The sequence below is a fragment of the Phormidesmis sp. 146-12 genome, assembly GCF_052939495.1.
The window spans coordinates 1-57,671 of the sequence record NZ_JBJPHS010000012.1 but is presented as its reverse complement, the minus strand read 5'-3'; the positions used below and the strand labels follow the sequence as shown (position 1 = coordinate 57,671).

The 57,671-nt window shown below is 46.7% G+C and carries 57 protein-coding genes (1 of these 57 running past the window's edge); 31 read left to right on the top strand and 26 right to left on the bottom strand.

Going from position 1 to position 57,671, the window contains the following annotated elements:
- From ACKFKF_RS07945 to ACKFKF_RS07915, 7 genes are all read right to left on the bottom strand, one after another.
- A protein-coding gene (locus ACKFKF_RS07945) for a glycosyltransferase family 4 protein (protein WP_446867242.1) crosses the window boundary here: on the bottom strand, positions 1–399 show its start. 765 nt of this gene lie to the left of the window's left edge; 399 of the gene's 1,164 nt are visible here — the first part of the coding sequence; the start codon lies at positions 397–399; its stop codon lies beyond the left edge, outside the window.
- A 24-nt stretch (positions 400–423) separates the two neighbouring features.
- The gene (locus ACKFKF_RS07940; protein WP_446867240.1) at positions 424–1,611 is read right to left on the bottom strand and encodes a glycosyltransferase family 4 protein; all 1,188 of its coding nucleotides are present in this window, start codon (positions 1,609–1,611) and stop codon (positions 424–426) included.
- A 56-nt stretch (positions 1,612–1,667) separates the two neighbouring features.
- Positions 1,668–2,849, bottom strand: coding sequence for a glycosyltransferase family 4 protein (locus ACKFKF_RS07935; protein ID WP_446867238.1), 1,182 nt, complete (start codon positions 2,847–2,849; stop codon positions 1,668–1,670).
- A gap of 55 nt (positions 2,850–2,904) precedes the next feature.
- On the bottom strand, positions 2,905–4,755 hold the full coding sequence (hepA, locus tag ACKFKF_RS07930) for a heterocyst formation ABC transporter subunit HepA (protein ID WP_446867236.1): 1,851 nt from the start codon (positions 4,753–4,755) through the stop codon (positions 2,905–2,907).
- A gap of 405 nt (positions 4,756–5,160) precedes the next feature.
- Positions 5,161–6,090 carry a heterocyst development glycosyltransferase HepC gene (gene hepC, locus ACKFKF_RS07925; protein ID WP_446867234.1) on the bottom strand — a complete coding sequence of 310 codons (930 nt, stop codon included), beginning with the start codon at positions 6,088–6,090 and terminating at the stop codon, positions 5,161–5,163.
- Positions 6,091–6,721: 631 nt separating this feature from the next.
- Positions 6,722–7,918: a chromate efflux transporter gene (chrA, locus tag ACKFKF_RS07920; RefSeq protein WP_446867232.1), complete on the bottom strand. Its 1,197-nt coding sequence runs from the start codon at positions 7,916–7,918 to the stop codon at positions 6,722–6,724.
- Between the two features lie 472 nt (positions 7,919–8,390).
- Positions 8,391–8,663 carry a GlsB/YeaQ/YmgE family stress response membrane protein gene (locus tag ACKFKF_RS07915; RefSeq protein ID WP_446857683.1) on the bottom strand — a complete coding sequence of 91 codons (273 nt, stop codon included), beginning with the start codon at positions 8,661–8,663 and terminating at the stop codon, positions 8,391–8,393.
- A 409-nt stretch (positions 8,664–9,072) separates the two neighbouring features.
- On the opposite strand from ACKFKF_RS07915, the gene ACKFKF_RS07910 reads away from it, so the two are divergent.
- Together ACKFKF_RS07910 and bioA are read left to right on the top strand one after the other, a co-directional pair.
- Positions 9,073–9,927 carry a biotin--[acetyl-CoA-carboxylase] ligase gene (locus tag ACKFKF_RS07910; protein ID WP_446867231.1) on the top strand — a complete coding sequence of 285 codons (855 nt, stop codon included), beginning with the start codon at positions 9,073–9,075 and terminating at the stop codon, positions 9,925–9,927.
- Between the two features lie 41 nt (positions 9,928–9,968).
- Complete coding sequence (bioA, locus tag ACKFKF_RS07905) at positions 9,969–11,252, top strand: adenosylmethionine--8-amino-7-oxononanoate transaminase (RefSeq protein WP_446867229.1); 1,284 nt, start codon at positions 9,969–9,971, stop codon at positions 11,250–11,252.
- 1 nt (position 11,253) lies between these two features.
- Here the strand turns inward: bioA and ACKFKF_RS07900 are convergent, their stop codons facing one another.
- From ACKFKF_RS07900 to ACKFKF_RS07860, 9 genes are all read right to left on the bottom strand, one after another.
- Positions 11,254–11,463 carry a hypothetical protein gene (locus ACKFKF_RS07900; RefSeq protein WP_446857686.1) on the bottom strand — a complete coding sequence of 70 codons (210 nt, stop codon included), beginning with the start codon at positions 11,461–11,463 and terminating at the stop codon, positions 11,254–11,256.
- 82 nt (positions 11,464–11,545) lie between these two features.
- Positions 11,546–11,704 carry a DUF6760 family protein gene (locus tag ACKFKF_RS07895; RefSeq protein WP_446867227.1) on the bottom strand — a complete coding sequence of 53 codons (159 nt, stop codon included), beginning with the start codon at positions 11,702–11,704 and terminating at the stop codon, positions 11,546–11,548.
- Positions 11,668–11,997 (bottom strand): phage tail assembly protein, encoded by a 330-nt coding sequence (locus tag ACKFKF_RS07890; protein ID WP_446867225.1) that lies wholly within the window; start codon positions 11,995–11,997, stop codon positions 11,668–11,670. Before ACKFKF_RS07890 ends, ACKFKF_RS07895 begins: the two co-directional genes overlap by 37 nt.
- A gap of 13 nt (positions 11,998–12,010) precedes the next feature.
- Positions 12,011–12,361, bottom strand: a complete 351-nt coding sequence (locus ACKFKF_RS07885; protein ID WP_446857689.1) for a hypothetical protein — start codon at positions 12,359–12,361, stop codon at positions 12,011–12,013.
- Positions 12,362–12,385: 24 nt separating this feature from the next.
- A complete protein-coding gene (locus ACKFKF_RS07880; protein WP_446857690.1) occupies positions 12,386–12,880 on the bottom strand; it encodes a phage tail protein in 495 nt (164 codons plus the stop codon).
- Entirely contained in the window at positions 12,881–13,384 is a 504-nt protein-coding gene (locus ACKFKF_RS07875) for a phage tail protein (protein ID WP_446857691.1), read from the bottom strand.
- A gap of 235 nt (positions 13,385–13,619) precedes the next feature.
- Positions 13,620–14,087 carry a phage tail protein gene (locus ACKFKF_RS07870; protein WP_446857692.1) on the bottom strand — a complete coding sequence of 156 codons (468 nt, stop codon included), beginning with the start codon at positions 14,085–14,087 and terminating at the stop codon, positions 13,620–13,622.
- Positions 14,088–14,126: 39 nt separating this feature from the next.
- A complete protein-coding gene (locus ACKFKF_RS07865; protein ID WP_446867223.1) occupies positions 14,127–15,968 on the bottom strand; it encodes a phage tail sheath family protein in 1,842 nt (613 codons plus the stop codon).
- Positions 15,969–15,999: 31 nt separating this feature from the next.
- Entirely contained in the window at positions 16,000–16,515 is a 516-nt protein-coding gene (locus tag ACKFKF_RS07860) for a Pvc16 family protein (RefSeq protein ID WP_446867221.1), read from the bottom strand.
- Positions 16,516–16,853: 338 nt separating this feature from the next.
- Between ACKFKF_RS07860 and ACKFKF_RS07855 the strand changes: the two genes are divergently transcribed.
- The 5 genes from ACKFKF_RS07855 (at position 16,854) to ACKFKF_RS07835 (ending at position 24,013) form a co-directional block, all read left to right on the top strand.
- A complete protein-coding gene (locus ACKFKF_RS07855; protein WP_446867219.1) occupies positions 16,854–17,942 on the top strand; it encodes a sensor histidine kinase in 1,089 nt (362 codons plus the stop codon).
- Between the two features lie 30 nt (positions 17,943–17,972).
- Positions 17,973–18,647 carry a response regulator gene (locus tag ACKFKF_RS07850; protein ID WP_446857696.1) on the top strand — a complete coding sequence of 225 codons (675 nt, stop codon included), beginning with the start codon at positions 17,973–17,975 and terminating at the stop codon, positions 18,645–18,647.
- 103 nt (positions 18,648–18,750) lie between these two features.
- On the top strand, positions 18,751–19,977 hold the full coding sequence (locus tag ACKFKF_RS07845; RefSeq protein WP_446867218.1) for a DUF4255 domain-containing protein: 1,227 nt from the start codon (positions 18,751–18,753) through the stop codon (positions 19,975–19,977).
- The gene (locus ACKFKF_RS07840) at positions 19,974–21,884 is read left to right on the top strand and encodes an ATP-binding protein (protein WP_446867217.1); all 1,911 of its coding nucleotides are present in this window, start codon (positions 19,974–19,976) and stop codon (positions 21,882–21,884) included. Before ACKFKF_RS07845 ends, ACKFKF_RS07840 begins: the two co-directional genes overlap by 4 nt.
- 71 nt (positions 21,885–21,955) lie before the next feature.
- Positions 21,956–24,013, top strand: a complete 2,058-nt coding sequence (locus ACKFKF_RS07835) for an eCIS core domain-containing protein (protein WP_446867215.1) — start codon at positions 21,956–21,958, stop codon at positions 24,011–24,013.
- A 225-nt stretch (positions 24,014–24,238) separates the two neighbouring features.
- Here the strand turns inward: ACKFKF_RS07835 and ACKFKF_RS07830 are convergent, their stop codons facing one another.
- A complete protein-coding gene (locus tag ACKFKF_RS07830) occupies positions 24,239–24,853 on the bottom strand; it encodes a Uma2 family endonuclease (protein WP_446867213.1) in 615 nt (204 codons plus the stop codon).
- Between the two features lie 200 nt (positions 24,854–25,053).
- On the opposite strand from ACKFKF_RS07830, the gene brnA reads away from it, so the two are divergent.
- The 8 genes from brnA to ACKFKF_RS07790 all read left to right on the top strand — a co-directional run bounded on the left by brnA (position 25,054) and on the right by ACKFKF_RS07790 (position 33,360).
- Entirely contained in the window at positions 25,054–25,236 is a 183-nt protein-coding gene (brnA, locus tag ACKFKF_RS07825; protein WP_446867211.1) for a type II toxin-antitoxin system BrnA family antitoxin, read from the top strand.
- Positions 25,237–25,457: 221 nt separating this feature from the next.
- On the top strand, positions 25,458–25,652 hold the full coding sequence (locus ACKFKF_RS07820; RefSeq protein ID WP_446867210.1) for a hypothetical protein: 195 nt from the start codon (positions 25,458–25,460) through the stop codon (positions 25,650–25,652).
- Positions 25,649–26,218, top strand: a complete 570-nt coding sequence (locus ACKFKF_RS07815) for a phage tail protein (RefSeq protein WP_446867209.1) — start codon at positions 25,649–25,651, stop codon at positions 26,216–26,218. The genes ACKFKF_RS07820 and ACKFKF_RS07815 overlap by 4 nt, the downstream gene beginning before the upstream one ends.
- A 3-nt stretch (positions 26,219–26,221) precedes the next feature.
- The gene (locus ACKFKF_RS07810) at positions 26,222–30,148 is read left to right on the top strand and encodes a hypothetical protein (protein ID WP_446867208.1); all 3,927 of its coding nucleotides are present in this window, start codon (positions 26,222–26,224) and stop codon (positions 30,146–30,148) included.
- Between the two features lie 22 nt (positions 30,149–30,170).
- Positions 30,171–30,722 carry a CIS tube protein gene (locus ACKFKF_RS07805; protein WP_446867207.1) on the top strand — a complete coding sequence of 184 codons (552 nt, stop codon included), beginning with the start codon at positions 30,171–30,173 and terminating at the stop codon, positions 30,720–30,722.
- Positions 30,723–30,792: 70 nt separating this feature from the next.
- Positions 30,793–32,661: a VgrG-related protein gene (locus ACKFKF_RS07800; protein ID WP_446867205.1), complete on the top strand. Its 1,869-nt coding sequence runs from the start codon at positions 30,793–30,795 to the stop codon at positions 32,659–32,661.
- A gap of 24 nt (positions 32,662–32,685) precedes the next feature.
- Positions 32,686–32,991 (top strand): PAAR domain-containing protein, encoded by a 306-nt coding sequence (locus tag ACKFKF_RS07795; protein WP_446867203.1) that lies wholly within the window; start codon positions 32,686–32,688, stop codon positions 32,989–32,991.
- A 225-nt stretch (positions 32,992–33,216) separates the two neighbouring features.
- Positions 33,217–33,360 (top strand): hypothetical protein, encoded by a 144-nt coding sequence (locus ACKFKF_RS07790; protein ID WP_446867202.1) that lies wholly within the window; start codon positions 33,217–33,219, stop codon positions 33,358–33,360.
- Positions 33,361–33,422: 62 nt separating this feature from the next.
- On the opposite strand, the gene ACKFKF_RS07785 is transcribed toward ACKFKF_RS07790, so the two are convergent.
- Positions 33,423–33,701, bottom strand: a complete 279-nt coding sequence (locus ACKFKF_RS07785) for a hypothetical protein (RefSeq protein WP_446867200.1) — start codon at positions 33,699–33,701, stop codon at positions 33,423–33,425.
- A 34-nt stretch (positions 33,702–33,735) separates the two neighbouring features.
- Positions 33,736–34,311: a hypothetical protein gene (locus ACKFKF_RS07780; protein WP_446857712.1), complete on the bottom strand. Its 576-nt coding sequence runs from the start codon at positions 34,309–34,311 to the stop codon at positions 33,736–33,738.
- A 306-nt stretch (positions 34,312–34,617) separates the two neighbouring features.
- On the opposite strand from ACKFKF_RS07780, the gene ACKFKF_RS07775 reads away from it, so the two are divergent.
- The 10 genes from ACKFKF_RS07775 to ACKFKF_RS07730 all read left to right on the top strand — a co-directional run bounded on the left by ACKFKF_RS07775 (position 34,618) and on the right by ACKFKF_RS07730 (position 46,810).
- Positions 34,618–35,214: a Uma2 family endonuclease gene (locus tag ACKFKF_RS07775; protein ID WP_446867199.1), complete on the top strand. Its 597-nt coding sequence runs from the start codon at positions 34,618–34,620 to the stop codon at positions 35,212–35,214.
- Between the two features lie 77 nt (positions 35,215–35,291).
- The gene (locus ACKFKF_RS07770) at positions 35,292–35,552 is read left to right on the top strand and encodes a type II toxin-antitoxin system HicB family antitoxin (protein ID WP_446857714.1); all 261 of its coding nucleotides are present in this window, start codon (positions 35,292–35,294) and stop codon (positions 35,550–35,552) included.
- Entirely contained in the window at positions 35,530–35,784 is a 255-nt protein-coding gene (locus ACKFKF_RS07765; RefSeq protein ID WP_446867198.1) for a type II toxin-antitoxin system HicA family toxin, read from the top strand. Before ACKFKF_RS07770 ends, ACKFKF_RS07765 begins: the two co-directional genes overlap by 23 nt.
- Positions 35,785–36,050: 266 nt before the next feature.
- Positions 36,051–36,491, top strand: coding sequence for a GPW/gp25 family protein (locus ACKFKF_RS07760; protein ID WP_446867197.1), 441 nt, complete (start codon positions 36,051–36,053; stop codon positions 36,489–36,491).
- 12 nt (positions 36,492–36,503) lie between these two features.
- A complete protein-coding gene (locus tag ACKFKF_RS07755) occupies positions 36,504–38,831 on the top strand; it encodes a putative baseplate assembly protein (protein WP_446867195.1) in 2,328 nt (775 codons plus the stop codon).
- A gap of 37 nt (positions 38,832–38,868) precedes the next feature.
- On the top strand, positions 38,869–39,561 hold the full coding sequence (locus tag ACKFKF_RS07750) for a phage tail protein (protein ID WP_446867193.1): 693 nt from the start codon (positions 38,869–38,871) through the stop codon (positions 39,559–39,561).
- Entirely contained in the window at positions 39,558–41,258 is a 1,701-nt protein-coding gene (locus tag ACKFKF_RS07745; RefSeq protein ID WP_446867191.1) for a hypothetical protein, read from the top strand. The genes ACKFKF_RS07750 and ACKFKF_RS07745 overlap by 4 nt, the downstream gene beginning before the upstream one ends.
- Positions 41,259–41,260: 2 nt before the next feature.
- A complete protein-coding gene (locus ACKFKF_RS07740; protein WP_446867189.1) occupies positions 41,261–42,844 on the top strand; it encodes a hypothetical protein in 1,584 nt (527 codons plus the stop codon).
- A gap of 46 nt (positions 42,845–42,890) precedes the next feature.
- Positions 42,891–45,416, top strand: coding sequence for a hypothetical protein (locus ACKFKF_RS07735; protein WP_446867187.1), 2,526 nt, complete (start codon positions 42,891–42,893; stop codon positions 45,414–45,416).
- Positions 45,417–45,433: 17 nt separating this feature from the next.
- Positions 45,434–46,810, top strand: coding sequence for a COG1470 family protein (locus ACKFKF_RS07730; protein ID WP_446857722.1), 1,377 nt, complete (start codon positions 45,434–45,436; stop codon positions 46,808–46,810).
- A gap of 7 nt (positions 46,811–46,817) precedes the next feature.
- Here ACKFKF_RS07730 and ACKFKF_RS07725 read toward each other — a convergent pair whose 3' ends face one another.
- A complete protein-coding gene (locus ACKFKF_RS07725) occupies positions 46,818–48,524 on the bottom strand; it encodes a mechanosensitive ion channel family protein (protein ID WP_446867185.1) in 1,707 nt (568 codons plus the stop codon).
- Between the two features lie 99 nt (positions 48,525–48,623).
- Complete coding sequence (locus ACKFKF_RS07720) at positions 48,624–49,100, bottom strand: TspO/MBR family protein (RefSeq protein ID WP_446867184.1); 477 nt, start codon at positions 49,098–49,100, stop codon at positions 48,624–48,626.
- A gap of 205 nt (positions 49,101–49,305) precedes the next feature.
- On the opposite strand from ACKFKF_RS07720, the gene ACKFKF_RS07715 reads away from it, so the two are divergent.
- From ACKFKF_RS07715 to ACKFKF_RS07705, 3 genes are all read left to right on the top strand, one after another.
- Positions 49,306–49,845 (top strand): GAF domain-containing protein, encoded by a 540-nt coding sequence (locus ACKFKF_RS07715; RefSeq protein ID WP_446867182.1) that lies wholly within the window; start codon positions 49,306–49,308, stop codon positions 49,843–49,845.
- Positions 49,846–49,920: 75 nt separating this feature from the next.
- Positions 49,921–50,391, top strand: coding sequence for a hypothetical protein (locus ACKFKF_RS07710; protein WP_446867180.1), 471 nt, complete (start codon positions 49,921–49,923; stop codon positions 50,389–50,391).
- The gene (locus ACKFKF_RS07705) at positions 50,388–50,813 is read left to right on the top strand and encodes a PIN domain-containing protein (RefSeq protein WP_446867178.1); all 426 of its coding nucleotides are present in this window, start codon (positions 50,388–50,390) and stop codon (positions 50,811–50,813) included. The genes ACKFKF_RS07710 and ACKFKF_RS07705 overlap by 4 nt, the downstream gene beginning before the upstream one ends.
- A gap of 735 nt (positions 50,814–51,548) precedes the next feature.
- On the opposite strand, the gene ACKFKF_RS07700 is transcribed toward ACKFKF_RS07705, so the two are convergent.
- Positions 51,549–52,496 (bottom strand): hypothetical protein, encoded by a 948-nt coding sequence (locus tag ACKFKF_RS07700; RefSeq protein ID WP_446867177.1) that lies wholly within the window; start codon positions 52,494–52,496, stop codon positions 51,549–51,551.
- A gap of 129 nt (positions 52,497–52,625) precedes the next feature.
- Complete coding sequence (locus ACKFKF_RS07695) at positions 52,626–52,823, bottom strand: hypothetical protein (protein ID WP_446867176.1); 198 nt, start codon at positions 52,821–52,823, stop codon at positions 52,626–52,628.
- A 590-nt stretch (positions 52,824–53,413) separates the two neighbouring features.
- On the opposite strand from ACKFKF_RS07695, the gene ACKFKF_RS07690 reads away from it, so the two are divergent.
- Positions 53,414–54,538 carry a geranylgeranyl reductase family protein gene (locus tag ACKFKF_RS07690; protein WP_446857728.1) on the top strand — a complete coding sequence of 375 codons (1,125 nt, stop codon included), beginning with the start codon at positions 53,414–53,416 and terminating at the stop codon, positions 54,536–54,538.
- A 29-nt stretch (positions 54,539–54,567) separates the two neighbouring features.
- On the opposite strand, the gene ACKFKF_RS07685 is transcribed toward ACKFKF_RS07690, so the two are convergent.
- On the bottom strand, positions 54,568–55,434 hold the full coding sequence (locus tag ACKFKF_RS07685) for a lipid kinase (RefSeq protein ID WP_446867175.1): 867 nt from the start codon (positions 55,432–55,434) through the stop codon (positions 54,568–54,570).
- Between the two features lie 72 nt (positions 55,435–55,506).
- Here ACKFKF_RS07685 and ACKFKF_RS07680 point away from each other — a divergent pair, with 72 nt between their 5' ends.
- Positions 55,507–55,650, top strand: a complete 144-nt coding sequence (locus ACKFKF_RS07680) for a hypothetical protein (RefSeq protein WP_446867174.1) — start codon at positions 55,507–55,509, stop codon at positions 55,648–55,650.
- A gap of 139 nt (positions 55,651–55,789) precedes the next feature.
- A complete protein-coding gene (locus ACKFKF_RS07675) occupies positions 55,790–56,125 on the top strand; it encodes an STAS domain-containing protein (RefSeq protein WP_446867173.1) in 336 nt (111 codons plus the stop codon).
- A 122-nt stretch (positions 56,126–56,247) separates the two neighbouring features.
- Here ACKFKF_RS07675 and ACKFKF_RS07670 read toward each other — a convergent pair whose 3' ends face one another.
- Complete coding sequence (locus tag ACKFKF_RS07670; RefSeq protein ID WP_446867171.1) at positions 56,248–57,102, bottom strand: alpha/beta fold hydrolase; 855 nt, start codon at positions 57,100–57,102, stop codon at positions 56,248–56,250.
- Between the two features lie 63 nt (positions 57,103–57,165).
- Entirely contained in the window at positions 57,166–57,519 is a 354-nt protein-coding gene (locus ACKFKF_RS07665; RefSeq protein WP_446867169.1) for a hypothetical protein, read from the bottom strand.
- Positions 57,520–57,671 lie beyond the last annotated feature (152 nt).

The window sequence follows — 57,671 nt, the reverse complement described above, 5'->3', positions numbered from 1 at the left end:
GCCGCGATAAAGGGGATATTTCCAACTCAACTGTAGATTGCCGCGTCGAGCTTCTTCGAGATATTCCAGGTGTTCAATGTGTTCAAGTCCGTGGCAACGTGCGACTAATAGAGGACGACGTTTGTGGAGTTTGCTCATTAAAGTTGCCCAGAGCCAGGCATCTCCTGTTGAAGCGTCTATGACATCGATTTCGTCCGCTAATTGTGAGATTTGATGGGCGACAAATGCCGGAAAAGTTGCAAATCTCAGGAGCCGATGGATCTGTTTAGGAACTTCGTTTAATGAGTAATATTGAACTTCATGCCCCAGTTTTTGATATTCCTGACCAAGCCGCCACGTCACACCCGCAGCCCCTGCATTTGGATTAAAGGGATAGTGACAAGTGAAGAGAGTTTTCATAAGTAATTCTTTGAACTGTAGGGTTCAGGCTTTTGTTTTAGACAAGGAAGATTGGACGAGTTCGGTTGTGAGATTGGGAGCGGCGATCGCGGCTTGAAAAAGCGCTTCTAACTTTGAGAAATGAGCTTTAGCATTAAACTTTTGCTCAACCAACTGACGACCTTTTGCCCCCATTCTTTGCCCCAGTTCTCTATTTTCGAACAAGTGCTGAATGCTTTGAGCTAAGGCAGAAAGATCACCCGGTTCGATCAGTAATCCATTTTCGCCAGATGTTACCATTTCAGGAATTGCTGTGATATTGGTGGCCACGATCGGTAACCCTGCCGCCATTGCTTCTAAAAACACCCAACCAAACGGTTCTGCATACGTTGGCATCACGAATACATCAGCTTGATGGTAAAGATTGAGCCACTCAGACGTGTAGGCTTTAATATTTTTGTAGATATGAATATTGGGATGGCTGACCTCAATTGGAGTTTGAGTAACCAGGTGAAGTTCGGCACGATCGCTAAACTTTTCTAAAAATACCTTGACCAGATCGTAGCCACCTTTCCGCTCAAAATCGCCGCCCACAAATAGGATGCTAAAAGTCTCACTAGAGCAACTTCTAACGTCAGCAACGGGAATTTTATCGACATCAACCCCTGGATAAATTACTGTGACTTTTTCGGGTGAAATGTTGTAGTCTTCGATCACCGATCGTCGGGCTGCTTCTGAGAAACTGACGATACTTTTTGCGGCTTCAAAGACTTGCTTGTCGAGACGAAAATTGGGGGCAAATGTCCATCTCAAACTCGGCTTAGTATATTCTCTGGAAGCTTGAGCAGCCGTGCGATCGAGACTAATGACCGTCGGCATTTCTTTCATCAAATCGAGGCATAAATACGCAAGGGGCTGGGTATGAAAATGGAGAGCAGTATAGTGAGTTTCTGCCATTTTTCTTAACACCAACCGTCGCGCAAAATAGCCAAGACACATTTGAAATCGAAAGAGAAAAAAATCGGTATTCTGTTCTAATGTCCAGCGAGTTGGGGGAATGCGATAATGTCCGATTGCTCGGCTCATCAGACGGGTTCTCAGTTCTCGTTCGTCGTTGTGCCAATAGAAGTCGATCGGGCAAGATTGGCTTAGAGATTCTCGCATCAAGCGCCCGTAGGTGAGATGTCCGATAAAGCCTTCTACGATCGAGAGCATACGAGGGGATTGAGGCATTTTGGAGGGATGAGGGATGAGGGATGAGGGATGAGGGATGAAATAATCTGTTGAAATTAGGCGGCGATCTTGGATTTTTGGGCGACTTTGAGCAGGGTGGTCTCGAAGTTTTCGACGAGTTTTTCTAGACCAAAATGTTTGAGTACATGGTCTCGATATCGCACGCCTAGTTCGGGTTCTTGTGATCGCCAATCCAATATTTTGGTCAGACACCTTGCGAGATCTTTTTCATCATTGGGTGTGAATAATCCGCGCTCAAATTCACCTGTTAAGGCTTCGATCGTGCCTCCGATGCGGCTACCTACGATCGGCGTTCCACAGGACATTGATTCTAGAATGACTCTGGCAAAAGGTTCTGGCCAGATGCTGCATAAAACATTGACATCGCTGATTTGATAAAGAGGTACGGGATTTTTTAATAATCCTAAAAACTTCACCTGCTCTCCAACCCCTGAATCGATCGCTAATTGTTCTAATGACTGTTGATATTTTGCACCCGCTTCGGGACATTCTCTGCCTTTTTCGGGATCATAGTGAACGACGGGTTTTCCGGCAAGCAAAAGGTGAGGGGTGATTCCTTGCTGGTGCAATATACCTAATGCTTTGATGAGTGATTCGATGCCTTTTGATTCGTCAATTCTGCCGACGTAGGAGATAACGCGATCGTTTTCAGATAATTCCCATTCTTTTCTTAGGGCAGCGAAGTCTTCAGCAGGTTTGAATTTGTTGGGATCGGTGCCATTTTGAATGACCTCAATCTTCTCTTCTGCTAACCCAAACTTGACCCATTCCAGCTTAGTTTGGTGAGAAACTGCAATGAATTGATCAACGCCATTGAGTGCAACGCGACGTTGACGATTGAAATCACAGGGAGGAATCTGAAAGTAGCAGATAAAGGGAAGATGTTTTAACGATGACAATGCATAACCAAACACAGCAGAATGATATGCATTACAAAAAACTAGACTGTCTTGATCAGCAGGAATTGTACCAATCCTGATCAAACTGCGAACAAACTTGAGAATATCGTCTACCTTACGGCGATCGAATCCAAATGTATCAATCTTGATCACATCCTGACAAAACTTGCGATACTCATCGACCAAGTTGCCGTCGCGCTCATAAAGCAGGCTGACTCGATGCCCTCGTTTGACCAATCCCCGCGTAATTTCAAATAGGTTTAACTCCTGTCCGCCCCTGAGTGATGTGGGTTCCTGTTCTAGCGCAATTAAGTGCATAACCTTCCTCTCTTCTAGTAAATGCGTTTAAGTCTGGTTTGAAGCCTTTTCAGGGTTACTCTGCGCTGACTTGATGCTGCATCTGGTGGTAGTTCCAGAGTTTGCCGCGTTGGTTAAGCAGTTCTTGATACGTGCCTTGTTCGATGATTTGTCCTTGTTCCAAAACGACAACTTTATCAGCTCGGACAATGGTGGATAATCTATGTGCGATCGCAATCACCGTTCTTCCTTTTGACAGTTGCTCTAGTGATTGTTGAATCAATCGTTCAGAAACTGAATCCAGAGCGCTAGTTGCTTCGTCTAAGATCAAAATTTCGGGATCACGCAGCAAGGCACGAGCGATCGCTAACCGCTGACGTTGACCGCCAGAAAGCCGCACCCCTCGATCGCCTAACTGTGTCTCAAATTGGTCGGGCATTTCGAGAATAAAGTCGAGCGCGTTGGCTTGTTCGGCGGCTCTCAAAATGGCCTCGTCGCTGGCATCTTCTAAACCGTAAGCGATATTGTATCTGACCGAAGCGTTAAAAATAAAGGTGTCCTGGCTGACGATCGCCATCCTCTGTCGTAGAGAATTAATGGCAAACGATCGCAAATCTCGACCATCGATCAGAATTTGTCCGCCAGTCGGATCATAAAAGCGAGGAATCAAATCTACCAACGTTGTTTTGCCGGCTCCCGAACCCCCGACCAGGGCTGTCATTTTGCCGCGTTCGATAGTGAGCGTAATGTCTCTGAGAACGGGCTGACGCGGATTGTAGCCAAACTCAACCGCCACAAAATCAATCGATCGCCGCAGTTCGCTAAACGGATAGGTTCCATCTTGCAAATAGGGCTTGTTGTCACTTCTAAGGATCTCTTGAATGTTGGCGATCGACCCGCCAAAACCACTGAGTTGAGCGCGATTGCCGTTAATTTCGTGGAGAGCAGGCACCAGCCGAAACAGAATAAACAGAAAAGTTAAGAGAGAGGCGGTTTGCAGGGTTCCGTTTGCGACAAATACGGTGATGGCCAGAATGATCATGCTAATCAAAACCGTCGTGGCCAACCCTTCTGCTACCGGCCGCACCAGTGCCCACCGGGAGGCCGCTTTCATGCTGGCCTTTTGTAAAGTACCACTGGCTTGATAAAAGCGTTTTCGCTCATAGTCCTGGGTGGCAAAGGCTTGTACAGTGCGGATTCCGTTGATGAACTCTAATGCGATCGCTGTGAATTTTCCATTCGCTGTGGAAACTGCAAAACTACTTTCGCGCACTCGTGCATTCAGTTTGGTTAATCCTGCGATTAATAAACCGAACAATACGATAGACACTAGCGTTAACTGCCAGGAGATCGAAAACATCAACGTCACGTAGACCAGCAAAGTTAATCCTTTGGTGATTATATAAGCCAACAGTCCAAAGGCAATTTGTAGGCGACCGATTTCACCTGTGATCGAGTTGATCAGTTCTCCTGAATTGGTTTTGCCAAAGTAGCTGAGACTGACTGCTTGTAGTTGCTCAAAGATGCGTTTTCTCAAGCGATCGACTAATTTTTGTTGACAGAGTTCGGTATAAAACTGCGTCAAATAATTAAAGCCTGCTCGAATCCAGGTTGACACCAAAATCAAGCCAGAAACTCGGTACAGTCGATTGGTAGCCGAAGAATTGATATCTAGAACCCAAAGATCAAACCATTGAATTCCCGTTTGAAAAGGTTGTGCATCGGGACTCACCAAACTTTGGAGAAATGCAAGCAGGAATCCGAAGCCAAATCCCTCAAATGCTGCCGAACACAATGCAAACGTGATTGCAGCGATCGCTATCCACGGGAAATATTGAAACTCACGTAAGATCAAAGAATTTTCTTGCCAAAGGTTGCTTCCTCTAACAAGATTACGCACTGGATTAGGAAACTTCTTAGCTCGCATAAATAATTAGACTAGAGGGGCCGAAACTCAGGTTAAAGTCGGCGGTTTGCAATGAGTGTATGAGTTGTACCTGTAAACTTTGGGGCATTGCTGATTGGAGGGATGAATCTGTGAGAAGCGTCAAGCTTTTCGCCCCCTAAATCCCCCATTCTGGGGGACTTTGAACATTTGGTTCCCCTTCACATTGGGGCAATTCATCCCATGATTCAGCAACGCCAACTTTGGCTAAGATTTGGACTCTAAACTTTAGACTCTGGACTTTAGACTCCGTGCAAAGCAGCTTTTGAGTTTGAAGTCTGAGGTCAAATGTCACCAATTTAGGGAATTCCGTGGCGTTTGTCTAAAGTCTAAGGTCTAAAGTCTAAGGTCTAAAGCATGAGTACTCGCAAACCGCTCACCATTCTCTCAACAAGCCCCAAATCCAGAGAGTACCTTGGGCACCGTTCGTAATAGGATCTTGAAATCGCCTGATAGCGACCAATCGCGGAGATATTGTAAATCCCGATCGTTCACCATATCAAGGTCTAATAACGTCGATCGCGCTTCAACCTGCCACGCTCCGGTGATTCCTGGTAAGGCATTCAGTCGCTCTTGGAGTTCTGGGCGAATCCGAACAGCATCATACAGGGCCCAGGGTCGCGGGCCGACAAGGCTCATTTCACCGCGCAACACGTTAAAAATTTGGGGCAGTTCGTCCAGGCTGTATTTGCGTAACCACCTGCCCAGAGGTGTGATGCGAGGGTCGTCTTCGCGCTTATGAAGGCTCGATTGTGACTGATTGGACATCACAGCATGGTGATTTTTTTCGGCATCCACGCTCATCGTGCGAAACTTGAGCACTCGAAACAGCTTGCCCCGTTCACCAACACGCCATTGACGAAACAAAATTGGGCCAGGAGTAAAAATCTGTATCGCCAGCACGATCGCCAACATCACCGGACTCAACACCAGCAGCATCAAGGTGGCCAGACTCCAATCAAAGGCTCGTTTGCACCACCAGAGTCCTCTGCGCTTTTGGGGCAGGCGGGAGGCGGCAGGCAGACGCAAGTAGAGTGTCTTCCCCGCTTTTTCGCAAGCATCTGCCCAAAATTTGAGGGCGGCTTCGCTGAAACTAGCATCGACGCGAACCAGGCGGATAGGAGAACGCTTGAGACATTCGATTAGCCATTCCTGGTCGGCCAAAGGCGGTAGTGAGTTGCCTTGTGGCGATTGGGTAGGGTAAACGATCAATTGTTTGCGCCGCCATTTGAGAACGCATTCTGGAAAGCCAACCGTCGATCGCTGCCAGGTAGGAGTGTCGAGGGTTTTCAGGATTGCGGGATTAAACGTTGTCATAGGTATCCGACTTGTTTCAGGGTTAAGCGTCAAAAAAGAGTAGTCAGGTTGACCACATCCAGACTGTTAAAGGCATTAGCTGTGGGATGGAAGTCCCCGAACCGATTTGGACTTAGGCGGATAATAAATAACTCAAATGTTAATCAGCAGTCCGACGAATAAATCAGCTAGAAGTTAGAGATGTAAATTTTGGTTACTTTTGAGAAGCAAATTTTTTCGGATGGTCTAGTTCGTCCAATCCATGCCGTTTTTCAGGGATCAGGGCGCAACGATTCGTTTGGTAAAGCGGACATCGTAAGTGTCAGGAGCGTTGGATCAGGCGGGTCTCGATCGCTCCCTTCTGCAATTTCAGTCAATCGGATGCTCACTATATAGATAGATGTGCTAATAGATGTGCCAAATCACCTATTCCTTTGTGCCCGTACCCTTTGGCGAGAAGCTGGGTTCAAAGAAGTCATGCAGACTTTGGTGTACTGGCTTGATTTGGTGCAGCGTGAATTTTTCCCTCATCTGACCTTTTTTAGACATCAGAAGAACGAGAGATACCCCGCTTTCTTCCCGAATCGGTAGGGCTGGGGATCACGGAATTTGTGTGTGAATTTGGTGACAATTTACACTTATGACGATCGCTTTACTGAGCGTAGCCTAGCGAAAAGGCCAGCCACCCGATCGCTGCTCCCCCGATTACCAACCACGCCGCATTTACCTGAAATCGAATCGCTAAAACAGCACTGACTAGCGCGATCGCGACTGCCAAAAAATCAAGATAAGGAGCCGTCGGTTTTCCTAGAGTTGCGATTGCTAACTGTAATGTGACGACAGCCATCAACGCCAACGCACTCGCATTCACTGCGTCCAAAAATGCGGATGCCCATTTTGATCGACGAAAGAATGGAATAAAAGGATTTAACGCAACGACAAAAATAAAGGATGGTAAGAAAATTCCAACCGTTGCGACAATGGCTCCCGGAATACCTGCGATTACATATCCAATAAAGGCGGCTGTCGAAAGAATCGGGCCAGGCGTAAATTGACCAATGGCGATCGCGTCCAACAATTGTTGTTGAGTCAGCCAGCCATATCCCTCAACAAATTCGCCCTGAATAAATGACAGCAAGACGTAGCCTCCCCCAAACAAAATGCTGCCAATCTTGAGAAACGACCATCCCAACTGCCACAGCGAAACTTGAGAAGTCGCCACAGTCGCCGCACTTGCCTGCAAAACTGTGCCCGTCACAAGACCAGCGATAAGTAGATTCGCCTCTTCTGTAGAATTGCCGCGATCGGGAAACTGAAGCCAAATCATTCCCAACAATCCGCCGCTTAAGAGGGCAACAATTTCGTTGACGCGACCAAACCAGACGAGGAGCGAGACGGCGATCGCAATTACCCAAAGCTTACGAGTTTTGACGGCTTTTTTGCCCAAGCGCCAGAGCGCATCTAAGACGATCGCCAGCACAGCAGGTTTGATCCCATAAAGCAGGAATGCAATTTGAGGAATCGTACCAAATGTAACGTAGACCCAGGCGAATGCAACCGTGATGACGATCGCAGGCAAAATGAATCCAACGCCCGACACAATCAAACCCAGCCATCCTCCATAGACATAGCCAATATGAATCGCCATTTCTGTCGAGTTGGGCCCAGGAATCAGGTTAGTCGCGCCCAGCAAATCGAGAAACTGCTCCCGTGTCAGCCATTGTCGCTTTTTGACGACCTCATCTTCCATCATGGCAATGTGCACAGCGGGGCCGCCGAAACCGATGATGCCCAATCTAAAAAATAGGGTGGCGAGTTCTTTGAGCCGAAGTGAGGATGAGCGTTCCATAACCTTACTGTGGAAGAATCCTCTCTTAATTGAAGCGTAAAACACCCAAAAAGCCTGTGTGCAAGTAGACTTGATTTTCTCTACGTTTGTATGCTAGACCGCTGCAAGTTTAATAAACAAACCTGAGCAAGTATTTCTCTGATCATTAGGTAGAAATGATATGCAAAAGGGGATCTCCTAAATCAAGCAGTCTCGGATTCTCAAAGTCCTCCAGACTGGGAGATTTAGGGGGCGAAGGATCTGTAGCATTAACAAATTGATTGGGTATTATACGATCGACTGATGCGAGAAAGTACTCTAAATCGGCTCAAGTTTTAGCCCCAAGTGATTAGAAACCTGAGCGATAAAAAACCCCGGCCTCTTTAAGAAGTCGGGGGTTCTTGTTCATTCCGCAGAATGGCTTGTAGAGTTTGGTGACGAAGCGATCGCTTTACGACGATCTATTATGATCACCTTCAATCACCCTAGCAATCTAATAGGCATTGCGACCTGCAACGGCGTAGTAGATAAACAGCGCCAAAATTGCACCCAACACAGCGACTACAATACCGCCAAAGCTCAGACCAACCGAGCCTAGAGCGAGCGTCCCAGTTGTCAAAACCGTGTACAGCGTACCGCCCAAGAAGGCCCCTACAATACCCAAAATCATCGTTCCCAAAATGCCGCCGCCTTGGTGACCGGGATAGATAGCTTTAGCGATCGCGCCTGCAATTAAACCTAAAACAATCCAAGCTAGAATACCCATTGTGTTTTCCCTCTGCTAATGTTCTCTAAATTCAAGATGTACTTACATGATCAATCACTAACGTTCACAAGCTCAGACCGCACTGAGTAAAGGCTTAACCCTTTGATGTGACCTGGTAAAGATGCAATTTAACCTTTACACCGCTCTGATTTCTGTCCTATAAACACTCCTGTTGTTCTAGATTAGAACTTCAGTAAGAAACCGTTGCGGCTCGTGTTCCCTGGTGCGTTTTCCATGAGTTAAGATTAGCAATCTCAAATCTAAATCTCTGCCTACCTTGAGATAGGGAAGCGACCAACGAAAGTAGTAACTAATACTAAGATTCCATCTACCTTTGGAGTGATAAGGCTCGTCTAGATTGGGTTCCATAAACAATTTAAGAATTTAAGCGAAATGGTAGGCTCTTTTAATGGTTGGACAAGAAATAGGAGTGCGATATATGAGTGCGATCGTTCCAGACGCTCCTAGTTGGCTGCATTGGTTAGAAAGCTGTCCGAGTACTAATCGATGGGTGATCGAGCATTTAACTCAGTTAGAATCTGGAGCCGTCGTCTTTACTCAACAACAGACTCAGGGGCGGGGGCAACATGGGCGAACTTGGTACGCACCACCGGGAGTTTTGACGTTGAGTGTTGTGCTACACATTCCTACCTCACAGCTATCGGGACTTAGTTTGATCGCAGGTTTAGCGGTGATTTATGCGGTTGAAGAATTGATTCCCGATTTAGACCATCAGTTGCGCCTAAAGTGGCCGAATGATATATGGCTAAATCAAAGAAAATTGGCAGGTCTTCTCTGTGAGGGCGTTACTCAGGGAGACTATACAAAGCTAGTTGTAGGCGTTGGACTGAATCGTTGTGCTGATTTCTCTAAGTTAAAAGAGATGATCAATCCGATTAGTCTCCATGAAGTGGTTGCGGTTCCTGATGAATTTGCTTTTCTCGATCGCATTCGTGCTCATCTTTTAAAGATTACTACGCCTTGGCAATCATTACAGTATTCTCAAAACCAATCTGTTTTGCAGTCTCTATTATCTGATTTGCGCGATCGTGATGCTCTCTTGGGTCATACCGTTACGATTGAACTGCATGGGGAAACTGTGACAGGTAAGGCGGTTGGGATTAGCGATCGGGGCTGTTTGCTGGTGCGGTTAGCTGATCAGAGCATTCGCAGCTTCACCTCTGGGCATGTCAGCCAAATTGAAGAATGGGCGATGAAGGATAAAAGAATTGATTCAATTAGTCGGGATGGACTGGTACATTGAGTTTAGAAATTTAGGCGGATTGTTTTGCGATCGCTCATTCTATGAACTCCTCTGATTCTCCGATTTGGCGACCTTTTACGCAGATGAAAACCGCTCCTCCAGCGCTCAAAGTCGTGAGAGGAGATGGCATCTGGCTAGAATTGGAAGACGGGCGACGGGTGATGGATTGCATCTCAAGCTGGTGGGTGACAATTCATGGACATGCCCATCCTGTACTTGCTGAAGCGCTCTATTACCAGGCAAAACAGCTAGAACAGGTCATATTTGCCAACTTTACCCACGAGCCAGCCGAGCAGTTAGCCCGCAGACTGCTGACGCATTTACCAAACGCTTTGACGCGGGTGTTTTTCTCAGATAATGGGTCTACTTCCGTCGAGGTGGCGCTCAAAATGGCGTGTCAATATTGGCGCAATCAAGGCGAACCTCGCACACGCTTTTTGGGCTTTGAGGGGGGCTATCACGGCGATACGATCGGAGCCATGTCGATCGGCGGAAGTTGTGACTGGTGGCAGCCGTTTCGGGCGTTGATGTTTGAGATGGATGTGGTGCCATTTCCAGCGACGTTTGATGAAGATTCTGAAGTTGAGAATCGTGAAAATCAGGTGTTAGAGAAGATTGAATCTTATTTAAGTCGCGATCGCTATGCAGGCATTTTTATCGAACCGCTGATTCAAGGGGCGGGGGGAATGCGGATTTGTCGATCGCAGTTTCTCCGATCGCTGCAAGATTTGGCTCATCAGTTTGGCGTGCTGCTAATTTATGACGAAGTGATGACGGGCTTTGGGCGAACGGGCGAGTTGTTTGCGTGTCTCAAATCCCAGACGGCTCCTGATATTCTCTGTTTGTCGAAAGGATTGTCAGGGGGCTGTTTGCCGCTGGCGGTGACATTGGCGAGTGAGGAAATCTATCGATCGTTCTACAGTGACGACGCGAGTAAAGCGTTTCTGCACGGCCATTCCTTTACTGGGAATCCCTTAGCTTGTGCCACAGGATTGGCTTCCCTCACACTTTTAGAACAGTCTCCACAACGGTTTCGAGAGCTGGAATCTCAGCATCGTCAATACTTAAATCAATATCTAAAGGAACATTCTAGAGTCGAAAAAATCCGAGTTTGTGGAACGATCGCAGCAATGGAAATCACAACGCAGGAGCAATCAGGTTATTTCAACACGATCGGGTCTGATTTGCGCGATCGCTTTCTCGATCTGGGATTCTTTCTGCGTCCACTTGGTAATACGCTTTATCTAATGCCACCTTACTGCATCACCGATCACGAATTGGAATCAATTTATCAAACAATTCATAAAGTTTTAGATACGATATAACTCACGAACCAATCAGCTTCTTTAAATACAAGTAAGCCTCTTCGGGAGAACGCATCGCTGATTCTTTTTCGTTAGGAATGTAGAACTCCCAACTGTCTGGAAAATGACGCACCACAAAACTGGGAATTAACCCTAGTTTCAGTGCTTTTCGACCTAGCGCTTCGGCTTGTTCTGCTAGTGTAATTTCGTCGTTGAATGGAGCATTACTCATGGTTAAAATTTCTCGATCACGCTAATTTCCCAATCCTAGATCATCCCCGTCCTATTCCATCCTTCTTTCGGTTTCTTTTTCCTCAAATCAGCCGCTTGATTTCCTCAACCCAGCGTCGCCGCTCTGCGTGTTCCAGGTTCAAAATCTCGTCGCGTGACCAGTGAAAGTGCAGCGCAATAAAGGCTACCTCCTCGTATAGCTGCTCTAAGGGGTAGCCAAAAATTCCCCCGATGGGCAACACTCGACGTAGGGCTGGTTGAGATGATTGAATAAGGTTTGCAGGTCGGTGAGGTCAGTCAGAAACAGAGATTCGAGGTCGGAGGGCGCGATCGTCTCCCAGGTTCCCAATTGAGTAATCACCTGTGATAAGAGTATTAGCGTTCCATAGTTGGGGTCGTCTTGCAGATGGCGATCGTTCTGGATCAAAAGTTCATCGTTGCCAGTCACCCGCCGCATCGTTCCTTGTTGCTGCAATTTTCCGGTAGCGTCGATCAATCCTTTGGAAAGTGTGAAATTGAATGCGATCGGTTTCATGTTCTAACGTGTTTTAAGAAGCGTTCAGTTGCAATACATTTGGTGAGGGCGAAGTATTCGTTGACACGTTGCCAGGATCTTCTAATTCATTAATTTGACGGTAAAACTTCTGTAAATAACTCAGATCACAAGCGAACAATCCCTCAATCACAGTTGGGGTAATTTCCTGTAAGATTCCCAGTTGCGTAATGACTCTCGTTAAGATGATCACCGTTGCATAAGCAGGATTGGTTTTGACACGCGGATCGCGCATCGGAACGATTTCATCGATCGCTCTCGACAATCGCATTACGCCCTGACGGTGCAGATTTCCTTCGCCATCAAGATAGCCTTTGGGTAACGTAAACTCAAATTCAGTTTGCATGTCGCCTCCTTAATTCTCCGCTCCTTAATTCACTGCAACCCGCTTCAATCCTTCTACTGCCACTTCCAACTCTTCGACGACAAATCCACCTTCGGCTGCACTCAAATCTGTAATGCTGTAGCGCATAGGCACGCCGGACTGAAACTCCAACCGAAATTGCGCCTCGGCTGCCTGGTTATACACGACTAGCGAACCGTCTCGACGCTGTTTTGACCAGTTGCCCTGCCCCACCGTTTCCATCCAATTCCACAACGTTGCTGAGACGGTCAGACCTCGCCGCAAAATCAGATTGGTGTAGGTGACATTCCCCGGAATTTTGGTGCGAACCACTCGACCGATCGACGTGCCCGCTTTGCCCCAGGTTTGAGGGGTGACTTCGCAAGCCTCGATTACCGCTTGGCTCACCTGAAAGCCCTGACATTCGCTAAAGTAGCCGTCTACAGAATCGTCGCTGCCGTCGAGTTTGAGTTCCAAATAAAAGCGACAAGCGGTGAGAATTTCGGGAAAAGCAGTAGGCATTTAAGGATCTTTGAGCGAGAATTTCATGCGTTCAAATTGCAACTCGAATGTCCAGGTTTCCAAATCGCTGCTAGTTGCGGTTCGAGCCGGGACTTCAAAACTGCTGGGGAGAACTCCGCTAAAGTCGTATTTGATGCCCACTTTGCCGTCGGTGCCTGAATAGTAGACGTTGACGGTCATATCTTTGCGGAGCGATCGCGCCTTAGCTGCTTCTCCCAAGTTGGCTTTTGAGGAGCAGTCTGAATACCACTGATAGAGTTTGGTGTCGTCACCCTGCTGGTGTTTGCCGGGAATGAGAACGATTTTGACACTGCCATATTTAGGCTGACTGGGGACGCTGAGAATCAGGGCTTTGCCTTTGGGCCCAGAGCCGATCGAGTTCTCGGCCTGAGCGGGCGACATATCGACTTGCCAACCGCTGACTTCTTTGACAATTAGATTCTTCAAATCGGTCAATTCGACATCAAAACTGTCTTTAGATAAATACTCTGGAACGTCTGCCATATTGGGTTCTCCAATTTGAAGGGATGAGGGAATTCAGGAAGAGATGAGGGATGAGGGGATTCCAGAAGGGATGAGGGACTCCTTCGCTGCGGTACAAATCCGGGCAGCCCCCTAAATCCCCCACGAGTGAGGGACTTTGAAAGAAGAATATAATCTGAAAGTCCCCCAGATTGGGGGGTTGGGGGGCAAAAGCGCTAAACAACGAAGCGGAAAAATTCACCGAATTCACACCGTTTTAAGAAGCGCGTTCAAATTGATCGACTTGGAGGGTGAAGGTTTCTTCAAAAAGTCCGCCGTCGATCGTCAGGGAGTCGATCGTGTATTTGCAAATCCAGGCGTTGTCGAGTCGCCAGGAACTGATTTTGGTGCCTTCTGAGTTGTAGGCATCGATCGAGCCTTTTTTGCGGGCCGAATCGGGAAAGCCTTTGCCGTTTTCAGACTTGGGCATACATTCTTGCAGCCAGGTACGCATTTTGGAACTGGTGCTTTTTTGATCGCCGCTGGCTAGTGTTTTTAAGGTAATTTGAGCAGATTGTTCTCGCTTTTTGGTTAAGGTTTGGCGCACGCCTCCTCGTTTGCCTGACATCTGCACATCTCCCCCTTGAACATCGGTTTTGTAGGGCGGAATATCCACACTCATAAACAACAAACTGTCCAATCCGTCGATCACTAATTCAAAATTTTCAACCGTTACGATCGCCATTTCAATTCTCCTTCAGCTATCAAAATCCACAACTCAAACTTACTGATTGGGCGACCACTGACTAATCTGGAAGATCACAAATTCCGCAGGTCGAACCGGGGCAACGCCAATTTCGATATACAAACGACCTTTCATAATCGTGTCGGGCGTGTTGATCGTGGCATCACATTTGACATAAAACGCTTCTGCGGGAGAACCGCCAAACAAAGCGCCCTGTCGCCATAATCCTTCTAAGAAATTGCTGACGGTGCGGTTGACTCTCGCCCACAAATCTTGATCGTTAGGCTCAAATACGACCCATTGCGTACCCATCTCGATCGACTTGGCAATATAACTCATCAACCGTCGCACACTAATGTAACGCCATTGAATATTGTCAGGTTCGACTAAGGTACGAGCGCCCCAAACTTTATAACCGCGGGTGTAGGTCGAGAAGTTGCGAATACAGTTGATGCCTTTGGGATTGAGCAATTCTTGTTCTCGAATATTGACTTCATAAGCCAAGCCCAACACTCCCCGCGGCGTTTCATTGGCGGGAGCTTTAAATACCCCACGCTCCTGATCTACCCGCGCCCAAATGCCCATCATGTGACCTGAAGGCGGTACGAAAATTGGCTTGCCGTTGTCTCCAGGATTTGCCACTTCAATCCAGGGATAGTAAAGGGCAGCAAACTGCGATCGGCGATTCAAATCGCTGCTTAACCATTGATCCACATCCTGGGGCGTGTGTTCTTTTGGAGAAACGATTTCCTCGCCTTTCATCGGAGGAGCATCAATCACCGCCATGCGAAAAGCTGGACTGGGAAACGCATTTTCACAGTTGCCGATCATCAGTTCCATAAAGCCTTTGACCTGATCCCAACCGAGCCAGCTTTGTTGCAGCGCCAGCATCAAATCAGGACAGGAAATCATCGCCACTTCGTCAACTTCAAAAATTCCCTGAACGCCTGTCTTCTTCTTCCGCACCCCTTGCAACTCTTGAGTCCAAGTGGCTGGATCGAGACTTTCGGGCGGAGGAACTAGTTCATGAGTGCCGCTAGTGGGGCGTTGAGCGATCGCCGCCGTGATCGCCTTAGCCGGATTTGCAGTATCTGTCGTCAAAGCGGTTACGTCTGTGGGCAATTCTACCGTAATTAGTTTTGACCCATTGGTTGCATCAGCAAGCTTCGTAATGACATAGCTTCCTACCTTTGCATCAACCCCTTGCCGCATGGTTAAGCCACTGTGTTCTTCTAGAACTTCTTCGTCATCTCGGACAACGATTTTGAAGAATTCGCCCGTATCAAAACTACCATCTAGCGGTTCATCAGGTTGAATCGAAATCAACAGAGGACGAGGCGCGGGAGCGGGAGGCAATTGAGGAGTTGCGGGAGTTTCCGCATTTGGGTCAGCAGGCGTTGCAGGCGTTGAGTCAGCAGCAGGGGCAGGCGTTGCAGGTGCTTTGAATTTAAAGACTAAAGAAGGCTTTTTGCTGGCGTTGTGGAGCAGTAGTTTAATGCCATTGGGGGACGGCTCCTCGTAGCCCTTGATGGGGGGTTTACGACCGATACTCACCACCCAACACCGACCGCCTCCATTCTTAAACCAGCCGTCCACCGCGAATGGGAGATAAAAGAAAAAATCCTTTTTAGCTTTGGGGTCATCAACCTTTGCGGGGTCTCCAGGAAATCCTGCGAATCCCGTAGACCCTGGTTTGCCAAAGTACTGCAAATATTGATCCCAACTCGTCACCAACATCGGTTTGAACTGTTCTGCCCCGCCGCGAATGTCTTCGGTAAAACCAACAAACCCGGCAACGCTTAGGCTCACACCCTCGATCGGACGACTGCCGCGATCGACCTCTTCAACATATACGCCAGGAGCAAAGTAATCTAAGGCCATGAGCAGAAGTCCTCCAAGTTAAGTAAAAAAGTTAATTGTGTTGACTGACTACGCAAGGTGAGCCATGTGAGCAAAAAGGCACTGTGACAACTACCTGCACTGAGGGCCGCAACGGCACGCCTAACGCTCGCCAGAGTTGTGCCGTTTCACTCAGGTCTTGACCCGAAACCCTCATAGGCAATAGCCCCTGGTGTCGCAAAACGGGAGCGAGAGACGCTTCGGGTAGAAAATGATGTCGTAATAGCAGAGTCAACACCTCCGATATCAAATGCTGTTCGCTCAGGGCGGTTGAGTCCCAAACGCTGATCAAAAACGAAACATCGACCCTTTTAGCAAGTGAATTTTCTGATGAAATTGACTCGGAAGCGTCTGGATCGCTAACCGCGTGGGCAAAACAATGTTCGCGTAAGTCGTAGCAGTAGAGATTGAGGCGCAGTCCTGGAATGGATTTTGTGCCAGGGTGATTAAAGTAAATCTGCTCTTTACGAATGAACGAAATTTCACTAGACAGAATTTCCGCCAAGGTTTGGGCGATCGCAGAAATCATAGAACTCAGGTCGATAGACCGTACAGGTTATAGATTAGGGATTTGATCACCCAAACGTTATTAGACCTTTGTCGAAATTTTAAAAAATATGTGGGAATGGATAAATTCTCCCTCATTGCGATTAATCTAGGCGATGAGTAACTTTTAGTACCATTTCCTCTTTTTAGGGAATCAGGGGGCATTAAAATGAGGTAATACCGCTAGATGTCTTTTTGATCTATCAGTTAATCTTCGGTCTGGTTTGTGTGGTTCCTAGTTTTATCCAACGCTTCTAGGCAAGTCTTTTCGACTCTATTCAACTTTTTCCAAAGAATTCGTTGCGTTAGACACTACTTAATATGTGTTCACTTAGCCTGCTGGACACGAGAGATGTTTATCATCTCCACCTCAAGCAGTTAGCAGCCCAATTGCCCCTGGTTGCAGCTTGTCTTGTATTCCGATCGCTCAATTCTGATCGTCAAGTGATCACTTATTGCGATCGCGATTCCTCCAAGTTGGATTCTGATTTGAATTCTGATTTGGATATAGAAGCGATCGCCGTTAAAGTCGAAGCCTGCCAGGAACAAATTCTGTCTATTCTACAGGTCGTAGAACTTAAGTCAGCAGTTCATTACAAATCCTATGTTTGTTTATTATCGCTGCGACCTGATTGTGAGTACTTGCTAGTATGCTGTGATGAATGGCTCTCTGATCACCAGCAAGCTATTATCCAACAACAAGCCCACGTTATCAGGCAGTCACTACTCTTACACGAGGAGTATTCCCGTCAAGAAGCCAAGATACAGCTTTTAGAACAGGTCGTACAACGAGTTGAACATCAGCTACGAAATCCCTTATCGCTGATTAGTCTCCATGCAGATCTGCTTCATTTACAACTGCCAGAAGGACGGCTCAGACAAGAAGTTGAAACGATTCAAGAAACCGCTAAAGATCTGAGTGTAAACCTGAAGAACTTACTCTATTGTGGCTCGCAAGCAGGACTCAATATCACAGCCTGCGACCTGCGATCGCTCTTTCAAGCCAGCGTGACCCAACTCAAGGAAGCGATCGCTGACAAACAGCTAGAGATTCACTATTCAAATTCCTCGGCGATGCTGACGGTAGACGGTTGGCAGATTCGACAGGTGTTTGACAATCTCTTGAGTAATGCAATTCATTTCAGCCCACCGGGAAGCACAATTTCCTGTCACTGGCAAGTTTTTCACTCCGAAGTTTTGATCGAGTTCTCTGACCAGGGATCAGGCTTATCGCCCACCGATCTCACCCAGGCATTCGTCCCTTTCTACTCTCGACGCTCCGGCGGCACAGGACTAGGACTGGCGATCGCTCAGAAGATTATTCTCGACCATCAAGGCAGTCTCTGGGCCGAAAATTTGCCCCAGGGCGGAGCGCAGTTTTCGATTGTCCTTCCCCGACTTAGCTCATAAAGTTCACCTCCCCACTCAGGTTTCTCTACCATGTCACTCCTTACTATTTCTGTTTTGTTAGTGGACGATCGCCCCAGTTTTCGTCAAGGATTACGAACGCTACTCGACTTTTATAGCGTCACTGGATCGATGCAGTTTCAAGTGGTGGGTGAAGCGGCGACTGTCGATCAAGCCATTCACCTCACGGCAGAACAACATCCCACGTTAGTCTTATTAGATTTAGAACTGTCACAGAGCAGTGGCATTGATTTCCTGCTGCATCAAAAAGCCCAAAATGCGACGACTAAAGTTCTTGCGCTCTCGGCTCATCAAGAGGATGAATGGGTGTTTCGAGCAATGCAAGCAGGTGCCTGTGGATACGTATTCAAAGAAGGGTTAGCGGCTCATTTGTGTGAAGCGATCGCGACCGTTTTGCAAGATCAAGTCTATTTGCCTCCCGATGTCGCGACGAGTTTTTTCCGGCTGTTCCATTTCTACGCAGGTCGATCGATTCAGGCGCGTCAGGCTTGTCGGCTCACCGATCGCGAACAGGAAGTGTTGAAGTGGCTCGTACAAGGTGCCTCTAACGAAGAAATCGCTAAACATCTCTACATCACCGTTGCCACCGTCAAAGCTCACCTCACCGCCATTTTCGAGAAAGTCGGAGTCAGCAGCCGAACGCAAGCGATCGTCAAAGTTCTCAAACTAGGACTGGTATCAGCATAAGAGTGAGGAGTGAATTGATATTGATCTTGATATTCATACAACACCCAGCGCTTTTCCTCCGTCCTCCGTCCTCCCTCCTCCCTCCTCCCTCCTCCCTTTATCCATGAGCAATCATCTCGCGATCGCGACCGTCACCGCTGTTCTCCGCAAAATCCTGCAAGATCAAGTGGCAGAAGAAGGATTTCAAGTGACGACCGATCGCCCAGATACGCTGCTGCGAGGGGCGTTAGAGCGACGGGTAAATGTGTATTTGTATCAGACCGCATTGAATCCAGTTTGGCATCAGAAGTCTGATCTGAGACAGCGAAATCGCAGAGGAGAATTGGCCACGAAATCGCGAACGGCACTTGATTTACATTACATGTTTAGCTTTGTGGGAGATGAATCGCGACTGGAACCGCAGCGACTTTTGGGACGAATTGTGCGTACTTTGAGTGACGATACGGTGATTACTGGGGCAATGATTCAGAGAACGCTGGCGGATGAAGACTTTCGCTTTTTGGATGGATCAGATTTGGCGACTCAAGTCGAAGATATTCGCTTTACGCCAATGGATCTGTCGCTAGAAGATCTCTCTAAAGTCTGGTCGGTGTTTTTTCAATCCCCTTACACGCTCTCGATCGCTTATAAAGCCTCCGTAGTCGTGGTAGACGGAGAAGATTTGGCACAAAAAGCGTTACCCGTTCGCGATCGTCGATTTGCTGGGGTTGCTCCTTTTACCAGTCAGCCGATCGTCGAAATGGTGCTCTCTCAAGCAGGGAAATTTGAGCCAATTTTGGCCAACAGTTCGCTTCTAATTCTCGGCAAAGATTTGAGCGGGGATCAAACGTGGGTAAGGATCGGTGGGTTTGAAGTTGCCCCAAATCAGATCAGTGAAACTCAGATTGTGCTCTCGTCGCTGCGAAATTTGCGATCGGGTGTGCAGTCTTTACAAGTGATTCAGGGAGCGATCGAGTCCAATGTGGCGGCGTTTGTTTTGCGTCCTTCGATTGTTGATGTAACGGTTCTCAATTCTGTTGATGATGGTGATAATTTATACGCTGCTAACGTTGTTGTTCGAGTGAATCCGATCGTTGGAGCGCAACAGCGAGTCCTGTTAATTCTCAATGAGTGGACGACAGATCAACCTGTGACTTATTTATTTCAAGCAAGCAATCGTACGGTTGATACAGAAACGATCACCATTCCCATTCGCGAGGTCAAAGCGGCGGATTATCTGGTTCGGGTACAAATTGATGGGGCTGAGAGTCTGCTGTTTGTTGAAGAAAGTGATGCTAATTCTGTGACATCAGGTTGGTATACTCGTCCAAAAATCGCGATCGGCGCATGATCACAGCTTTAACCTGGCACGAACAAAATCAACAATTTTTGATGGCAGCGATCGCTCAAATTCGATCTCGTCTCTGTCAACTGGCTCAGATTGAAACTTCACCCGATTTTGAAGCGATCGATCCCACGTTTGGGTCTGCATTGGATCGGTTGAGTGAGATTTTTGGGCTGTCGGTGTTCGATCGTGAAGTGCTGTTACTTTGTGCAGGCATGGAATTTGACAGTGGTTGGTCGGCTTTGTGTGCAGAAGCCCAGGGCGATTCTCAACTCAATTATCCGACGTTGGGTTTAGCGTTGCGACTTTCATTCCATTCCGATTGGGCAGGCTTGCTCCCGACGGCTCCTTTACGACGCTGGCGACTGATTGAAATCGGCGGCGGCAACGCACTCACAGCCAGTCCTTTACGCATTGACGAACGAATTCTTCATTACCTGGCAGGCTTGTCTCATTTGGATGATCGCCTCTCTACCTTTGTCGAATCCGTCCAATTTAATTCAGACCCGATTCAGCCTTCTCACCAGCAAATCGCTGCCCAAGTTTCTGCCCTGTGGCAACAAGATTTTTCAAGTTTCCCGATCATGCAACTCTGTGGAGCCGATCCCGTCAGCCAACAAGCGATCGCTACGACAGCCTGCCACAAATTAGGATTATCGCTCCATCGCTTGAATGCAGAATTACTGCCCACTGATCCCAATTCATTACACTTAATCCAACGCCTTTGGGAACGGGAAGCTATCTTAACGAATAGTGCGCTGTTACTCAATTTTAGTTCAGATTTACTAGAAACCGAGAAAGGGCGATCGATTATTCAGTTTATAGAAACGGTGCGCTGTCCGTTAGTTGTGATGAGTCGCGATCGCCATCATCCCCGGCAACGCTATTTAGTCACGTTTGAGATTCCCCCACTCACGCGCCAAGAACAGTACACCATTTGGCAAAACGCTTTAGAAGACAATGCTGAGTTAAACGGGACGATTGAAACCCTTACCTCCCATTTCAATCTCAACGCCACCACAATTCAAACGATTTCACGTACAGCAGTAAACCAAACCAAAAATACACTCTGGAACACCTGCCGAATTCAAGCACGCCCCAATTTAGATAGTCTTGCCCAACGCATTGAGTCCGATTCTGAGTGGACTGATCTGATCTTGCCAGAGCGCGAACAGCAGATGCTGCAAGACATTGCCATTCAGGTTAGACACCGCGCCAAAGTGTACGAAACCTGGGGATTTGCTGAAAAAGGCGATCGTGGATTAGGAATCAGTGCCCTCTTCGCCGGGTCAAGCGGAACGGGCAAAACGCTGGCCGCCGAAACCCTGGCAACCGAACTAAAACTCGACCTTTATCGAATTGACTTAAGCGCCGTTGTCAGCAAGTACATTGGTGAAACTGAGAAAAATTTACGTCGCGTCTTTGATGCCGCAGAAACGGGAGGCGTGATTTTGTTATTTGACGAAGCCGACGCAATTTTTGGCAAGCGGTCGGAGGTCAAAGATTCGCACGATCGCCACGCCAACATCGAAGTCAGCTACCTGTTACAGCGCATGGAAGCTTACCGGGGATTAGCCATTCTCACTACCAATCTCAAAGACTCTCTGGATACCGCTTTTCTGCGTCGCATTCGCTTTGTCGTGCAGTTTCCCTTTCCCGATGCCAAACAGCGTGCTGATATCTGGCGACAAATCTTCCCCACCCAAACGCCCACGCAAGGATTGGATTTCGACAAACTCGCCAAGCTCACGGTCGCTGGCGGAAACATTCGCAATATTGCCCTGAATGCGGCATTTTTGGCAGCAGAAGCCAATCAGCCTGTGAAGATGGAACATTTGGTACAGGCGGCAAAACGCGAGTATGTCAAGCTGGAACGATCGATCGCCGATTCCGAAGTCAAAGGCTGGGTGTAACTCGACGAAAGTCTAATCTTCTGTAATTCATTTCGGTGCCACAATAAAACATCTTCACGCTGAGGCTTGTGATGCAGAAACAGCAGATTCAAAAGAAAGCAAATACGAATCCAACCGCTAGTTCGGTGATTCCAACCCGTCCATTTGCACCTCAAAAACCTGCATCTTCAGAAGCTCAGTCACATAACCTTCTCGCCAAACCGCTGTTTCCCATTCAGGCAAAACTGACGATCGGACAGCCCAATGATAAGTATGAACAGGAAGCCGATCGGGTGGCTCATCAAATCGTCAATCAGATTCAGACACAACCGATTCAACGGCAAGAGATAGCTGAAGATGAAGAATTGAGGATGAAGTCGATCGCCCAACGGCAATCTGAAGCCAGCAGTATGACCGCAGATCCAGAGGTAGAAAACGCAATTCGACGATCGCGTGGTAGCGGACAGCCCCTTACAGCCAGCATTCGAGAACCAATGGAGCAAGCGTTTGGTAGCGATTTTAGTGGCGTTAGAATTCATACCAGCCCTCAAGCTGACCAGTTAAATCAGTCGCTGCAAGCAAAAGCCTTCACCACTCAACGGGATATCTTCTTTCGACAAGGAGCGTATTCGCCTCAGAGCAGCAGTGGGCAAGAATTGTTGGCACACGAATTAACTCATGTAGTGCAGCAAACCGGAACGATCCAAGCGACTCCCCAGATTCAATGCTTATTCACCGATTACGACAGCCTCAACAGCACTGAGAAATACTATGTTGATAAAGTGCTGCCCTTCGGCAAAAATACTAAGGACGCTAAATCAGCCGTCAAGCAACTCTATAAAAACGATACTCGGTTGTTTACCTCCCCTGAACGCGCTGCGCTTGCACAGCTTGCACAATCCTCAAACGGAAGAACCTGGTTAAAAGATTCAGGATTCACCAACGGAGACATCCATGCCTATGCAGTTGTTCTAGGATCAAATTTTCCAATGCCAGTAGCCGATTACGCTGAGGGCACAGATTTTGGTGGCTGGGAAAATTTACCCTCTGGATTTAGGCTATGGACTGCCTCCTATGCTGGCGTGAATCGGGCACAGCAGAATGTTCAGAATAAGCCTCCGATGTGGAAGGTCGATGCGATCGAAAGTAAAGATCCCGCTACGGCAAATGCTGCAAAACAGCGTATTTACGCACGCGATGCTCAAGTCTGGCAAGATACCTTGACCGATCCCACGCAGGCTCAAAAAAATCGACTCACAGATCCAGGAGGAGCAAACCTAACGGCGAACGAGAGTACTGAAGTTCAAACTCGAACCACGCTGGCAACCGAAATTGTGCGGCGGTTGTTTGTGGTCATGCAATACGGCTTAAATTACTACGACACCCAAGGGGCACTCAACAACTGGACAGAACAAGTAGCCGTTGCGCTTTCCCACGGAGGGCGAGTGAATATCCGCATCCCAGCCGCCAAAAAAGACCCAAACCGATTCTTTAAATGGCTGATTGGTGAAGAAGCAGAAACTTCTGGAGTCCACACCAGAACAGCCGGAACTCACCGTGTTGCGATCGGCGAAGGGCAGACTGGATCATTCAAAGAGAAGAAAGGGTTTGGTGCAGCCATTAATGCAAAAGTAGGTACTGAAACAGGTGAAACGCATCACTACGGGTTAGACCTGCCTGTGGGTGGACTGGGCAACGTCGATATCAATGGTGCAGTCATTCTCCCCAACGGCTCCTATGGACACCTCTATATTGGCTACAAACCGCCCACAGCCACGCGAGACGGAGCGCTGTTGATTGGCTGCGAGACGGATGCCCCTGGTAGCACAAATGCATTAGGACATAAACATGATTGGCGAGCCAAGAGCGCAGAATTTTCGACAACAGGAGGCGCAAAATCTGGCAAGATTGGACGAGAAAAAACGGGCATGATGATCGATCTGGCAGCTATTCAAAATGCTCCAGGTGCAACGACTCAAACTCCAGCGCAAGCCGATTGGATGCAAAAGCTCAAGAAACTGGAAGCTGAAGTGGTTACAGGGCGCGTCACTACTCAGGAATTGGTAGGAGATCAGGCAAACTTCCGTCAAAATCCACACGTACAAGCGATTATTGGATTAGGTGCGCCAGCCACCGATCTAAGAACTTAACTTCACGATCGAGATGAAAGATACAAGCCCCTGCGCTCCATTCCAGTGACACATTCAAACAATCGGGTTGAAGGTTGACTGTATGCAGAAGCCACAAATTCAAAAGAAAGCGATCGCCAATCCTTGACTTTCGACCACTATCAAAATCTCAGAGTGCTGAATGCACTTCAAGCGATCGTCGGTCTTGTCGTGCGATCTTGAGTTAGAGATATGGAAGGGCGATCGCTACAATCCCGCAGCAAATACTTGCTCTGCTGTCAGATTCAATTCTGGAAAAGCAGGGGAGATGATGCGATCGCTCCCTCGAAACTGCTGCACTTGATATTCTCCATCGATTAACTGATAGATCGAAAAGGTCGGTTGCTTGGGGTTGCCGATGTAGCGCCTTCCTCCCAATCCTAAATAATCAACTATCCAATACTCTGGGATTTGGAGCGCCTCATAGTCAATAAATTTGTGCCCATAATCATCTCGCCAATTAGTACTCACCACTTCAACCACAACTCGGACTGATTTCCCCTGAGTAATCGTCGATCGCTTTTTCCATAATGGCTCATCTTGTAATGCAGTTTGATCCAGCACAATCACATCTGGGTTGTAGCCTGCCTGCTCGTTGTCTACTGGTTTGACGATCGCCTGTCGAGGAATTAGATATGACAACGCCAACCGATCAATCTCAACCCCTAACTTGATTCCCAAAAATCCACCCACCTGCTCGTGAGGCCCAGTCGGTTGCATCTCAATCACCACCCCATTCCATAATTCATAGCGACCATAGCCATCTGGATACCAATCCAGAAACTCCTCCAAGGTCATCAGTTGAGGAATTGCTTGAACCATGTCTCTCAGCCTCTGTGGTGCGATCGCTTTCAAGTCTAATCTAGATCCTGTTAGGTCATTGTAGTATGGGTCAGCCCATGCAGTTTCTTGCGCTCGCCGCTCTTGTAGTGCGATCTTGAGTTAGAGATATGGAAGGGCGATCGCTTTTCTAAAGGGATAGGAATCAGTCCGGCGATCGCGAGAAGAAGAGGTCACAATTTATGAAAGCAACAGAATTTGATGCTAAATTCGACCAGGGGAAAGACATCACTGAATTCTTAGACCTCTCCCAAGCCAAGCGCCCTGGTCATGAGCAGAAACGAGGCAACGTGGATTTTCCGACCTGGATGATCGAAGCATTAGACTATGAAGCGATTGGGTGTCACCCGTCAGTCAATTATTAAGCTATGGCTTGCAGAACGGCTTGCACAGCTATCTCGCTGAGACTTGTAAATTAGTTTGTTGTATTGCGATCGCGGAGAGAAAACTGAGATGATGCAACAGGTTTGGCTTTCGGAGTACGGGGCAGTTTGACAAGCATTCCTATCGCCGATCTTCGACTTTCGACTACTATCAAAATCTCATGGGGCTGACTACACTTCAGTCAGATTAAGTTGGCTCAAAGATGAGAATTGACCCGATTGAATTAACGCGAGTCGGAGAGGACTGTGATTCCAAACTGATCAATCAGATTGCAGGTGAGGTGTTGGCTGACCCCATGCTGATGCAAACGCTGGGGGAAATGGTTTTGAAACTCATGGAGAATGACTTGCGTAACCAGCGCGATCGCAATGGAATGCACAGGAGATTAAACGGATGAAAACGGGCAGTGATGTGCATGAATTAAACTATGTCACCGCCAATCGATTTTATGTGGAGATTGAGGAAAGCTGCATCAGTGCGTGTTTTAGCGAATGTTCGGGGTTGAGCGTGCGGGTGAACTACGATCGCTACTCCGAAGGCGGCGTAAATCATCAACAGCGCATTATTTTAGGTCATACAGAGTTCTCAGAAGTGACGCTAAAACGCGGCATTACCAACGACTTGACTTTTTGGGGCTGGGCTTATCAGATGTTGACTCGTTTGGAGCCGAGCAGCCATCAGCAGATTAATCCTTATCGTCGTAACATCAACATTTTGTTGTTTAATCAGGCGGGTGAGACGATGCAGTGTTGGACGCTGATTGGGGCGATTCCAATTGGTTGGCAGGCGGCTCCTTTGCAGGCAGATGCGGAGACGGTTGCGATCGAGGAACTGACTTTAGCGTATGAAGGAATTAAGGTAGCTGTGAACTCAGATCCAGCGCGATCGGGCAATACGGGTGGTTCTATTTTCCATCGAAATGGGCGAGATTTCAATTCGGGTGGGTTCTTTCCGAGTAACTAGCGTATGGTGGATGCTGATTTCAAAGAGGAAGATACATTAGGGATTCAGAATCCCTTGTTGTCGCCTGCTCCGTTAGGTCAAGAGTGGTTGCAGCCTCAATTTTTATCGCCGTTAGGTGCAGTTTCTCTCTTAGGTATCTATAGAATCTCTGGCTTACAGCCTGAACCCGAAATAGAATCGATCTCATCAAACAATTCATTGGCTATTTCCTCTCTCAATCAGGAAAACTCTGTTCAAGATTGGAGGACTTCAAAGGCAACAGATAACTCATCTAAAGTCAGAGCAAGTCAAACAGTGCCAATTCAAAGAAAGCTCGTTCAAAATGTTGAGACGATCGCCGATCACAAGTCTGAAGTACAACCAAATACTCAAGTAGTTCAACATGAGATTGTAGACTTTTCAATAGAACCAAAGGCAGAAACACTCTCTGCTGAAGTCGATCAACCAAAATTAATTCTGCAAGAAATTACACAAAGAACTGAAGCAACTACGCCTGATATTCAGAGTGTTGCAGCGCCGATCGCTCACTCTAATCCTGAGACACGTCAAGTTAATCAAAATGAAAATATAGATTTCATAGTAAAAAGAAACTCCACTTCAATCACAGATACTCAGCCAGGATTAATTCAGCGAGAAGCTATTCAAAAACCTGAAGTGATCGCATTTGATACTCAAGGTGTTGTGGATCCGATCACTCACTCTAATCCTGAGACACGTCAAGTTAATCAAAATGAAAATATAGATTTCATAGTAAAAAGAAACTCCACTTCAATCACAGATACTCAGCCAGGATTAATTCAGCGAGAAGCCATTCAGAAATCTGAAGTGATCGCATTTGATACTCAGGGTGTTGTGGATTCGATCGCCCATTCCGATTCTGAGACACGTCAAATTAATCAAAATGAAAACATAGATTTCATAGCAGAGAAAAATTCCACTTCAATTACAAATACTCAACCAGAATCACCAGAATTAATTCGGCGAGAAGCTATTCAAAAATCTGAAGAAATTGCTCATGGCATTCAGGAAGCTGTAAAAAAGATTGCTTATGTTAACTCTGAAAGTTCGTTGATCAAGCCACTCGTTCCAGATGAGAGCGCTACAGGTTTTGAGACAGAATTAAAAATAGAAACAAGTCCTGCTCAAGCTCAGGTCAATGATTCCTTTATTCAAAGAGAGATTATTTCAAGCAGTAAAGCTTTTTCTAATACTAGCAACCCGCAAATAATCGCAGCGATCGCACAATCTAGTCCTGAAATACAATCACTAGCTGATCAGAAGCTTTCCTCACCCGAAGGTATCTCTAAAAATGCAACTATTAGCTCTAATAATACTCAGTCTTTAAACCTATCTGATGCAAGTAATCAAACTATTACTAGTACGCCAGGTAAGTCAAAAGAAAGTGATTTAAAGAACGACTTAGATTCACAGTCAAGTGCTTTAAAGGTTGATGAAGTTCTAATGCAACAGACATTAGATATCGCGCCTGCTGATCAAGTAAGTCGCTCGCCAGATAATGAAAGCTCTATTCAAACTTACGAAGTTAGCACTCAACCAGAGACTGACTCTATCCAAATTCAGCGATCGACATTACGATCGCCTGACCTGTCTGAGATAGCACTCCACAACTTTCCCAACCAGACTACTGGATTCCAGCAAAAAGAAGTATCTTCCTTAGAGAATGAGGTCGCCGTCACTTCTGCATTAGCAGACTCCAATTCTAAAACTGCCAAAGATACCGTTGCTGTAGAACTTAGCAATGTTAGTTCTATCAAAAATGTGTTGCAATCTAAACCCATCTCTCCGGGTGAAATAGTGACCGCTCAAGCTCAAACAGCATCCGACCAAGTAACTAATAGTGAGACAGATGTCCAATTAAAAGTCGCCAATTTAAAGCAAGAAGCACTACATAAATCATCAACAATTGAGATACTAAATCCACCTTTGTTAGGAGGCTTACAGACAGAAGTCACCATTCAACAAGCAGATTGGGAACGACCAGAAGGATGGAGTGTCCTCAAAAATGTTTCACAGCCGCCTCCTGATGTCCAGAAATTTGCTGCTTCAAGACAACAGAATTCAATCCCTTTGCTGGATGTTAGTGATATCGTTCAGCGCCAAACTTCGTCGAGTTTAGAACAATCTAAAAGTTTAGATGAATCTGCTTCCTCTAATGTCACCTTTGAAAGTTTTGGAGAATCTTCTTTTGACGATTCCATGCTAGAGAATTCTATTCAGCGATCGCTAGAGATTCCTTCTAATCAACCAGCCAATCTATCTGAATCTCAAGCGCTTGATAAATCTTCAATTTCTCCTTTTCTACAAGCTGATTCTTTTAATGTTCAGAAATTAGAATCTGCTACCCTGAGTGAGGAAACGGAGGCAGCGACCGTATCTTCTCATCTTGAAGTTCCATTTCTAGTAGCGAATTCTGCTGAAAATCTGATTAGTCAACCTGAAACTTTTACACACGACACAAGATTGATCGAAAATGAGGTGTTACAAGAAAAGACATCTGCTTTATCTGAAGGTCTTCCTGGTTCTAAATTACAGTTAAAAGCCTTTGTACCTGATTCTAAATCAATTATTTCGGAACAAGACTCTTTAGAGAGATCAAGAAGTAATGATGTCACGCTGCTAAATTGTAAGGAGTTAGATAATTATTCTGAGGTAACTAACGCTCCTCCAGCCAGCTTTGTAGAATCTAATTTATCTCAAGCTATTGAGAACGATCGTTTGAAAGAGGAAGTCAATGAGCCTGCGATCGCCCCATCTAAAACTTCACAAAATCCCTCTATTTCTGCTTTACAAACCACTTCCAAAGAATTAAATAGTCAACAGGCAAGTAATCAGAACCTTATTCAGTTCAAGCTGAAAGAGAACCAAAGCGATTCGTCTTTGGAGCAGACATCTACTCTAGCTTCACCTATTCAAAAAAAGCCTGAGAGTGCTGAGTCGGAAACTACTTTTAGTAATTCTAATAATTTATTGAATCAAGCGTCTTCTAGTTCTAAAAAATCTCGAAGTGAGGTGAATTTATCGGAAGAGAATACTATTGCTCCTGTTGCACGATCGCTGAGAGTATTAGAGAGTCTTGCTCAATTACAGCCAATCAATCAAACGGTTAACTTACAGCGATCGTCCGCCCGCGCACATCCTAAACCCTCTCATTCTAGTAACTTGTTCAACTCCTCGCAAGCTTCTGCTAAAGGTCACGGAATTATTCAGCGATCGCCGTCTAGCTCCTCTGTTGAAAGAGTAAATTCAACCTCTATAAAGCCGCTTTCTGAACAACAAAACAGTAGGATTGATGTAGAAACGTATTCATCTCTAGTTGATCTACAGGCGGTTCAAACTAAGCTTAGAAAAACTCGTTTGGTTCAGACGAAATCTGCTAATCATCCTACAAATAATTCACCCATACAGAACAGTCAAATCGACAAATCACAAGCCTCTATTGAATTCATATCTTCCGAGCAAGCTCCTCCGTCTAGCTGGTCAAATCTGTCTGAATTAGCAGGCGAAGCAGTGAATAGTGTAGGCAGAAATTCAAAAATAATACAGCGCTCAACTAACAGTCAACCTTCTTCGGAATCAAAAGATTTAATCTTTACCCCAGAGGGCTTTCATAATGCGAATACTGAAAAAACTCAATCCGTAAAATCTTCTCGAAGTCTCCTTAAGGTGGATCAGCAGAAGTCTTTGATTCAAGCTAAACGCAATCCCAATGCTTACGTATCTCCTGTTGACCAGAATATTTTAGAAGAAACGATCGACCTTCAATCTGACACGCAAACCATAGACGAATCTGCTCAAAATTTCGATCACAACCTACAAATTTTGGCCCAAGTGATTTATGGTCAACTCCAGCAACAATTAGCGATCAGGCGAGAGCGTCAAGGACAGCATTCCGGTCGTTTGCCTTGGTGATTATTTAACTATTAGGAAACCTATGACAAATGCAAATCGCAACAACACCGTCGCATCTGGAAAACTCGAAAAAGCGAAGTTGATATCCGATGAAAGTGACACGATCGAGTTTATGTTTAACCCGACCGAGCTAGTTTTTCAGCAGGCAGTTCGCCTTAATCAAAGCGCCGGAAGTCGCACTAAATCTGGTTTATCAAAAATTAGTTTTGCCCATCCCGAACCCTGCACGCTCACCCTTACTAATCTTGTGTTTGATACTTATGAACAAGGCACGGACGTTTTAGATTACCTCAAAAAGTTGATCAAAGCCGTTCACTTTGCAGAGAAAGGTAGCGCCGTTGGAAAACGTCCCCCCATTTACTTATTCACCTGGGGCGACCAACAATATCTACGTTGTTTTGTAGAACAAATCACTTACAAATTGACACGGTTTTTAGCCGATGGTTTACCTGTACAAGCAAAAGTAGACATCACTTTAACTGAGATCGACGAACCCACGACACAAGGAAATAACAAAGCCGTCGCGAACCGAAATGGAGACAGTCGATCGAACCGCACCATCTTCGGCCGCTAATCGTATTCATCCCTCCTCGCGAATGCGGGGCAAAGCCCTCCCTCATCCCTCATCCCTCATCCTTCCCCCCATGCCTGTTCTCTACATTCCCGAACTCCTCCTCGAAATTGACGGACAGCCCGCCTCAGCTAATCTGATGGAGGACATTCTGCAAGTCACAGTTGAAGAAAGTTTACACCTGCCAGGGATGTTTACGCTGATGCTCAATAACAGCTACTTCTCAGGACGATCGCAGGATCAAGTTTGGGAACATCAGAACACATTCACAATTGGCAAAGCGATCAAGATTGGCTTCATCTCCAGCACAACGCAGGCAACAGAATTTTCTGAAGTTAATGAGGAGTTTGTGCTGCAAGCTGAGATTACTGCGATCGAGACTCACTTCACTCAGAGATCACAGGCTCCAATTATCATTCGTGGCTATGATGTCGCCCATCGCTTGCATCGGGGGCGCTTTAATCGATCGTTTCAGAATATGAAAGATAGTGACATTGTGCAAAAGATTTTGGGCGAAATTGGAATTAAAGGAGGCACGATCGAGACCAGTAATCCGACTCACGATTATGTGTTTCAAGAAAATCAAACAAACATGGAGTTTTTGCGAGAACGTGCCGCCCGGATTGGATTTGAGCTATTTGTACAAGATGGTAAACTTAACTTTCGTAAACCAAAAATCGGAGATTCATTAGATCTGAAATGGCTGCGAGAAATTCATAGCTTTCAGGTGCGGGTAACTAGTGCAGAACAGGTGAACGAGGTAGAAGTGCGCGGGTGGGACTATACGCAAAAGAAGCCAATTATTTCTAATAAAAGTGCAGATCAAGTTTTGACCAAAACAGAATACGGCAAAGGTAAAACTACAAGTCAAGCATTTGATGGTAAGCCAGCGAATCCCAAAATGATTGTGGTTGATCAACCCATTTTTAGCACCGATGAAGCTGATTTGATGGCACAAGCTTTGGTGGATGAGTTGGGAGGAGAATTTGTGCAAGCAGATGCGATCGCTGAAGGAGATCCCGCCATCCGACCCGGACGAGTCGCAAAACTCTCAGATTTAGGAAAATATAGCGGCAAGTATTATGTGACTGACACGCGACATTGCTATATACAAGGAGTCTACACGACAGAATTTAGTGTGCGAGGGCTGCGGGGAGAAAGTCAAATACCCTCTCCTCAAACCCATTTGCAACCGGGACAAACCCTCATGGTCGGCATTGTCAGCAATAACAAAGATCCGAAGGGTTGGGGGCGTGTTCGAGTTAAGTTGCCGACACTGACTGAAGCGGATGAAAGTAACTGGGCGCGAGTCGTCGGAGTGGGCGCGGGTGCAAACCGTGGCTTTGATTGTCTGCCCGAAATTAATGACGAAGTGTTGGTTGCATTTGAGCATGGAGACATTCATCGTCCCTATGTCATTGGAGGGGTTTGGAATGGGAAAGACGCACCGCCGGAAAAAACTGAGAATACAGTTGTGGATGGTAAGGTACGTCTGAGAACAATCAAAACGCGCATCGGACACCAAATACAGTTTGTCGAAGAAGATAAAGGAGATAGTAAAGTCGGTGTCTACGTCAAGACGAAAGCTGGACATCACATTCATCTCAATGATACTGAGAAGTTTATTGAAGTCAAAACCAACGGAGGTCACAAACTGCGATTGGATGACAGCGATAAAACAATTAGTCTGACTTCAACCGGAGATATCGCCGTCAAATCGGGCACAACTGGAACGTCTCGAAAAATTAGCTTAAATGCTGGTGAGATTGCTCTGACGGGAACTCAGAAGATTACCTTAACCGTTGGAGGAAGCACGATCGAAGTCACTCCCACAGGCATCAAAATTCAAGCAGCCGTAACGGTCGATCTTCAAGCCGTGACCACGAATGTCAAGGGAAGTGCGATCGTTCAAGTCCAAGGTGGATTAATCAAACTCAACTAATCAACTTAACTCATTAAGAACGCTATGTTTCCAGCCGCCCGAATTACTGATTTGACTGTGACAGGCGACGCAATTTTGCCTCCCGGTGTGCCTACTGTTTTGATCGGTGGGTTGCCAGCCGCTTGTGTGGGTGATCAAGTTATGGGTCCAGTGATCAACTACGCTCCAGGCGTGATTACGATCGGCTCTTTGACCGTGTTGATTAGTGGTCGCCCTGCTGCACGAGTTACGTCTGTCGTCACAGGGAATACGATCGGCCCTTTTGGGGCACCCATTCCCGTCGCTACTACCATCATCAAAGGACAGCCCAACGTCTTGATCGGCGGCTAGGAAATTGGCTATAGGATTAATTCCCCTGTAATTCGCATTGCTTTTAATGTGGTTCAGCAATGGCAAAAACCAGGGTTATCACATGAACTAGAGACGCTAATTCTGCAAGCAACGAATCCACCCTACAACGTGATAATTCCGAGAGAGATATGAATACCAACACTGATCACACAACACCTTCCACTAGAAGCCGTTCATCGATTCTTAGAGCATGTGCCTGGTTATGTGAAAGCTGCTCTCCTCGAAAAATCGACTGAACTAGATTGCCCGATCGAAGCCGTTGTAGAGATGGCGGGCAGCTTTGCTGTGCCAAAGGCAACGCGAGTTTCCTACATGAGGAAGCCTTCAGTTTTGAAGATTGCTTACTAGCCAAACGATTGCAAGAGAAAGCATAAAAGTATTTTGAACCAGTCATCTCATGCGATCGCAGTTCACGCAGATTTTCGAGAAGCCAGTTTCTCAGTAACCTTTTCTTGTACTTTCCCTTGAAATCCTGCCACCAGTTCTTCTACTTCCTGCTGAGACAACACACCTCCAAATCGCGCAGACACGAGCGCTACTAACTTTGCAGAATCGCTATCGAAAAGCTCTAGACGCAGTATTTCACCCAAGCGATCGCCCAAATCTGCTCCTGCACTAATCACGCCACCTGCCTCTTCCTCAAGCTGCGCGAGTTCCCTGGCTTGCGCCTCCGTAAACCTCGAATCCATGAGCTTCTCCTGAGTAAACCAGCCACAATACACTCTACAAATCCAACTCATCCATCACCGAGGGACGAGGACGATACCATTCAAAATATCGCAAATTCTCGTAGTTTTCATCCAGATCACAGTCTGCCATGTTCAGCTTTCGGTAAAACGCTTCTGCCTCTGGCAAAGAATGCACACCTACTAATCCACCGTACCCCAACTCCTCGCTTCGGAGTTGAGCAAATCGCATGAGCGTACCTCCCACCGCCCGAAATTCAATCGGGGTTTGCAAATCCGCTCGGTTCCACGGAGCCGTCGCCAACCGACTCACATAGACAATCCGCCGATTTTGATCAAAAAAGGAGCGCTTCCCCCTCGTTCGGAGCATCATTAGCCCTTGCGTCATTTGCTCCTGCTCAATAGCGTATCCTTCTGCTTCACCACTGGGCACTAGGACGCGCTGCTTCCATTCCCAATCGAAAAATTTATCAGCCGCTTCGACTTGCTGTAGCCGAGATTTCCAGAAGGTTTCATAATCGTCTAAGTGTTTCTCTGTTAGCGTCACCAGTAACCCCGTGACGATCGCTCCACTGCTTCCTCGAATCAGTGGCACTTTAATTTGGATGGACACAGTAAGCTTTTTACCCAAACTTCAGCATTGAGATGATAACAAGATTGCTCGATCGAAGCCGTTGTAGAGATGGCGGGCAGCTTTGCTGTGCCAAAGGCAACGCGAGTTTCCTACATGAGGAAGCCTTCAGTTTTGAAGATTGCTTACTAGCCAAACGATTGCAAGAGAAAGCATAAAAGTATTTTGAGAGGCGCGATCGCGCTATCCCCCCTCAAGCAAACCGCGATCGCACAGTGTCTGAAAGGATCGCGCTCTGTCTCGACGTGTCATACTTACTCTTATCAGTCCTCGACTTCTTCTTGTCAGATGACACAGACCCCACTAAGAGAATCCCCAACTCAAGATCAACGCATTGTGTATCCGGGACGAACCTGGGAGCAGTTCAAACACATTCAGAAAGGATTTGAAGACTCGATCGGGGTACGCCTGTTTTACTATGATGGAACCATTGAAATTCTGATGCCAGGACGCGAACATGAACTCTTTGGGCACATCATCGGTTGGTTAATCACATGCTTTCTGGCACAGAAGGGAATTTTCTTTCAGCCGACAGGCTCCATGACTCAAGAGCGAGAACGAGAAGCATCGGCTCAAGCGGATCAGTCTTATTGCATTGGAAGTGTCAAGCCAATTCCTGACCTTTCGATCGAAGTTGTTTTCACCAGTGGCGGAATCGATAAACTTGCACGATACAGAGTGCTAGGCGTTCCCGAAGTTTGGTTCTGGCAGGACGGGGTATTGATGCTTTATTCTCTTAACACGGATGGTTATCAACGTGTTGATTGCAGTCAGTTATCAGGCTTAGAAGATCTAGATATCGATTTACTGAAACGCTGTATTCTGCTTGCTGAGACAGATGCAGGAGAAGCTATCAGAGTTTTTCAGCAGAGAATCGCCCAATAGAGTTAGATATTGATAGGTTTAATCTTCGCTTGATTGCTCACCTCTATAATATGAGAATACGGCTGGCAGAAGGAAAAATGACGACTTCAAGAGTCTCGATCGCGACAACCGACAAAACGACTCAAACGTTTACAGCTATTCTTCACTGGGAAGAGGAGGTGTACGTAGCGGAGTGCCCGGAAGTTGGAACTGCAAGCCAGGGAGAAACCATTGAGGAAGCCCTCGCTAATCTACGCGAAGCAACTGAGCTTTATCTAGAAGAGTTTCCGCTGCCTAAAATTGCACGTCGTCTGATTACAGCTTTTGAGGTTGCCCATGCCCAAGCTACCAAGGGTTAAAGCAACGGAAGTCATTCGAGCGTTAGAAAGGTTGGGATTTGAGCAGGTGCGCCAAAAAGGGAGTCACGTCATTCTGAAGAAGCAAGTCACGCTTGGAGAAGGAGAAGAACAGGAAACCATTGAGGTTGGCTGTGTTGTGCCGTTGCATCAAAAAGAGGTGGCAGTGGGGACATTGAGCAATATTCTTAGACAAGCAGATGTTTCCATAGAAGAATTTATCCAGCACTTGTAAAAATAATCATGCGATCTCTCTAGAATCTATAGCCTCCTGACATCTAAAACTGAGCGATCGCACAGTACCTAATAGGATTGACCTCTTCGAGCTATCGGTTAGCAGATCGCGATTCCCCCAACACCGAACTCTGAACTAGTCATCTGTTGCGATCGCGATTCACACAGAGTTTCGAGGAGCCAGTTTTTCGGCTCATTCTCGACTTTTGGCGAATAGTTTTCCCTGCCCCACTTGAGTAATCTGGCCTCAATCTCAGACGCGAGACTATGGCCAACAATGCAAAATCCGATTATCTTGGCTCAGGGCTGGCGCTGCCGTTGCGACAAACTTTGCAGGGTAGGCTTCAGTTTACATTGCCGATTAACTCACAGGGTAATTTGGCGCTGAGTGTGGGCGATCGCAACATTCAAGAGTCGATTTGGATTATCTTGGGCACCAAACTAGGAGAGCGGGTGTATCGTCCAAACTTTGGGTCGCGATTGTCAGAATTGGTGTTTGCGCCGATGAGTACTCAAACGCTATTGCTGATTCGGCTTTATGTGCGAGAAGCGTTGGAAATGTGGGAACCGCGCATTCTGTTACAGGACGTTTTAACGGAGCCGAATCCGATCAAAGGGCAGGTTTTGATTAGCATTCAGTATCACATTAAGGAGACTTACGACCCGCGCAGTCTGGTTTATCCGTTTTATCTGATGCCGTCCAGCTAATAGGGATTTGTGATGGAAACATTTGATTTTTTGCCTCAATTACCTAAGTCAAATCTGGACGATCGCACATTTCAGGATCTAGTAGACGAGTGTATTGTTCGCATTCCACATTATTGTCCGGAGTGGACGAATTACAATCCTAGCGATCCGGGCGTGACGTTGATTGAATTGTTTGCCTGGTTGACGGATCAGATGTTGGTGCGATTCAATCAGATTCCTCGACGTAACTATATTACATTCCTCGAACTGTTGGGGATACGGTTGCAGCCGCCCAAATCTGCCCAGGTTGATGTCACCTTCTACCTCAGTGCTGCTCAGACAGAATTCAACCGTCTTCCTGCCATTCCCGCCGGAACCGAAGTCGCCACCGTCCGCACAGACACCGAGGATGCGATCGTCTTCAGCACGGATCAAGAACTGGCGATCGGCTGTCCCAAAATCAAACATTTTCTCACGGCAGAGAATGCGGCTGACCCGGCGGGTACGTTGCGAGATGGATTTGATCAGACAGGCTGGCGACGAACCGATCTGGGTGCCTGGGAGAATGTGGTTGCAAGTCCGCTGTTTCCAGGGGTGCAGGTGGATTCGCCCAATGGGAATGTTCCTCACACGATGCTGTTGCCGATCGTTGAAAGTTGCTTTTATCTGGTCTTGCGCGAAGATGAGCCGCTGGCGGGCAATGTGATTGTGCTGACGTTTCGCGGCGAAGTTGCACAGAGTACAGGGATTATTCCTCAAAATCCGCCTCGTCAGTGGGAAGCCTGGGACGGCGAGAAATGGGTGCCCGTTTTACTCAAAGAAACGGATGATCAGACCGAAGGATTTAGCTTTCACAATGCCTCAAAAGTCGAGGGTACGATCTCTTCGAGTGGCCCGCAAGGGGTCGCAGAAGCTGACATCATTTTGCATACGCCGCCTCGCTGGATGGTCACCGAGTCCCCGAAGGCCGAAACCCCTTATAAAGGCTACTGGCTGCGGTGTGTTCATATTGCGCCGAGAAGCGGTCAGTTTGTTTATCATCGATCGCCGCGAATTGTGGGCATCAGTGCGCGATCGATTGGAGGAACGATCGGAACCTCGCAAAGTGTCTTAGTAGAAGATGAAATTTTGGGAATTAGTGATGGTAATGCAGGGCAAACTTTTCAGCTTCAGCGCACGCCTGTTTTACCGAGAAGTTCGTCAGAACATATTCAAGTGAGACTGCCTACTGGAGAACGCCAAACTTGGGAAGAAGTTCAAGATTTTGGCAATTCTTCGGCTGATAGTTTTCATTACACTGTGGATGCAATTACCGGAATTGTCCAGTTTGGGCCGCTGATTCGAGAACCTGCTCAATTGCAACAGCAAACAAAATCTTATATCGAAAAATTACAAGAACAATTTCAGCGCGATCAGCTACAGCAAAGACAAGATACGATGCAAATAAACGGTGCGCTCAAAGATCCAATTCGACGATCGGATTTGCGACCAAAGCTCGATCGTCAGTATGGGTGCATTCCGGTCAAAGGGGCTGAAATCCTCATGACTTATCGCACTGGAGGCGGACGCAAAGGGAATGTTGCAGCCGGAACAATCACAATTCTTAAGTCTGCTTTTCCTTATGTGGCCAGTGTGAACAACGCAACGATCGCTCGAAATGGAACGGATGCCGAATCGATTGATGAAGCCGTAATCAAAGTTCCAAAAACGCTGCGAACTCGCGATCGAGCCGTGACGAAAGAAGATTTTGAAACGCTAACCCTGGAAGCGGGTGGTGGCGCGATTGCACATGTCCGAGCGATGTCGATTAAGCCTGGAATGATGCATTTGTTAATCGTGCCGTGGGTTGACCCAGACGCAATCGCACAAGGAAAAGGAAAGCCTGATTTATACATTCCAGATGACAAACTTAAGGAGCGAGTGAAAGATTATTTACACGATCGATTGATGCCAGGAATCGGAATAGAATTCATTGATCCAACCTATGTCGGAATCACGGTTGAAACAGAAGTTGCACTCGAACGCGAATACTACAAAGATCAGGAAAAGATTCGAGATCGCTTAAAACGAATTCTCTATGAGTTTCTCAATCCGATCGTCGGCGGCACTCATGGTAAAGGCTGGACGTTTGGGCGACCCGTTTACGCTTCTGATATTGTCAGACTGCTACAAAAAGAGCCTGGAATCCGCTATGTGAATGAGGTGCAACTGTTTGAACTACATCGGAAACAAGATGGTTCCTGGGCTTCGACGGTTCCCACTCACAAAAGCTTTGTCAATCCCGGTGATGGACTAATTTTCTCATGGAGCGACGCGAAACTGCAATCAGATCACTACATCAGTACGATCGAAGCTGAATGAATCGATCCAAATCACTTTATGCAATGCTAAAACTCACATGAATCTTGCAGTCGATACTCAATCAATTTTCATTCATGATGCCGCTATCGCGCATGGGAGCGATCGTCGCAGTCTGTACCTGGATTTCTTACCCGAAATCTACCAGGAAATTGATTTAGTGAATCGCTTGCTCATGATATTTGAGGAAGCCTTTGAACCGTCTGTCCAGACTCTAGACACGCTCTGGGCTTACCTTGACCCCTTGACTGCACCCGATGCGATGCTGCCGTTTCTGGCTCACTGGGTCGGTTGGTCGTTTGACATTCCGTTTGATCCAGAACAGCAAAGACGACTGATTCGGCAGGCCATTGAGCTTTATCGCTGGCGGGGCACTCGTCGAGGGTTGCGGCTCTATCTGCATCTAGTCACAAAATTACCGCTAGATGATCACTTGACCCGTGCAGAAGACGAACCTAAAAAACATATTAGTATTCAGACCGATCGTAGCCAGGGATTTGTGATTGGCGGTTGCATTGGTTCAAAGAATCTTCTAGGCGAGGGGAATCCTTATCATTTTGTGGTGCATTTGCGCTGTGATAATACGGGTCAAATTAACGAATCCTTGGTTCGTCAGGTAATCGAACAGGAAAAGCCCGCTTTCTGCACCTATGACCTTTTTATTCATCCTGTTAACACTCATGTGATTCACTCTGTTGATCCCTGCTCGTCTAAGAATCTAGTAGAACAATGACTCAACCCTGGTCTTCGCCAATCAATCTCTTTAAGCGGCTTCATGTCAAAGATGGTCTGCCAATAGATGCCGATCGCTGGAATGTAGCACACGATTATCACCGACGGCGACAAGACTCTCACCATCAAGCGTTCAATCAATCGGGAATCATCTCAGGATTGGGTGTGAGAATCATTTCAGCACCGAAAGATGTAGAAGAGCAGTATAAAAGTAGTCCTTGGGTAGAGATACAACCAGGCATGGCGATCGATATACTTGGTAACTTTATGGTTCTAGCTAAACCAGAAGTTTTTAGAATCGCAGGGCAAACAAATCGTGAAACGCTAACTGAATACTTAGTGATCAGTTATGTCAATCCAGATGAATTCATTGCACAAGAACATTCTAAATCTTCACTCGATGGTGTGGTCATTGAGCAAGCAAGAATTTATGAAAAAGATCAGCCGCCGATCGACGGAGAAGTTGAACTATGTCGGATGCGGTTCAAACCTGAGAATGGAGTGCTTCGGCTCAGTCATCCCCTCAATGTTTTTGCGCCCGGTGACAACACGCTGGATTTTAGCTACCGAGTGCAGGCACGATCGCGTCCTCAAGCCGTTGTACAGGTTGCTCAAGCCTTTTACGATCAGTCCAAACGAGAACAGCGCGATCAAGATGAGGCCCGCCTTTCTTCACTTTTACGATCGGTGGAGGCGCTCTATCCAGCGATCGCAGCCAAACAAATCTCTCAAATCAATCTAAGCCGAGAACCTGAAAATATTGTTTCCTTAAAGCCAGTTAACAATCCAGGAGCGCAGGTTTTAGAATTACTAAACAAACTGATCACTCAACAAGAAACGGTTGATCCTAAAACGCGAAGCAACATGCTCCAGTTAATGGAGCAACTCTCAGAAGTGATTCAGGGACGATCAGATCTGTCAACACAAAATAATATTCGCCAGCTAATTAGCCAACTTTCGGATAAAACAGCTAATTCGTTAGAGGCAGCGCTGGATCAAAAGCTGAGTGTACAGCTATCAGAACTTCTAAAAGAACTCTTAAAGTATGACTTAATCTATCTCAGAATGACTGCTACAGAATCACTTATAGAATCTGTTCAAGATGAACTAAAACAATACCTGTTAACAGGAGGTGTGCTTTTAGTCGAAGCCTCTCTCAAAGAAACAGAGATTGGTCAGAAGATTGAAGAACTAATTAACTTACAACAAGAATTGCAGGTTGCGATCGCTCAATCAGAAACCACGATCGATTCATTAATCTCCACAAAAAACACCGCTAAAATTCAAGAATATCAAACCATTCAAAATCAACTTCAGGAATCCCTTAACGTAGTTCAATCAAAGCTGAAACGAGCGATCGACGAGTTTTGTTACGATTTCAAAGACCTGGCTGAAACTCAACTCAATCAGCCTTTAGAGGATCTGGAAAACTTGATCCAACAGCCGGATCATCCCTTACGATCGCAGCCTTTTCTCTTTTCTGCTTTGCCTGTTATTGAAGGACAACCGATCAAGATTTTGGTTGGTGGCGGCATTGTTTTTGTTTTAGGTAATCTGTCTTCAGCCTGGGGAGTTGATCCTCGATCGCTACTCCCACGAGAGACCATTCGGACGGCTCAAGAGATGGGCATTAACATTCTCTATTTTGCCCATCGTAGAAAGCAAATGACGCAGTTATTAAACCCAACGGCTGGATAACAATGGCTTCTATTCGACGCATCATTAAAGTATTTTTGGTGATCCAAGTGGTGGCAACTGGGTTACTCATTTGGCGATCGACCTTCAAGGAAAAGGAAGCGGTGGATCAACTGGCTAATCAGTTAAGTCAATCCGTCACTGAGAGCATCGAGCAGCGGGTGCAAGTTTATCTAGGCGAACCGAGACAAGCGGCAACCGCCATTACGTCAATTTTGCAGAGTAGCGATGCCAAATCAGAAACACTGACGACGACCATTCAAAGTTTGGCAACCACTTCTGATTTAGAGCCGCTCACCCCGTTTTTGTGGAATCAAGTGCTACGAGATGATTCGGTCAATGTGTTGTTTCTGACAAATACTAAGGGAGCGGCGATCGTCGTTGATCACAATAGGAATCAAACGGCTCTTCACTTACGCAATCCTGACGGAAAAGAGAAAAAGTGGTCGCGTTATGAGTTGAATCAGGTGGGCGAAAAATTGGGTCAGCGACGTGACAGTGAATTGGAAGCGATCGACCCCCTCAAGCGTCCCTGGTATGAGTTTGCAGCCGATAAGCGTCAACCCACCTGGACAGGATTCTACGAAGATGCCAACAAACACGAGAATGCTTTGACGGATCTAGTGATGACGCTGGTAGTCCCTGTTGTTAAAAAAAGTGACAACACGATTATGGGTGTTTTTGGAGTCGATCGAACTCCGGATGAAATCAGTCAATTACTCGCAACACTCAAGCTAGGAGATGCAAAAGTCAACCGAACTTACATCATTAACTGTATCACTCAAGAAGTCATCGCAAGCTCAGATTTTGCAACACATTTGGGAGGAAAAGGCGAAAGAAATCGACTGCTAAAACTGAACGAAAGTCACGATCAGCTTGTTAAAAATTTATTCTCAGAACAACCTATCCAAAACACGGCTGAGAACCAAAGTGTAAATCAACCTGTAAATCAGCCTGTAAATCAACCTGTAAGTCAATGTGCAAACATCAAATTACCAACTTTACGATTTACGGCTGATGGTGAGAAACAAATTGCTCAAGTGGTTCCCTTACAGCTAAAAGATATTCAAGGGCTAAATTGGTTAATTGTAGTAGTGATGCCTGCTTCCTATTTCACAGGAAAAGTTAACACCAATAACAACGCCTTTTATATTCTGTTTTTAGTGGCTTCGATCATTCTGATGGGCTGGGCAGTTCTCAAATGGGTGCTCACGCCGATCGACCTTTTGTTAAATGCAGCAGATGACGTTAGAAAAACCAGCTTGCAAAATGTTGAGCAATACGCAGCGATTGATGAGGAAAATATTAAAAAACAGCAAGAAGAACGCAAAAAAGAAAAATTTGAACCTGAATTAATCGAATTGACAAAACGCGAAAATGAAATGGGTGCTTTTGCTGACAAATTTGTAGACATGGCAATGGTGATTGAGACTCTCAACGGTCAGCTAGTTGATGATGTGGTTTCTCTGAGACAAAACCGCAACGAAGTCGATGAGATTTATAAACAAATGAGGGAAAGCCAAAAACTGCTCCACCAGGGGCTAATCGAACGCACAAAGCAGCTTGATCCACAACGTCCACAAACTTAATTCTTACAAAGCAGTTCACTCACTTTGCGTAAATTACCTTCTCTCTATGTCTAGATCTCGCATCCAAGTTCAAGCTCCCCAAGAGCATATGTTTGTCCCTCCTCAGACCTCTACTTTTGAGGTGACGGTGACTAATCATGGACAAAAAAACCTGGCGAGTTTTCAACTGGAATTGAGAGCGGCAGGCGTGAATCCAAGTTATAGCTGGTATCGAGTAACTCCCATCGTTAGCAGCAAAATTCCGCCGGGCGATCGCACCAAATTTCAGGTCGAAATCAATCGCACTCCTAAGCCTGGTTTCTCTGGTTTGATGGATGTTCAGATTCTAGTTTCTTCAACAGATACGGCGGACAAAGCCAGAGAAAAAGTTGATCTAAAAGTCGAGATTCAACCCGGCAATCTACCCATTCCAGTCAAAATTTTGCTACCTGTACAAACCTTTGTGGCTCGACCTGGAGAAACGCTGCAAATTCCAGTCCAGGTTTACACTGATTTTCAAGGGACGATCGACCTGACGCTGATGCTCAAATCGGAAGTCGTCTGGCTCAACGGAACGATCCTTAATCTCAAAGTTTTTGGTGGTGAACAGGTCGAGCGAGTTTTTACCTGTCAGTTGCCTCAAGCGATCGACTCCAATTCCCAAATTCAGCCGCCAGTTAGCCAGGATTATGCATTTACGATCGCAGCCACTCACCCTCACGGTCAGGCACTTCAGCGCGTAGAAAGTAGCCTCGATCAAGGAGTTGTGCGCGTGTTGCCTGTTGGATTTATGCAGGTTAGCTGTGATAATCCCAAGCAGCAGGTTCCGTCGGCTGGCTCCAAACCGATTTTTGCTCAAACCACGATCGCCACTTTTGGCTTTCAGATGCAAAACAAGAGCAATCTTTCACAAAAACTTAGTTTCAACATTGCCAGCGACGATCGGCGAAAACTCACCCTCGATACCCGTTGGGACGTTCCTGAACCTCTGTGGCTAGGTTTCCTCATTAACGGGGTCGATCTCAAGCCTAGGGAGCGTCGTAGCCTCCATCTATTCGCAAAGGCACAGCGTCCTTTAGTAGGTTTGGCACAACAACGACTGATCGAAATGACTGTCACGATCGCCGCTTTACCCAGTGCCCCAGATCGTCGAATCGATGTGCAAAACGATCGCCAAATTCTTCAGCTATTGGTGGCACCAATTTTGCCGCTGTGGATGCAGGCGATCGCGGCGTTGATTGTGTTTGCTGGCGTGTTCTGGCTGCTGGTTAACAATACGACTCTTTTGCTATTGCTGGTGTTGGCATCGATGCTGCTTATTTTGTTGCGAGATAGCTATTTGCGATTGTTTCGTCATGCTGCGCCGATTCAAGTGGTGCGGTTTAATGGCATGGTCGATCGCTTGATGAGTGGGTCTACCGATCGCACGGTTCGCAGTTGGCGAATTTTCTTTAATCGACTTTTTCCGACGGGCGGTTCGGTAAATGTTGGGCAGCCGATCAGCGCTTTGAGTTATCGTCCTGTAGAAAATGACAGGGTAGCGATCGGGCTAGATCAAGGCGAAATTCAACTTTGGAATGCGTTGCTAAAGGGCTATCGCGATCCCCTTCAATCGTTGATGCAGCCGGGCGTGGGGCGAGTTTTAGCATTGGAGTTTGCCAGAGATTCGCGTTCATTATTTGCTGGTTATAGTAGTGGCTGGGTGTCACAGTGGAGTGTTGATGATATCGTTGAGAAAGGTGATCAGGTTAGTCTGATTGAACCGCAACAGAAACCGATTCGCCAACGTAAATTTGATTTCGCAGTTTACACAATTCAGCTAATCGGTCGGTCAAGTCAAAACCTTGTGGTTGCAGGACAAGACAATCAGTTGGTGATTTGGAATTTGTTGAAGGAAAGTTACTTAGATCGCGACAAAGATAGTCTTAAAGATACATCAGTTAGCACAGATTATTTGTCTAGAAATGATCAAATTGAATCCATTCTTAACTCAGATGGCACTAAATTGAATTCTTATCTTTTGGTCAATAACGATAACGAAGATTCGATCCGATTATGGAATCTAAAAAACTATCTAAATCATCGGAGCGGTAATGCTAAAAGTACAGTAAATAACATCGCTTACCCGTCTAAAAATGATCAGACTCAATTTATTTTATGTTCAGATGCTGCCGAGTTTAATCCTGATCTCTTAGTCACCAGCGATAGCGAAGGCTGGATTCGATTATGGAATCTCAAAGATTATCTGAATGAACCGGAAAACAAGCACGATCGCCAGCCACTTGACAAACTTCAACCCGTTGAGGAATGGCAAGATGGACACAATCACCAACCGATTCGAGCCGTAAAGCTGAGTGGGGATGGTCGATATCTGGTGAGTGGCGGAGATGATGGAAAAGTTTTACTTTGGTTTCTGACGATCGACGGCAAACGTAATAAAGCGCTAACACAAGGTCAATTGGTTGGAGAATCTAGACGAGGTGAAAAAATTAATAGCCTTGACATCAAGGTTTTGAGAAGAAATCTTCTGATCGCGATCGCTAGCGATGATACAAAAATTCTGCTCAAACGAATCAACAAGTTACCGAGCTAATCTGCTCAAAAATCACTATGGCTGTCAGTAGAGAGTATAAAGAACAAGCACTCAGCAGTCCGCTTAAGATCATCCTCAATCCTTCTGGGTTAACGCAGGTGAGGGCTGGGGACGAGAACGGTTTTATGCTCCACGCTACGATCAGCAACCAGGGTAAATCTGCCGCGACTCGTCTGCGTAAAAACGGCTCTAAACTTCAGACGGCTACTCGTGAAGACCCAGGGGCGCTGATTGAAATTGACATTTACGACGGGGGCAGTTCTAAGAAGGTTCGATCGTGGTGTACTAACCCAAAACAGCAGCTTGCCCTTCATCGCGATCGCAGTAGTCAAGTGGTCTTTAAGTTCCACATTCCTGCTGACACGCTACCCGATATTTACGACTATACGCTGGTGATTGATGCGCCCGATCACTATGCCGACTTAACGCCGATCGACTACTCAATCAAACTGCAAGTTTTACCCTTTATCAAGCCCGCAGATGTGGGAGTGGGTCGTCCGTTATTGGTGTTGCAGCCTGAGACGCGCCCAGAAGCTCCAATGCCGATTCCGATCGATGAATCTGTGAGGCTACAGGCGATCGTCAATAACCGCTCCAATCGAGTCGATCAGTTTTGGTTAAGCTGTGCGTCTGAGCATCAAGCCTGGTTTTATGTATTAGAAAAATTGGATAGTTTATTTGCTGTTAATTTACCAATCGCGCATACTGATATGAATCTCAATCCTGGCGCGATCGGGGCTGTGCAATTACAGGTTGTTCCTCCCTTTACGGCGATCGCTGGCAACTATACACTGCCGCTTTATGCTCGTTCTCATAATGACTATAGCCTGGTTTTACAAACAGATTTACATATTCAATTGGCTCCTGTTTACTTGCTGACCGCAGAACTGATGACTGTGTTAGGACAAGTGAGTATGCAAACAGGACAATTTGTAATCCGCATTCAAAACCAGGGAAATACGCTGCGTAGAATTAAACTTTATTGCAAAAATGCTGAAACCGGATGGGTCTGGACTTCTGAATTGAGACAAAATCAATTGCCTTTGGGAGCGATCGTTGAAATTCCATCCAGAGGGCTTCCTGGCAGCTTGCAGACAATTGAACTTCAAATAACTCCCCCCAAAGCGATGCAGGTGTCTAATAACAAATGGCACTTATTCAAACGTCAATGGGTTACAGTCTGGCAACCGCTCAATTTTGTGGTCGAACTTGAAGATATCGATCAACTGTCGATCGCTACCCCTTCCATTCCAGGCGTTTTACTATGGCAATATGACATCGGTTCTGAACACATCCTGCTGAAGCTATGGAAGCAGATCAAGAAGATGATTCAGTCACTCATCCAGAAGGCTTTAGAATTTTTGAAATCTCTTAAAAAGCAACTGATTGGGTAACATTCAATTACCGATGAGAACTGGGTTTGTTACTGTTGCCTTCAAAGGCTTTTTCATCCAGCGATCCCTTCACCGAAAAGGCTTGCTGAGGCACGCCGATCTCGATTCCCTCTTCGTCTAATGCAAATTTTAGCCGCCGTCGATATTCACGCCCTACTTTCCATTGTTGAAGCGGTTGTGTTTTAATCCAGACGCGCAGAGTCACACCAGTACTATCCAGATCATCTGCACCCAGGACTTCAGGCGGCTCCAAGATCTGAGTCTTCCAGGCCGGATCACGACTCATGTCTTGACCCACTTTTTCGATCGCCGCGATCGCATCATCCAAATTAGTGCTGTAGGAAATCACGATCGCCAAATCCACTCGTGACCAGTCTTTAGAAAGATTTTCAACAATCGTGATAGCACTATTGGGAATGGTAATCAACCGTCCCTCTGCATTGCGAAGCTGAGTAATGCGTAAATTCATTGATTCCACTAATCCAGAAGCTTTACCAACCTGAATCACATCACCAACAGCATACTGATCTTCCATCAAAATTAGAAATCCGTTAATCACATCCTTAATTAAGTTTTGAGACGCGAGTGAAATACCTAAGCCAATGATTCCAGCACCTGCTAACAATGGCATGACTTCAATCCCAGCAATCGAAAGAGCCGTCAAAACACCAATCGAAAGAAGAACGATTGCGGACAAACTTTTAACCACTCGCGAAAACGTAGAAAATCGCAAAGCTAATCGCTGAGAATCTTCGGGAGAGATAAACTCACCATCTTCTAAAACACTAAAGAAGCGATCGATCAAAACATCACCCAGCCGAATCGCTAAATAAGTTGCTGCGATAATGCCAAAAATTTTGAGCGGAGCCGAAAGCACGATCGGCTGTAACCAACGACTATAAGGAAATAAACCCAAAATCGTAAAGCCGCCCGCCGCCCAGATCGCCACTTGCACAAGCTGAATCAGCCGTCTCTGAGCATCTTTGAGATTTCGCTGTTGGCGCTTGACAAATTGCTGCCGGACGGTTTGCTGAGTGGTGAGATTTGCAGTTTGTGGGGTGTTGGCCGAAACGATCGGATCGGCCGGAATTTCTGCCTGAGTGCGGTCTTGTTGGGCTTTGATCCGCCGCTGCCATCGGGCTAAAAGACGACTGCTAATCAACATCGCTAAGACGGTTCCCGCAGCCACCAGCCCTTGTCTAACCAGTGATTCAGGCTGTCGTTCTTGTCTTGAGCGAAGCAATTCTTCTCGCAAAATTCGCGTCAACTCATCCGCATAGACCGCAGGCTCCACCCCTCGCGTCTGAGCATCCAGAGTCGTCACCGTCATTAAATACTGACCGTTTACAGAAATTACAGGTAGGTTACTCTGTGTTTCGATCGCCGATTTCACCTGCAACTGATTGGCATCAAACCCACGATCGACAAGCCGATGCAAGGTTGTCTCAATCGTCTGAACCCTTTCCTGAAGCGGCGTTGTGCCATTCTGCTGAGATTTTCCACTGACCGCAGGGGCCGCGATCGTAAACAGCCTTCTTCCATCCAGTCTGACCGTTCCTCGATCAAGTTCAGTACTACTAACACCCGACGAATTGGTTAATCTGGGGAGTTCTATTTTAGGAATCGGAATCGGACTTTGTGCATTGACGCTAGAAATAGCGGCCAACATGAAGACGAGCACTATCCCGATCGCAATCCTGATAACGTGCCTCACACTAACCTCCCCCAATCAACTCAGCCAGAAGCCACTATAGCAACTCTAGAGAGTCAAGACCGAAGAGCAACAAATCACAAACTTCCTATCACGCTCTGGTTAAACCGCTTCAGGGTTGAGATCAATCATTTCTCGTGTAGTATAAGTGCCGATCGGACTCCACAGCAAATAGGGAATTAGCAAAAAGGTGGCGGAGTGAGAAATTGACCAAATAATCACGCTCAAAACTAGACCAAATATCAGCCCCAGTCCTCCCAGAGCAGTCCCCACCGCCAAACTGCGAAGTCTCAAAGTAAGCGGAATGTAAGCAACGGTTGTAATTTCTAAAAGTAGATAGAATCCCATCAACACCCAGGTTTTCAAGCTATTGGGATCATGTTGCCAAACGATCGTTGCTGACCAGGCACCACAGACAAAAATGATTGTCCAAATCACTGGAATAGCAGGTTCAAACACAAGCCAATCGGGGCGATCGAGCCGCTTTGCCCACCGTAGATCCTGACGCGATCGAATCAAGAACCCACCCAGCGACACTAAAAAAGTTACCGCTCCAATGACCATCCACGGCTGAATCATTGTTTGCTTATCCCCTACCGCCACAATTTTTACAATTTTAAGTCTGTCAAACCTCCCACTCTTTTGAATCGACCTTTAGTGAGAAAGCTTTGCCCTCAAGGTCTTCGTCAAGTTGTAAAGAACGATACAGGCTTAATTCTTCCAAAAGAAGCAAGAAGGCTAAAGATAGATCTTATAAAATAGTCAAACGTTAATTTTGAGAGTAGTGACTGAAGAAAATAGCTCATTTAATCTCGATCGCCTGCCCTCCGACGATCGCAGCCTGACAAGAATCATGACGCGAATCACTGGAGTTTTGGAACGCGATGATCTGGTTCGGCAAACGGTGCAACAGCTTAGAACTGACCTGGAAACCGATCGCTTAGTGTTGTACTACTTCTATCGCCAGTGGAAGGGGCGTGTCACCTTTGAGTCATTGAGTTCTGACCGATATTCGATTTTGGGTGAAACGGGACCTGATGAGTGCTTTAACGGCGACTACGCAGCGATGTATGAAGCGGGACGAGTTCAAGCAATTGCTGACATTGAAATCGAATCGATCGCGGAGTGTCATAAAGACTTTTTGCGCGGGATGAACGTCCGGGCTAATCTCGTGGTTCCTGTTGTGACAGCGAAAGGACTCTGGGGCTTGTTGGTTGCTCATCATTGTCGATCGCCCCGCGACTGGTCACCATTCGACATTCAACAAATGCAAAAAAGTGCAGAGAAATTAGCCACAGCGAAGTCGATTGTAGAAATTGGATAGAGAGTAGACATTTGACGAAAAGCCACCGTTCTGCGTCAGAATGATAGGGTAGTTGGTTAATCAAGTGAGCCTATTATGGCTTCTAGCTCTAAGTTTCCCTGGGATTTGTTAGTTGACAACTGCAACGGTCAACCTGCTCTTGTCGTTGAAGTTAAGCGCAAAACTAATGTATCGCCAACATGGGCAGCAGAATTCCGACGCAACCTTTTTGCACACGGCGCTTTTCCAAAGGCTCCCTATTTTCTGATGGTTTTTCCTGACAAATTCTACTTATGGAGTCATGCTGATGTGCTTTCGGAGCAGAGTGAACCTGATTACATAATTGATGCACGTCCCATTCTGAAGCCTTATTTTGCACGGGCAGGCGTGACGGCAGACCAAATTAGTGGTCAAAGTTTTGAATTAATTATTACATCCTGGCTTGGAGAGATTATCTACGCTGAGAAATTGCCCAAAAATGTAGATGACCCTCAGCGCTGGTTAATTGATTCAGGGCTGTATGCTGCTCTGACTGGAGGAGCGCTTAAACATGAGGCAGCGGCGTGAATGTCTATGTCGAAACAAACTTCGTTCTAGAGCTAACTTTTGAGCAAGAACAATGTGAAAGTTGCGAACAGATTTTGCAACTCTGCGAAGCAGGGCAGGCGAGGCTTATTATTCCAGCATATTGTCTTGCTGAACCTCATGAAAAATTGGTTCGTCAAGCAAGAAGTCGTCGAGAATTGCAACAGTCACTAGAGGCTGAATTAAGACAGCTTTTGCGTACAGCTTCCTATGCAAGTCGTATCAAAAGCATTCAAGATATTGCCAGCTTGATGGTGCAAAGCAATGAAGAAGAACGCCGTCGCTTTATCCAATATCGAAATCGGCTTCTCAACGTTGGTGAAATCGTGGCACTCACGACCCACATTCTGATTGAGGCTGCATCTTGTGAAACGACTTATGACGTGACATACTCCCGACTCTGACGCTGACGCATACAGAGCGGGCTTCTCAGTGACTCCTGCTATTGCATCGGACGTTACCTGAGCTTTATTTTGAGTCCACGGAATGCCCTACCGCAGACTTTGAACAAGTACCGAAAGTATGTTCTTCTTACTCAGTCCTCTACGGAGGGAAACCCTCCTACAAGGCTGAGCGCAACCCCTGTACTGTCAAAGTTTTACGCATCCACAGAAACGCGAATTCGCGCATTACTGGATGCAACCCCATACTTTGAGTTGTCGTGGTTCAGATTGCAGGGCGGCGATTAGCTCAAACCCTTGTTCTGACTATATCACACTCGTTTGCAGCGTGGGAGATTGGCGTTTCCTCATCGCTGCTAATCAGAGCCTCAACTGCGTTTTGTCATCTTGCAAAGCAGCAATTCGTCAACGCTCTGGCTTTCATCCCGACGCTCACCTGGGTACAGGTAGAGCGCGGGGCTTCCCGCCGACTTGCTAACCCCACAAGATGCTCTTGTTTACGCATCGGTGATCGATCATCTGCAACGTGATCAGTCACAACAGTCTTGTTTTTTGAATCGAAACTCCAAGGATTTTGATAGTCCTGATATCGTTGCCGAACTGAATCAATATAACTGTAGGATGATTCCCCGTTTTGATCGAGGTTATCATTTCCTCCAGTCACAATCACCCCCTTAGTCAGTAGACGTGATATAGATTATCTGCGCCTTCAAGTGTTTTTATAGAATTGCTGTTAATTTATCGGTTGACTAATTGTGCAGAGGTCGATCGCTCCAAATAGTCGTGCTGCATTCCGTAATCATAGGTGGCGTACTCGATCTGTAGCATCAAGCGATCGCTGGTTAACGGTGGCTCTCCTTTATGAAAACACAGGGTGTCTTCTACAAATCCAAACCCTGCGCTTCCACAGATCTTGACTACTTTTTCAGAGGCGTAGTGTTGCAAAATTGCTGCATCAGAAAACCGCTTGCGAAACAATTCATGCCTAAATTTTTTGCGTCGATGGCTTCCTAAAACACAAATATGAGGGCCGGTTGAAAGATCAACGTTCGTTAAATAAAAAAAGAACTTTAAGAAACGATAGTCGTCCAAATCATAGTGAAACATTTGGGCTGCTTTGCGGCGATCGTGCCCTGAAGCCTCCGTTGCCAGGCTCCACCACAGTCGAGTGCTTACATGGACAGGCTTAACGCCTAAATAGGCCGCTGCGATCGCTAACAAAGTCGGGTCATGAATTAAGGTCGCAATCGCCGGACAAGTCTCAGCCGTGTTGAAATAGTTAGCCGTGACAAAAGACTTACCATACTGACGCTGCGCCTGCTCTTTTTGAAGATAATAAAAGCCAAGATTAGGTTTGCGATCGCCATAACAAACTTCAGACTTCGCAAACGCTAGAATCTCTTGCACCAGATTTCCAGGCAAATTAATTCCTAAATATAGACTCTCTGTTTCAAGCGATTTGATGACTTGTGGGAGATCAATTTCACTAAACACAGACCCCCCTTTTAACTCACAATTAGCTTCCCGATCGTTTTTGAACCGGGCATGTAGCAGCGATCGTACTATTCCAAATCGCCCCAGATTTCTCATCAGCAACCATCGCGGATTTTTGGTTAATCCTAAATACAATTCGTACCAAAAATCGTAGCTGTCCTGCCAAAACTCCTGGAAATAATTGCGTAACATATCGGTGAGGGATGAGTGTTGATGGCCTCCTTTGGTATTCCAGTAGTTTTGCTTAGATTCCGGTAAATGTATTATTTGTTAACATTTACTCTCAGTGGTGAAAATCAGTCGTTCGAGCACTTCTCTCGATTAGGCCGCCTGTACTCGAAACGGTCGCGCAATGTAAGCTAGGTGCAACGGATAGCCATCTGCATACAGCGCATCAATATAGCGTAAAGCAATCTCTCGATCGCGATAGCTCCGCAGAACCCGTTCAGAACCATTAGAGTAGCGAATGCAAACTTGCCAGATCACAGCCTTAATCTCCTTCACGCCAATCTTTTTCATTCAATTCATTAAGTAGACGTTGATCTAGCTCATTGAATTTTTATAAAAACATGCTATCTCTACATCAAAACTTTGTATTCCGTGCAACTCGCTAAGTTGAAGCAGCTTTAACCCTTACTTTGAGCCAGAAAAAATCTTCTGTTTGCAGATCAAGTCAGTAGACACGGACAAAACTCGCCCTATTAAAGTCAGCAGTCGTTTAGAGAGAGGGCGATCGCGCCCTGATCCCCAGATTGCTTTTTCCAAAAGTGTTGAATTAGCGTCTGTCTAGCCTTAACTGCTTAAGATTAAATGCTCTGTGGTTTTTACGCAGCCTGAACTAAAACTTTACTCAGTAGGATTCACGAGATTTGCAGGAAATCAGTCACAACTTTGTTAAAATTCAACGCAGTTCAATGGTTCTTTAAGGAAATTTTGGAGTGGTCAACTTCTTTAAGGGATGCGGGAGAGAATAACCAAGATTCTTTCGATAAGATTCGTAGATTCGTGCAAACTCTCTGTGAGGATCGACTGAACTGTTCGGATATTTGCTCAAATATTTGAATAGCCATTCAGACTCTACTGTTGTTAGAAGTGAGATTTTTAGCTTTATGTTTGATTGTGTTGTCGTAGGAGCCGGGCCCGCTGGAGGAACTGCCGCTTATCATTTAGCAAAGCGTGGACGATCGGTACTCATTCTAGAAAAAGAGGCGCTGCCCCGATACAAAGCTTGCAGTGGTGGCGTATCTCCTGCGATCGCTCAATGGTTTGATTTTGACTTTTCGCCTGCCATCTCGCTCAAAGTAGAGGCGATCCGCTACACCTGGAAGTTGGGCGATCCGGTTGATGCCACCCTCAAAACACCTGAACCGATGTGGATGGTGCGCCGCGAAGTCTTTGACCACTTTCTGATTCAACAAGCTCAAAAACAAGGAGCCGAACTGCGGGATCAAACCTCTGTGACGGGCATCTCGTTTCAGGGCGACCACTGGCAAGTCAACACCTCTAACGGCCCCGTCGAAGCTCGATATCTAATTGCCGCGGATGGAGCCAAAGGGCCAATGGCAAAATGGCTCGGATTCAAAGAACGCAAAACCCGCATGGGGGCTGTAATGGAGGCTCCAAAGCCCAACCAGGACGATCGCGCCCAATTTGACTTTGGCATTGTCAAGAATGGCTTTATCTGGAATTTGCCAAAATCAGACGGCTACTCGATCGGCACCAGCACCTTTAGAGGCGGCGATCACGAAGATCTCAAAGCTGACCTAGCAGAGTATGCGTCCCTCGCGGGCATCGATGGCAGAAGTAGCCAGGTTCACCTGCATCCAATTTGTCTGTGGGATGGCGACCAAAAACTCCACGCCCAAAACGCGCTGCTGGCTGGAGAAACTGCCTGTGTCGTTGATCCCTTTACAGGTGAGGGAATTCGTCCTTCGATGTTTAGCGGCATGAAAGCGGCCGAGGCGATCGACCAATCGTTGTCTGGCGATCGGGCTGCTCTAGCAAATTACACTGAGGTGATTCAAAAAGAATGGGGCGTTGATATGGTTTGGGCCCAGCGTCTAGCAGGCGTGTTTTACCGCGTTCCTGGCATCGGCTACAAAGTAGGGGTCAAACGCCCCACCGCGACCGATCGGCTGGGCAAAATTATGTGTGGTGAACTGCGCTACGCCGACGTGGCCACCCGTGCTCTCAAACGCTTGAGCGGCAGCCTGATCCCCGGAATGGGAGGGTGATTTAAAAGGGATGAAGGAGAACTTCACTCCTACGGTACTAACACTGAGAGCGCGTTGGGCATGACTCGAAAGTGGGCAGGCGTTGAGGTCGTAATATCTCCATCGGTGTTAATGTCGCGCGGGCGGCGAGTGTAAATATGGAACTCTTTGCCCTGCCAGGTTTGTACCCAGGGGGTGACTCCGTGATTCCCTCGTCGCATCGCAGGCAACACCGCCAACATTTGCCACCAGTGCTGAATTTCTAAACTGTAGAGGTCGAGTCGCTGATCGTCGATCGCCGCATCTTCCGCCACAGCCATCCCGCCGCCGTAATATCGCCCATTTCCTACCGCGATTTGGACTGTGCGAATTTTTTCCGATTGCCCCTCTGTCTGAATTTCTGCATGAAATCGCCGACTCCCCCATAGAACCTGCATCGCCGTCGCTGCGTAGGCTAGAACTCCCCAACGCTTTTTTGCCTCCTTGGTCAGCTTGCGAGTAATCTGCACACTCAACCCCAGACTGGCCACGTTAAAGAAATATCGCCCATTCACCCAGCCCAAATCAATTTTTTGTACCTTGCCCCTGGCGATAATTTGACAGGCTTCGGGTAGCGTTGCCGGAATTCCTAACGTCCGGGCGAGATCGTTTGCGGTGCCCAGCGGCAAGATTCCCAACGGCAGCGGAGTCTCGACTAACCCCTGGACGGCTGCATTCAGAGTGCCATCTCCGCCCCCTACGATCACCAAATCCACGCGATCGCGATATTGCCGAATCACGTCGGGTAGATGGTCAGGGTGATCAGTCGGTTCTTCGATCAGCACCAATCCTAACGCCTGCAACTGAGCGATCGCCGCTTCTAGCTGCTGTTGTCCTTTGCGAGCGTGACGATTGACTAACAATAAAGCTCGATTCATAAAAACTAGGGGTTAAGTTTGAGGTGAATTAAGGGTGATCTACAAAGCATTAGAAAGTGCCTCAATCACTCTATGCTAAATGGCATCTATTTGACGGGGGGTTCCTTCCTGCGGCAGATGAGTATTGAGGCGATTCAGAATAATCTGCGTATGCAAGCGTATTTAGCCAGCCAATTCATTCCAAATTTCATTTCTACGATCGATTTTGTTAACTAGCTATCAATCTTTTTTGAATGAACCTGCAAAGATACGAATAACATTTTCTGCCTGTACTCGCAGCGCTTAACGTGCTCTTGATCTACCAGTAGTAGACTTGCTTCATTCAATAGTTAGCTTTGTCGTTAGGTAAAGGTATATGGACTTCTCAACAAAAACTATCAATTTTCCTCAATCCCTCGATGATGCCTCGATCGCCCAGTTTCACCAGCAGATTGATGGGGCAGTTCAGTCTGAAGCCAATGTTTTGCTGGTTGATTTCTCAGAAGTCAAATTTATGAGCAGCACTGGGCTGATGGCGCTGGTTATGGCGTTCAAACGGGTACGATCGGCTCAAAAAAATCTGTTTCTCACCGGAGTCAATGAGCAGGTCAAAATGTTGTTAGAACTGACCGGAATGGAGCGAGTGTTTGAGATTCTTGAGGGTTCGGCAATTGAGGAAGGTGAAGCGCGATCGCTAGTTTTGGCTCCATAACGAAGAGTCGATGAAACAGTCTGTGAATAGGTAGATCAGCGCAAATTGTTGTGGGTAGTGGGTGATTTTTAACGAAATCCGCTACCCATTTTTACTGCTTTGAAATGTCTGTTTAGTCGAGGCTAACCGCTAATAAACTCACGAATATAATCATTCACAAGCTGCGGTTTTTCTTGTTGTACCCAGTGCCCACAATTGGGAATGTATTTAATCTGAAAGTCACGCACATATTTATCAGTGCCATAGGTCAATTCTTTGCCCAAAGCGGTGTCGTCTTCGCCCCAAATCATCAGCGTTGGGACTTCCAAAGTCCGCCAATCCTCGCGGGTCAACCCTTGCCGAAATGAGTTGCGATAGTAATTGAGGGCCGAAGTCAAGGTGCCCCGTTTGGCAAACGCATCTTTGTACGCCTCAATGTCTTCCGCAGCAAAGGCATTTTTGTTCACCGACATTGCCGGAAGTACGCTGGCGATCGCTTGATAATCTCCTAACTGAATCAGCACCTCTGGCAATACGGGAATCTGAAAAAAGAAAATGTAGGCGCTGCGAAGAAGCTGTTGGGGCGTTTTGAGTCCCTGGGCAAATTTAGCGGGGTGAGGCAGATTGAGAATGATCAGCTTTTCGACCATTGTGGGATGAGCGTACGCAAAATTCCAGGCGATCGCGCCGCCCCAGTCGTGTCCAATGAGAATGCAGTGATCGTATCCTAGCCCTTCAATGATTCCTTTCACATCGGCGACGAGTTCAGACATAGCATAAGCGGCTAACTCTGGTGGCTTGTCACTCTCGTTGTAGCCTCTCAAGTCTGGAGCGACGACCTTGTAATCTTGAGAGAATTCGGGGATCTGCTTGCGCCAAGAGTACCAAAATTCAGGAAAGCCATGCAGAAAGAGCATCAGCGGGCCGTTGCCTTGAGTGACATAGTGCAGATGAATGCCGTTGGTGAAGATGCGATCGTGCTGCCAAGTTTCAAGCATGGGGACAAGCGGTAAGGGTTAGTTGAAGTTTAGCGACTAATCCCGATCGGCGTTTCTATGGCTTTAGGATGAACTTTGTCCGCTTGGAGGCGACTCATCGTCACTAGGGGGCAATGGAATCGGCGCAAATGCCTTGACATCTTCCTGATTCAACTGATGGGCGAGATCGGCTTCTTCCAGTCTTTCTAAAAAGGGAAGGATGTCACTAAAGCTTCGTAAGCCTAGCTGTTCGAGGTCTTCGAGCGTGATCGTCTCATCGGAAAGGCTGCCCCGTTGCAATAATAAAGTGCGAACTCGTTCTTCTTGCACAGTTAAGGCGGCTTGCTGGCGTAGAGTTGGGGCAGCCGCCCGTAAACCTTGTTCTAGTACGTCTGGAGTAATTAGCTCTGCCTGAAGATCAGCAGCCGTGGACAGCACTGTGTTGCCTAAGCGGTTAAAGAGGCGAGGCTTAGTGCCTATCCGAAAACTTGAATTGCCCTGACGACAATACAAGCACAGGATAAGTGCAGCATTGCTTAGTGCCTATCCGAAAACTTGAATTGCCCTGACGACAATACAAGCACAGGATA

What these genes read in the sequence shown, in the direction of transcription:
- ACKFKF_RS07680 (WP_446867174.1), top strand. Translation starts at nt 55,507, where the DNA reads ATGCTAAATGGCATCTATTTGACGGGGGGTTCCTTCCTGCGGCAGATG.
- ACKFKF_RS07840 (WP_446867217.1), top strand. Translation starts at nt 19,974, where the DNA reads ATGATCACAGCTTTAACCTGGCACGAACAAAATCAACAATTTTTGATG.
- ACKFKF_RS07855 (WP_446867219.1), top strand. Translation starts at nt 16,854, where the DNA reads ATGTGTTCACTTAGCCTGCTGGACACGAGAGATGTTTATCATCTCCAC.
- ACKFKF_RS07710 (WP_446867180.1), top strand. Translation starts at nt 49,921, where the DNA reads ATGGCTTCTAGCTCTAAGTTTCCCTGGGATTTGTTAGTTGACAACTGC.
- ACKFKF_RS07730 (WP_446857722.1), top strand. Translation starts at nt 45,434, where the DNA reads ATGGCTGTCAGTAGAGAGTATAAAGAACAAGCACTCAGCAGTCCGCTT.
- ACKFKF_RS07750 (WP_446867193.1), top strand. Translation starts at nt 38,869, where the DNA reads ATGAATCTTGCAGTCGATACTCAATCAATTTTCATTCATGATGCCGCT.
- ACKFKF_RS07670 (WP_446867171.1), bottom strand. Translation starts at nt 57,102, where the DNA reads ATGCTTGAAACTTGGCAGCACGATCGCATCTTCACCAACGGCATTCAT.
- hepA (WP_446867236.1), bottom strand. Translation starts at nt 4,755, where the DNA reads ATGCGAGCTAAGAAGTTTCCTAATCCAGTGCGTAATCTTGTTAGAGGA.
- ACKFKF_RS07885 (WP_446857689.1), bottom strand. Translation starts at nt 12,361, where the DNA reads ATGCAAACTGAATTTGAGTTTACGTTACCCAAAGGCTATCTTGATGGC.
- ACKFKF_RS07845 (WP_446867218.1), top strand. Translation starts at nt 18,751, where the DNA reads ATGAGCAATCATCTCGCGATCGCGACCGTCACCGCTGTTCTCCGCAAA.
- ACKFKF_RS07850 (WP_446857696.1), top strand. Translation starts at nt 17,973, where the DNA reads ATGTCACTCCTTACTATTTCTGTTTTGTTAGTGGACGATCGCCCCAGT.
- hepC (WP_446867234.1), bottom strand. Translation starts at nt 6,090, where the DNA reads ATGACAACGTTTAATCCCGCAATCCTGAAAACCCTCGACACTCCTACC.
- ACKFKF_RS07800 (WP_446867205.1), top strand. Translation starts at nt 30,793, where the DNA reads ATGCCTGTTCTCTACATTCCCGAACTCCTCCTCGAAATTGACGGACAG.
- bioA (WP_446867229.1), top strand. Translation starts at nt 9,969, where the DNA reads ATGAACTCCTCTGATTCTCCGATTTGGCGACCTTTTACGCAGATGAAA.
- ACKFKF_RS07785 (WP_446867200.1), bottom strand. Translation starts at nt 33,701, where the DNA reads ATGGATTCGAGGTTTACGGAGGCGCAAGCCAGGGAACTCGCGCAGCTT.
- ACKFKF_RS07690 (WP_446857728.1), top strand. Translation starts at nt 53,414, where the DNA reads ATGTTTGATTGTGTTGTCGTAGGAGCCGGGCCCGCTGGAGGAACTGCC.
- ACKFKF_RS07890 (WP_446867225.1), bottom strand. Translation starts at nt 11,997, where the DNA reads ATGAAACCGATCGCATTCAATTTCACACTTTCCAAAGGATTGATCGAC.
- chrA (WP_446867232.1), bottom strand. Translation starts at nt 7,918, where the DNA reads ATGGAACGCTCATCCTCACTTCGGCTCAAAGAACTCGCCACCCTATTT.
- ACKFKF_RS07695 (WP_446867176.1), bottom strand. Translation starts at nt 52,823, where the DNA reads ATGAAAAAGATTGGCGTGAAGGAGATTAAGGCTGTGATCTGGCAAGTT.
- ACKFKF_RS07870 (WP_446857692.1), bottom strand. Translation starts at nt 14,087, where the DNA reads ATGGCGATCGTAACGGTTGAAAATTTTGAATTAGTGATCGACGGATTG.
- brnA (WP_446867211.1), top strand. Translation starts at nt 25,054, where the DNA reads ATGAAAGCAACAGAATTTGATGCTAAATTCGACCAGGGGAAAGACATC.
- ACKFKF_RS07775 (WP_446867199.1), top strand. Translation starts at nt 34,618, where the DNA reads ATGACACAGACCCCACTAAGAGAATCCCCAACTCAAGATCAACGCATT.
- ACKFKF_RS07815 (WP_446867209.1), top strand. Translation starts at nt 25,649, where the DNA reads ATGAAAACGGGCAGTGATGTGCATGAATTAAACTATGTCACCGCCAAT.
- ACKFKF_RS07795 (WP_446867203.1), top strand. Translation starts at nt 32,686, where the DNA reads ATGTTTCCAGCCGCCCGAATTACTGATTTGACTGTGACAGGCGACGCA.
- ACKFKF_RS07735 (WP_446867187.1), top strand. Translation starts at nt 42,891, where the DNA reads ATGTCTAGATCTCGCATCCAAGTTCAAGCTCCCCAAGAGCATATGTTT.
- ACKFKF_RS07900 (WP_446857686.1), bottom strand. Translation starts at nt 11,463, where the DNA reads ATGAGTAATGCTCCATTCAACGACGAAATTACACTAGCAGAACAAGCC.
- ACKFKF_RS07805 (WP_446867207.1), top strand. Translation starts at nt 30,171, where the DNA reads ATGACAAATGCAAATCGCAACAACACCGTCGCATCTGGAAAACTCGAA.
- ACKFKF_RS07935 (WP_446867238.1), bottom strand. Translation starts at nt 2,849, where the DNA reads ATGCACTTAATTGCGCTAGAACAGGAACCCACATCACTCAGGGGCGGA.
- ACKFKF_RS07765 (WP_446867198.1), top strand. Translation starts at nt 35,530, where the DNA reads ATGCCCAAGCTACCAAGGGTTAAAGCAACGGAAGTCATTCGAGCGTTA.
- ACKFKF_RS07745 (WP_446867191.1), top strand. Translation starts at nt 39,558, where the DNA reads ATGACTCAACCCTGGTCTTCGCCAATCAATCTCTTTAAGCGGCTTCAT.
- ACKFKF_RS07860 (WP_446867221.1), bottom strand. Translation starts at nt 16,515, where the DNA reads ATGATTTCTGCGATCGCCCAAACCTTGGCGGAAATTCTGTCTAGTGAA.
- ACKFKF_RS07835 (WP_446867215.1), top strand. Translation starts at nt 21,956, where the DNA reads ATGCAGAAACAGCAGATTCAAAAGAAAGCAAATACGAATCCAACCGCT.
- ACKFKF_RS07685 (WP_446867175.1), bottom strand. Translation starts at nt 55,434, where the DNA reads ATGAATCGAGCTTTATTGTTAGTCAATCGTCACGCTCGCAAAGGACAA.
- ACKFKF_RS07740 (WP_446867189.1), top strand. Translation starts at nt 41,261, where the DNA reads ATGGCTTCTATTCGACGCATCATTAAAGTATTTTTGGTGATCCAAGTG.
- ACKFKF_RS07675 (WP_446867173.1), top strand. Translation starts at nt 55,790, where the DNA reads ATGGACTTCTCAACAAAAACTATCAATTTTCCTCAATCCCTCGATGAT.
- ACKFKF_RS07755 (WP_446867195.1), top strand. Translation starts at nt 36,504, where the DNA reads ATGGAAACATTTGATTTTTTGCCTCAATTACCTAAGTCAAATCTGGAC.
- ACKFKF_RS07940 (WP_446867240.1), bottom strand. Translation starts at nt 1,611, where the DNA reads ATGCCTCAATCCCCTCGTATGCTCTCGATCGTAGAAGGCTTTATCGGA.
- ACKFKF_RS07865 (WP_446867223.1), bottom strand. Translation starts at nt 15,968, where the DNA reads ATGGCCTTAGATTACTTTGCTCCTGGCGTATATGTTGAAGAGGTCGAT.
- ACKFKF_RS07915 (WP_446857683.1), bottom strand. Translation starts at nt 8,663, where the DNA reads ATGGGTATTCTAGCTTGGATTGTTTTAGGTTTAATTGCAGGCGCGATC.
- ACKFKF_RS07810 (WP_446867208.1), top strand. Translation starts at nt 26,222, where the DNA reads ATGGTGGATGCTGATTTCAAAGAGGAAGATACATTAGGGATTCAGAAT.
- ACKFKF_RS07820 (WP_446867210.1), top strand. Translation starts at nt 25,458, where the DNA reads ATGAGAATTGACCCGATTGAATTAACGCGAGTCGGAGAGGACTGTGAT.
- ACKFKF_RS07910 (WP_446867231.1), top strand. Translation starts at nt 9,073, where the DNA reads ATGGTTGGACAAGAAATAGGAGTGCGATATATGAGTGCGATCGTTCCA.
- ACKFKF_RS07700 (WP_446867177.1), bottom strand. Translation starts at nt 52,496, where the DNA reads ATGTTACGCAATTATTTCCAGGAGTTTTGGCAGGACAGCTACGATTTT.
- ACKFKF_RS07880 (WP_446857690.1), bottom strand. Translation starts at nt 12,880, where the DNA reads ATGCCTACTGCTTTTCCCGAAATTCTCACCGCTTGTCGCTTTTATTTG.
- ACKFKF_RS07770 (WP_446857714.1), top strand. Translation starts at nt 35,292, where the DNA reads ATGACGACTTCAAGAGTCTCGATCGCGACAACCGACAAAACGACTCAA.
- ACKFKF_RS07830 (WP_446867213.1), bottom strand. Translation starts at nt 24,853, where the DNA reads ATGGTTCAAGCAATTCCTCAACTGATGACCTTGGAGGAGTTTCTGGAT.
- ACKFKF_RS07875 (WP_446857691.1), bottom strand. Translation starts at nt 13,384, where the DNA reads ATGGCAGACGTTCCAGAGTATTTATCTAAAGACAGTTTTGATGTCGAA.
- ACKFKF_RS07720 (WP_446867184.1), bottom strand. Translation starts at nt 49,100, where the DNA reads ATGATTCAGCCGTGGATGGTCATTGGAGCGGTAACTTTTTTAGTGTCG.
- ACKFKF_RS07760 (WP_446867197.1), top strand. Translation starts at nt 36,051, where the DNA reads ATGGCCAACAATGCAAAATCCGATTATCTTGGCTCAGGGCTGGCGCTG.